The organism is Malikia spinosa (assembly GCF_002980625.1).
In the GTDB taxonomy this organism is placed as follows: Bacteria; Pseudomonadota; Gammaproteobacteria; order Burkholderiales; family Burkholderiaceae_C; genus Malikia; species Malikia spinosa.
Map to the genome: position 1 here is coordinate 1 of NZ_PVLR01000054.1, position 56,894 is coordinate 56,894.

Sequence of the window (56,894 nt, forward strand, 5' to 3'; positions counted from 1 at the left end):
GGGGGGGGGGACCCCCCCCCCGACTGCGTACAGAAAGATTTGCTGGCCGCGCAGCTGACGAAGAAGCTGACCGGGGTGGGCGGGCTCTGATGGCCGATTTGCTGGCCGCGCAGCGGACAGATGAGGCCGGCAGGGCCCGCCCACCTCGGTCAGCCCCCAAGCCCTAAGCCTGGCGCCAGTGCTTCTGCGCCGCGAACACCGCGTTCGGGTAGTCGGGGCGACCGCGGCTGCCGTTGTAGCGGCCCAGTGCCAGGAACAGGTCGCCGCGCTCGCGCTCGAGGTAGTGGCGCAGGATCACGCAGCCAAAGCGGATATTGGCCTGCGACAGGAACAGCTTGGACGGATCACCGTCGCCGATCAGCCGGGCCCAGAACGGCATGACCTGCATATAGCCGCGCGCGCCGGCCGGCGAGACCGCAAACTTGCGAAACGCGCTCTCGACCTGGATCAGCCCCAGCACCAGCGACTCGTCGAGGCCGGCACGCCGGCTCTCGTACCAGACCGTCTGCAGGAATTCAACCCTTGTCTGCAGCTCGGGCTTGCGCCGCACCAGCCGCGGGCTCATTTCGCCGAGCCAGCGCAGATAGGCCAGCCTGGCCTCCGGGGTGGGAAACTCGGGCTCGGGCGGCGCCGGGTGCTCGATCGCGGCGCGCAGCGCGAGCCGGATCGGATCGGCCAGCGGCTCCTCAAGCTGGCCGCCGGCCCAGGCCAGCGCGGGCAGGCTGAGCGGCAATAGGCTGGCCAGGCCTGCCTTGGCGATCCAGCCCAGACAGTCCCGGCGGCTCATCTCACAGCCCCAGCTTGCCCTTGAGCAGGGCCGGCAGTTCGGCCAGGCCGACCTTGGTCGCGGCCTCGTCGCGACGGTGCTGGTACTCGACCAGGCCTTCCTTCAGGCCCTTGTCGCCGATCGTGACGCGGTGTGGCACGCCGATCAGCTCCCAGTCGGCGAACATCGCACCCGGGCGCTCGCCGCGGTCGTCGAGCAGCACGTCGACGCCCAGCGCGGCCAGCTCGTCGTGCAGCTGCTCGGCGGCGGCACGCACGGCCTCGCTGCGGTCCATGCCGATCGGGCAGATCACGAGCGTGAAGGGCGCGATCGCGTCCGGCCAGATGATGCCGCGCGCGTCATGGTTCTGCTCGACGGCAGCCGCCGGCAGGCGGGTCACGCCGATGCCGTAGCAGCCCATCTCGAAATGGCGCGGCTTGCCGTCCTCGGCCAGGAAGGTGGCGTTCATGGCCTGGCTGTACTTGGTGCCGAGGTAGAACACATGGCCGACCTCGATGCCGCGCTCGATCGCAAGCTCGCCCTGGCCGTCCGGCGACAGGTCACCGGCGACCACGTTGCGCAGGTCGGCGATCAGGTCGGGCTCGGGCAGGTCGCGGCCCCAGTTGACGCCGGTCAGGTGGAAGTCGAGCTGGTTGGCGCCGCAAACCCAGTCGGCCATCACGGCGACTTCGCGGTCGGCGATCACGGTGACCGACCGCTTGAGGCCGATCGGGCCCAGGTAGCCCGGCTTGCAGCCGAAATGCTCGACGATCTCGAGTTCGGTCGCCAGGCGGAAGCCGAGCTCGAAGCCCGGCAGCTTGCCGACCTTGACCTCGTTCATCTCGTGGTCGCCGCGCAGCAGCAGCAGGAAGACCCGGGTCTTGGTGACCTCGTCGTAGTCGTTGACCTCGTCGGTCGCCAGCACCATGGACTTGACCGTCGCCGACAGCGGCAGGTCGAGGAAGGTGGCCAGCGCGGCACAGGTCGAGGTACCAGGCGTCGAGACCTTGGTCAGGGCCTGGGCGGCGGCCGGGCGCGGGCCCTGGGGCGCCAGCGCCTCGGCCTTCTCGATGTTGGCGGCGTAGTCGCTGTTCGGGCAGTAGACGATCGCGTCCTCGCCGGTGGCGGCGATGACCTGGAACTCCTCGCTCAGGTCGCCACCGATGGCGCCGCTGTCGGCTGCCACCGCGCGGTAGGTCAGGCCGAAGCGGTCGAAGATGCGGCGGTAGGCGCCGGCCATGACCTGGTAGCTGGCCTGCGCGCTGTCACGGTCGCGGTCGAAGCTGTAGGCATCCTTCATGACGAACTCGCGGCCACGCATCAGGCCGAAGCGCGGGCGGCGCTCGTCGCGGAACTTGGTCTGGATCTGGTAGAAGTTCTTCGGCAGCTGCTTGTAGCTGCGCAGCTCCTGGCGCGCGATGTCGGTGACGACTTCTTCCGAGGTCGGCTGCAGCACGAAGTCGCGCTCGTGGCGGTCCTTGATGCGCAGCATCTCGGGGCCCATCTTGTCGAAGCGGCCGGTCTCCTGCCACAGCTCGGCCGGCTGCACCACCGGCATGGTCAGCTCGATGCCACCGGCGCGGTTCATCTCCTCGCGCACGATCTTTTCGACCTTCTGGATCACGCGCAAGCCCATCGGCATATAGGTATAGATGCCGGCGCCGAGCTTCTTGATCATGCCGGCGCGCGTCATGAGCTGGTGGCTGACCACCTCGGCGTCGGCCGGGGCTTCTTTGAGGGTGGAAATCAGGAACTGGGAGGCTTTCATGTCAGGCTCAGGCTGGCGCCCCGCATACCCCGCGGAGCCAGCCAGGCCGGGCCAGGGTTTGCCCCGGCAGCCCCTGCCAAGCCGCCCACTAGCGGTGCATAATGAACGCAGTTTTAAAATTTGGGGTTGATTATGCTTGACAGAGAAGGCTTCAGGCCCAATGTCGGCATCATTCTGCTCAACCAGAAGAACCAGGTGTTCTGGGGCAAGCGCATCCGCACCCATTCCTGGCAGTTTCCACAGGGCGGCATCGACCGGGGCGAAACCCCCGAGCAGGCCATGTACCGTGAACTGCACGAGGAGGTCGGACTGCTGCCCGAGCATGTGGCTATCGTCGCCCGCACGCGGGACTGGTTGCGCTATGAAGTGCCGGACCGTTACATCCGTCGGGATGCGCGCGGCCACTATCGGGGACAAAAACAGATCTGGTTCCTGCTGCGCCTGACCGGCGGCGACTGGAACCTGAATCTGCGTGCCACCAGCCATCCGGAATTCGATGCCTGGCGCTGGAACGATTACTGGGTGCCGCTCGAGATGGTGGTCGAGTTCAAGCGCGGCGTCTACGAGATGGCGCTCAACGAGCTCGCACGCTACCTGCCCAGGCAGGAAATCCGCAACCGCTACCTGCGCGGCAATGCGCGCTCGCGCCAGCCGCAGTCGCATGCCGAAGCCCCGTTCGGCCTGCTCCAGATGTCCTCGATGCAGGTGCAGATCGAGCTGCCGGCCGACGCCAGCTTCGACCCCGATCCGAACCACCCGAGGTAGCTCGGCCGGACAGTCGGGGCCGGCCGGCGCAAGCGGTCGGCAGGCAACAATGACGGATCAGCCGCGCAGCACCAGGTTGTCGCGGTGGATCATCTCGGGCTCGGCGGCATAGCCGAGCAGGCCTTCGACCGCGTTGGTCGACTTGCGGCACAGCAGCCGCGCCTCGCCGGCCGAGTAGTTGGCCAGTCCGCGCGCGAGCTCCTGGCCCTGAGCGTTGCGGATCGCGATCACGTCGCCACGGCTGAACTCGCCGCTGACCGCGACCATGCCGATCGGCAGCAGGCTCTTGCCCTCGGCGACGATCTTGTCGGCGGCACCCTCATCGACGGTCACATGGCCGCGCAGCTGCAGCTGGTCCGCCATCCACTGCTTGCGTGCCTGCTGCTTGGGCGTTTGCGCGATCAGCAGGGTGCCGATCGGCTCGCCGCTGCTCAGGCGCAGCAGCGCGTCGGGCTCGCGGCCCCAGGCGATCACGGTCGAGGCACCCGAGCCGGCCGCACGCTTGGCGGCCAGGATCTTGGTGATCATGCCGCCGGTGCCAACGCGCGAACCGGCGCCGCCGGCCATGTCCTCGAGCCGGGGATCGCCCGCGCGCGCGACATGGATGAACTCGGCGTTCGGGTTCTTGCGAGGGTCGGCGCTGTAGAGGCCCTTCTGGTCGGTCAGGATCACCAGCAGGTCGGCATCGACCAGGTTGGCGACCAGCGCACCCAGGGTGTCGTTGTCACCGAACTTGATCTCGTCGTTGACGACGGTGTCGTTCTCATTGATGACCGGCACCACACCATGCTCGAGCAAGGTCAGCAGGGTCGAGCGCGCGTTGAGGTAGCGCTCGCGGTCGGCCAGGTCGGCATGGGTCAGCAGCACCTGGGCGCTGCCGACTTCCTGCTCGCGCAGCTTGGTCTCGTACATCTGGACCAGGCCCATCTGGCCGACGGCAGCAGCGGCCTGCAGCTCGTTGATCATCTTGGGGCGGGTCTTCCAGCCCAGGCGCTTCATGCCCTCGGCGATCGCGCCGCTGCTGACCATGATCAGCTCGCGGCCCGACTTGACCAGGGTCGCGAGCTGGGCGCTCCACTGCTCGATCGCGGCCTCGTCGAGGCCACGGCCCTCGTTGGTCACCAGGCTGGAGCCGACCTTGACCACGATGCGGCGCGCAGCGCGCAGCAGCTCGGAGGGATCGACGGAAAGGGAGACGCCTGCGTCGGCTTGCGAATCGGTGCTCATGTCTGGGGTCAGGTTGTCGTCACGGAAACGGCCAAGACACCCCCCGGACCCGGGCAGGCGTCCAGCCCAGGTGGTTCAGCGAAAGCGCGGATCGTCCGCGTCGACCTGCGGCGCCGGCTCGGCAGCCGGAGCCAGGCCCGGCTGGTCGCGGCGGGCGTCGAAGCGCGGATCGACCTCGACATGGGGCTTTTCGGCCTCGCGGGTGGCGACGATATGCTGGAAGATCTTCTGCACCAGCAGCTCGCAGCCCTCGCGCGTCAGCGCCGAGATCTCGAACACCGGGCCCTTGTGGCGGAAGCGCTTGACGAAGTCCTTGACGCGCGCCTCGCGCTCGCCCTCGGGGATCATGTCGAGCTTGTTGAGCACCAGCCAGCGCGGCTTGGCATGCAGCTCGGGGTCGTACTTCTTGAGTTCCTTGACGATGGCCCGGGCCTGCAGCACCGGATCGACCGCGTCGTCGAACGGCGCCATGTCGACCACATGCAGCAGCAAGCGGGTGCGCTGCAGGTGGCGCAGGAACTGGTGACCCAGGCCGGCGCCCTCGGAGGCACCCTCGATCAGGCCCGGCACGTCGGCGATGACGAAGCTCTTCTCGGGGCCGACGCGCACCACGCCCAGGTTCGGGTGCAGGGTCGTGAACGGGTAGTCGGCGATCTTGGGGCGGGCGTTCGACACCGCCGCGATCAGGGTCGACTTGCCGGCGTTGGGCATGCCGAGCAGGCCGACGTCGGCCAGCACCTTGAGTTCGAGCGCCAGGCTGAAGCGCTCGCCCGGGTGGCCGATCGTCTTCTGGCGCGGCGCGCGGTTGATCGAGCTCTTGAAGCGCAGGTTGCCGAAACCGCCCTCGCCGCCCTTGGCGATCAGGATCTGCTCGCCCGGCTGCAGCAGCTCGTGCATCAGCTCGCCGGTCTCGGCGTTGCGGATGATGGTGCCGACCGGCATCTTGAGGATGATGTCGTCACCCTTGCAGCCGAACATGTCAGAACCCTTGCCGTGCTCGCCACGCTGGGCCTCGAAGCGGCGCGAGTAGCGGTAGTCGATCAGGGTGTTGAGGTTCTCGTCGGCCAGGGCCCAGACCGAGCCGCCGCGACCGCCGTCGCCGCCGTCGGGGCCGCCGAATTCCTTGTACTTCTCGTGACGGAAGGACGCGCAGCCATTGCCTCCGTCGCCGGCCGCTATGTCGATATAGGCTTCATCAACGAATTTCATGACTGGATTGTCCTTCAAACGGATAAAAACAAAAGGCCCGCAGCGCGGGCCTTTGCGGTTTGAACGCCTGAGCGATCAAACAGTCGACATCACACCGGGGTGACGTTGATGGTCTTGCGGTTGAACTCGCCCTTGACGGTGAAGTTCACGACGCCGTCGCAGGTCGCGAAGATGGTGTGGTCCTTGCCGCAACCGGTGCCCACGCCAGCGTGGAAACGGGTGCCGCGCTGACGCACGATGATCGCGCCGGCGCTGATGGCCTGGCCGCCGAACACCTTGACGCCCAGCATCTTCGGCTTGGAGTCGCGACCGTTGCGGGTTGAGCCGCCGCCTTTTTTCTGTGCCATGGTGCTTTACTCCTTAGCCGTTGATCGAGCTGATTTGCAGCTCGGTGTAATTCTGACGATGGCCCTGGCGCTTCTGGTAGTGCTTGCGACGGCGCATCTTGAAGATGCGGACCTTGTCGCCACGACCGTGGGAAACCACAGTGACAGTGACCGTTGCGCCGGAGACCAAGGGAGTGCCGACCTTGATGTCTGCACCGTTACCCACGGCGAGCACCTGATCGATCACGATCTCTTGACCCACATCCGCAGCAATCTGTTCTACTTTAAGTTTTTCGCCAACGGCAACGCGATACTGCTTGCCGCCGGTTTTTATGACCGCGTACATATGAACCTCTGGAATTGTCCGTCTTGCGACGTGCTTCGGCGAACGGATTTTCACCGAATCGAGGATTATAGCCATGCCTCGGTTCTGACGCAAGCCCTTGCTAACATGAGCGAATGAGCCACCGTCCCCCGCATGACCTGCCGCCCCAGCAAGCCCGACTCGGCCTCGCCAGCATCTTCAGCTCGACCTTCCTTGAGCTGACGGGCTATTTCATGCTGGCACCCTGGCTGCTGCTACGGCTCAAGGACGCGGATCTGCCGACCTGGCTGGCCGGGCTGTTCGCGGCCACGGCCTGGGCCGGCATCTTCCTGGTGACGCCGTTCGCCTCGGCCGTGACGCGCCGGCTCGGGCGCCGGCCCACGCTCTGGCTGTCGGGCCTGCTGCCGGTGCTCGCGGGCCTGGTGTTCAGCCTGACGGACACGCTGTGGCTCTGGTTCGGCATGCAGCTGCTGGCCGGCATGGCCTCGGGCCTGCGCTGGGTGTTGTCCGAGGCGGTGGTGGCCGAATGCGCGCCACCCAATCAGCGCGGGCGCTGGATCGGCATCTTCGAGACCATGGTCGGCAGCACCTTCGTCGCCGGCCCGATGCTGCTGGCCTGGATCGGACCGACCCGGCCCGAGGCGCTCTGGGCGGCGCTGGCGCTGATGACGCTGGGCCTGCTCTGGAGCCTGCTGATCCCGCCGCTGCCGTCAGAGCCGGACGGGCAGCAGGCCGAGGTCGGGCTGCGCGGGGTCTGGCGCGCGCTGCGCGAGCATCCGGTGATCATGCTGGCGGGCTTTGTCGGCGGCTTCTTCGAGAGCGGGCTGACCGCGATCCTGCCGCTGTACGGCCTGGCGCTGGGCCTGGGCGCGGCGGCGGCGGCCTTGCTGGTGTCGGCCAGCGGGCTGGGCAGTTCGCTGCTGATGCTGCCGGCCGGACTGCTGGCCGACCGCCTGGGGCGCGGCGGGCCCGGCAGCTTCTGGGGCGGCGCGCGCCAGACCCGGCTGCAGCTGATGCGGATCTTTGCCGCCATCACGCTGCTGGGCTCCTGGCTGCTGCCCTGGGTGGCGGACAAGCCATGGCTGGCCTGGCCGCTGGCCTTCGTCTGGGGCGGCGCTGGCGGCTGCCTCTATACGCTGTCGATGATAGACATCGGCTCGCGCGAGCGCGGCATCACGCTGGTCAACAGCACCGCGGTGCTGGTAATGGCCTACACGCTCGGCGGCGTGCTGGCGCCGGCGCTGGGCGCGGCGGCGCTGCAATGGTCGCCCCGACTGGGCTTTCCGGTGCTGCTGATCGCGGTTGCGGCCGCCGGGCTGGCGATGCTGCTGCGGGCGCGCCTGAACGCGCGGGTGTAACAGCCCGGGCGCTTGCGGGCGCCCAGGACCGATACTGCCCTTGACCACGGCGCTCGATCAGGCGCCGGGTCCCCGCCTGCCGCCGCCGCGCAGCACTCAGCGTGCCAGCACTGCTGCCAGCGCGCGCCCGGTGTGGCTGCCCAGGCGCACCAGCTCCTCGGGCGTCGCCGCCGCAACGACCCGGCCACCGCCGTTGCCACCTTCCGGGCCCAGGTCGAGCACCCAGTCGGCCTCAGCGATCAGATCGAGGTCATGCTCGATCACGACCACGCTGTGGCCGCCGTCAACCAGGCGGTGCAGCACGCGGATCAGCTTGTCGACGTCAGCCATGTGCAGGCCGACGGTCGGCTCGTCGAGCACGTAGAGCGTATGCGGCGCCTTCTGGCCGCGCCTGCCCACCTCGTCGCGCACCTTGGACAGCTCGGTCACCAGCTTGATGCGCTGCGCCTCGCCACCCGACAGCGTCGGCGAGGGCTGGCCCAGCGTCAGGTAGCCGAGTCCGACATCCTTGAGCAATTGCAAGGGCTGGGCGATCGATGGCATGGAGGCGAAGAAGCCGACCGCCTCGTCGACCTCCATCTGCAGCACCTCGCCGATGCTTTTGCCGCGCCAGCTCACCGCCAGCGTCTCGGGGTTGAAGCGGGCGCCATGGCAGGCCTCGCACGGCACCTTGACGTCGGGCAGGAAGCTCATCGCGATCGTGCGCACGCCCTGTCCTTCGCAGCTGTGGCAGCGGCCTTCGCCGGTATTGAAGCTGAAGCGTCCCGGCGCATAGCCGCGCGCCTTGGCTTCGAGCGTCTCGGCGTAGAGCTTGCGGATCTGGTCCCAGAAGCCGATGTAGGTGGCGGGACAGCTGCGCGGGGTCTTGCCGATCGGGGTCTGGTCGACCTCGAGCACGCGCTCGACATGGCCGTGGCCGTGCAGGCCGGCGCAACCCTGCCAGACCGGCAGCTGGCCGGCCGCCAGCGCATCGCGCCCGGCCTTGGTCGAGCTCTGGGTCACGGCAGCGGCGACGTTGGCCAGCAGCACCTCGCGCGCAAAGGTCGACTTGCCGGAGCCGCTGACGCCCGTGACCGCAACCAGCCGCTTGAGCGGGATCGCGGCCGTGACATCCTGCAGGTTGTGCAGATTGGCGCGCTCGACGGTGAGCCAGTGCAGCTTTTCAGGCAACGGCGCTTCGGGCTCCGGCTGCTTGCTGGATTTCTTGCTGGCCTTCTTGGCGGCGGGCCGCGAGGCGGCGGCGGCTTCCTCATGCTGCGAGCAGAAATCGTCAGCCGCCGCCCCCTCGCGACCCTGTGGCGCTGTGCTTTCGGCATGAATGCTGAATTCCCCTGCCACTGCTGCTGCCGATGCGACAACCGTGACACCGCCACTTGCGCCCCCCCGAGTCGTCGAGTCGGGCGGGGTGCCGGGCGACGATTTCTGCTCGCAGTATGAGGAGCCCGGCATCCCGCCCGGCTCGGCGACGAGCGCCTGAGCCTGAGCCTGAGCCTGAGCCTGAGCCTGAGCCTGAGCAGCGGCAGCGGCAGCGGCAGCGGCAGCGGCAAAAGCTTCCTCGCTGACGGGACGCCGCGGCTGCAGCGGATGCCGCATCGCGTGCAGCAGGTAGCGGCCGGTCTGCGAATCGGCGGCCGCCATCACGTCATCGACCGTGCCCTCGGCCACCAGACGGCCGCCACGCCGGCCGGCGCTCGGGCCGATGTCGATCACATGGTCGGCGCGGCGGATCGTGTCCTCGTCATGCTCGACCACCACCAGCGTGTTGCCCTTGCTGCCGAGCTTGTGCAGCGCATCGAGCAGGATCTGGTTGTCGCGCGCATGCAGGCCGATGGTCGGCTCGTCGAGCACATAGCAGACCCCCTGCAGATTGCTGCCGAGCTGGGCCGCGAGACGGATGCGTTGCGCCTCGCCGCCGCTCAGCGTGGGCGCGCCACGGTCCAGCGTCAGGTAGCTCAGGCCCACCTCCTCGAGGAATTCGAGCCGGCCCTGGATCTCGGGCAACAGGTCGCGCGCGATCTCGGCCTCGCGCGGGCTCAGGGACTGGCCGGCCTGCAGCTGGCGTACCCAGCCACGCAGGTCGAGCACGCTGCGATGCGCGAGCTCGGCGATGCCCAGGCCCTGGAAGCGCACCGCGCGCGCGGTCGGGTTCAGCCGGCTGCCGCCACAGCTCGCGCAAGCCTGGTCGGCGACTTCCTCGAGCTCGGGCTCGGCGAAGCTCTGCTCGCGGCCCTTGTCCTTGTCGTCGCGCACCGAGTCGTCCATCAGCTGGCGCTGGGCCTTGGTCAAGGCAACGCCGGTACCGACGCAATCCGGGCACCAGCCATGCTTGCTGTTGTAGGAGAACAGGCGCGGGTCGAGTTCGGCATAGCTGGCGGCGCAGACCGGGCAGGCGCGCAAGGTGGAATAGACCTGCAGCTGGCCGATGCCGAGCGTCGAGCTGCCGGCGGCCAGCGCTTCATCCAGCCCGTCGCTGCCCACGAGCAGGTGCAACACGCCCTTGCCGAGTTCGAGCGCCTGGGTCATGGCACGGCGCAGTTCGGACTCGGCGCCGGGTTCGACGCGCAGGCGTGCCAGCGGCAGCTCGATGGTGTGCTCCTTGAAGCGGTCGATGCGCGGGAAGCCGGTGGTCGGCAGGAATTCGCCATCGACGCGCAAATTGGCATGTCCACGCGGCCGCGCCCAGTCGGCCAGCTCGGTGTAGACGCCCTTGCGGTTCAGCACCAGCGGCGCGAGGAACTGCACCTGCTGGCCGCGACACTGGGTCATGATCTGCGCCAGGATGCTGTCGGGCTGCTGCGGCTGCACCGGGGTGCCGTCGTGCACGCAATGCTGGGTGCCGAGCTTGACATAGAGCAGACGCAGGAAATGCCAGACCTCGGTCGTGGTGCCGACGGTGGACTTGCGCCCGCCACGGCTCAGGCGCTGCTCGATCGCGACCGTCGGCGGGATGCCGTAGACCGCATCGACCTCGGGCCGGCCCGCCGGCTGCACGATTGAGCGTGCGTAGGCGTTGAGACTTTCGAGGTAGCGACGCTGACCTTCGTTGAACAGGATGTCGAACGCCAGCGTCGACTTGCCGGAACCGCTGACGCCGGTGATGACGTTGAATTTGCCGCGCGGGATCGACACGCTCAGTCCCTTGAGGTTGTGCTCGCGGGCGTTGATGATGCGGATGGCGTTGGCGTGCGGGCTGGCCTTTGCCATGGAGCCGGGTCCAGCGGATGCGGCGACCTCCTCATGCTCATGCTGCCAGCCGGTCTCACCGTCCACGCCGTCGGGCCGAGCGAGCCTGGCGGACTCCTCATGCTGCGAGCAGAAATCGTCGCCCGCCAGGCTCGCTCGACCCTCCTCCATCCGGTTGGCAGGCGCACTTGGAACACCAGTGCTCGCAGGGGCTGGGGGCTTGCCGGGTGACGATTTTGGCTTGCCGTATGAGGAACCCGGCAAGCCCCCAGCCCCGGCGCCGAGCACCAAAGCCGAACCAGCACCAGCACCAGCACCAGCACCAGCACCAGCAAGGTAATCCGACAGCCGGCCCTCGTTGACCTCCATCAGCTCGCCGACCGCCTCGGCGTAGTCGCGCAGGGCGCGGGCGGTGTGGCTGGTCGGGTGCAGGCGCAGGTCCTCGGGGCGGCCTTGCGCGACGATCAGGCCGCCGCCCTCGCCGCCTTCGGGCCCGAGGTCGATCAGCCAGTCGCTGGCGCGGATCACGTCGAGGTTGTGCTCGATCACGATCAGCGAATGACCGATCTCGAGCAACTTGCGCAGCGCACGCATCAGCTTGGCGATGTCGTCGAAATGCAGGCCGGTGGTCGGCTCGTCGAATAGGAACAACTGGCCCTTGGTCGCCAGCATCTGGCCCGAGCGGCTGGCCGGCGTCTTGCCCCGGCCCTTGCCCTTGCTGCCGCCGAAGGCCTTGGCCGCCTCGGCCAGATGGCCGGCCAGCTTGAGCCGCTGCGCTTCGCCGCCCGACAACGTGGGCACCGGCTGGCCCAGGCGCACATACTCCAAGCCGACATCGACGATGGGCTGCAGCGCGCGGATCACGTCGCGGTCGCCGGAGAACAGCTGCGCGGCCTCGCTGACGGTCAGCTCCAGCAGGTCGGCCACGTTGAGCTGACGGCCGCCGCGCTCGATCGTGATTTCGAGGATCTCGGGCCGGTAGCGCTTGCCATCGCAGTCCGGGCAGCGCAGGTAGATGTCGCTCAGGAACTGCATCTCGACATGCTCGAAGCCCGAGCCGCCGCAGGTCGGGCAGCGCCCGTCGCCGCTGTTGAAGCTGAACTTGGTCGCGGTGTAGCCGCGCTGCTGCGCCAGCGGCGTGGCGGCGAACAGGTCGCGCACCGCGTCCCAGGCGCCGACATAGCTGACCGGATTGGAGCGCGCGGTCTTGCCGATCGGGCTCTGGTCGACAAAGACCACGCCAGAAAGCTGGTCGGCACCGAGCAGGCGGTCGTGCGCGCCCGGGGTCTCGGTCGACTGGCCGAAATGGCGCAGCAGCGCCGGCGCCAGGATGTCCTGCACCAGGGTCGACTTGCCGGAGCCGCTGACCCCGGTGACGGTCACCAGGCGTTGCAGCGGGAATTCGAGGTCGAGGTTGCGCAGGTTGTGCTCGCGCGCGCCTTCGAGGATCAGGCGCGGCGTGCTTTCGGTCACCATGCGCTTGAAGCCGAAGCCGACCTGCTTGCGCCCGCCCAGGTAGGCGCCAGTCAGGGTATCGGCCTGCGCCAGCTGCTCGATCCTGCCATCGAACACGATGGCGCCGCCGCGTTCGCCCGGGCCCGGTCCCATGTCGATCACGCGGTCGGCGCACAGCATGACGGCCGGGTCGTGTTCGACCACGACCAGGGTGTTGCCGGCGTCACGCAGCCGGGCCATGGCCTGGTTGATGCGGTCCATGTCGCGCGGATGCAGGCCGATGCTGGGCTCGTCGAGCACGAACAGGGTGTTGACCAGCGAGGTACCCAGGGCGGTGGTCAGGTTGATGCGCTGCACCTCGCCGCCGGACAGGGTGCGGCTCTGACGGTCGAGCGTCAGGTAGCCGATGCCGACATCGCACAGGTACTTGAGCCGGGTGCCGATCTCGTCGAACAGCAGCTTTAGGGCCTGCTGCTCGCCTTTGTTGATGGACTGCCCTGTTGGGTGGGCAGGAGCAGGGGGTACGGGGGGCTCCTCATACTGCGAGCAGAAATCGTCGCCCCCCGCACCCCCTGCTCCTGCTCCTGCTCCTGCTCCTGCTCCTGCTCCTGCAAAACCATCTTGGCACGTGAAATCCGAAGACCGTGGCGCACCCAGGCCCGACGGGGCTAGGGGGCTGCCGGCTGACGATTTCTGCTCGCAGTATGAGGAGGCCGGCAGCCCCCTAGCCCCGTCAGCGCCAACCAATAGCCCAGCCGATGCCCCAGCCAGTGCAACAGCGCCAGCATCAATGCCAGTGCCAACGCCCGCCCCCGCCAAGTCCGACTGCAGCGCAGCAAAGAAGGCGCGCAGCCGGTCGATCGGCAGCTGCATCAGGTCGTGCAGGCACAGGCCCGGCAGCGCTTCGAGCTGCTCGCGCGTCCAGTCGACGCCGACCGGCAGGAAACGCAGCGCGGGCGCCAGCGCCGCATCGGCCTGGGCCTTGCTGCCCAGACGCCAGAGCAGGCTCTCGGTCTTGAGTCGCGCGCCGCGGCAGCTCGGGCATTCGGTGTAGCTGCGGTACTTCGACAGCAGCACCCGGATATGCATCTTGTAGGCCTTGCTCTCGAGGTAGTCGAAGAAGCGCTTGATGCCATACCACTGCTGGTTCCACTTGCCGTTGTAGTTGGGCGAACCCTCCAGCACCCAATGCCGCTGCTCAGGGGTCAGCTGGCCCCAGGGCAGGTCGCGCGGGATGCCGGCGGCCTCGGCATGGCGCATCAGGTCGTCCTGGCATTCCTGGTAGGCCGGGGTCTGGATCGGCTTGATCGCGCCGGCGCGCAGGGTCAGCTTGTCGTTCGGAATCACCAGGCCCCAATCGACGCCGATCACCCGGCCAAAGCCACGGCAGCTGTCGCAGGCGCCGACCGCCGAGTTGAACGAGAACAGCGAAGGCAGCGGCTCGGCATAGCGCAGCTCGCTCTCGGGGCAATGCAGGCCGGTCGAAAATTTCCAGAGCAGTGGCTCCGGCTCGCTGCCATCAGCGGCGGCCGGCTGCAGCGCATAGACGCTCAGGCGACCGCCGCCGCGGCGCAGCCCGAGCTCGATCGCTTCCATCACGCGCACGCGCTCGGCATTCGAAAGCCGGAAGCGGTCGGCCACCACGTCGAGCAGGCGCACCTGTTGCGGCGCGGCGGCGGCTGCCTTGCGCTTGCCGGACTTGGGCTTGGCGGCATCGGAAGAATCGGTGTCTGACCCCAAATCGGGGCCAGGCCCCGGTTCAGAGGCTCGCTCGACCAGGCGTTCGGCCTGCACCCGGGTGAAGCCGCTCGCGGCCAGCCATTGCTCGATGTCTTCGGGCGTGGCGCTGGCCGGCAGCTCGACCGGGAAGGTCACCACCAGGCGCGGGTCGCCGGCGGCTGTGGCGCGCTGCTGCAGTTCGGCGTAGATCGTCTCGGGGCTGTCATGGCGCACCGCCAGCGCGGTCTGGCGGTCGAACAGCCGACCGGCGCGCGCGTAGAGCAGCTTGAGGTGGTCGTTGAGCTCGGTCATGGTGCCGACCGTCGAGCGCGAGGACCGCACCGGATTGGTCTGGTCGATCGCGATCGCGGGCGGCACGCCGTCAACACGGTCCACCGCCGGCTTGTCCATCCGGTCCAGGAACTGGCGCGCATAGGCGCTGAAGGTCTCGACGTAGCGGCGCTGGCCTTCGGCGAACAGGGTGTCGAACACCAGGCTGGACTTGCCCGATCCGCTTGGCCCCGTCACCACCGTCAGCTCGCCGGTGCGGATGTCGAGGTCGAGGTTCTTCAGGTTGTGCTGGCGCGCGCCGCGAATGCGGATCAGGCCGGTGCCGTCCGCCGGCGCAGGCTCGGAGCTGGGAGAAATCGGGCGGCTGGAGTGTGAGCTTTCGGACATGACGGCTGGCCTCGTAGGGGAGGCAAACATTCTAGGCAAGCCGCATGACAACCGGTGGCCCGGGCCGCCCGAGCCAGGCCGGAATCAGGTCTTGACGATCAGCACCGGCACCTTGGCATGGGTCAGCACCTTCTGCGCCACGCTGCCGAGCACCAGCGCCTCGATGCCCTTGCGGCCATGCGAGCCCATCACGATCAGGTCGCAGCCCTCGGCACTGGCGGTTTCCAGGATGCCTTCGTAGGTCACGTTGCGCTCGATCGTGTCGCCGTCGAAGCCGACGCCGCGCGCGACGCAGACCTGGCGGATGTCGTCGAGCGACTGGGTGGCGGCGACCTGGGCTTCGCTGAGGTAGGCCTGCAGGCCGATCGCCGAGGCGTCACCGATACCGATGTAGGGGAAGGGATCGATCACGTAGACGCCGATGATGTGGGCGCCATGGACCTTGGCCAGATCGGCAGCGAATTCGGCCGCCTGGTGCGCCAGCGGGGAACCATCGGAAGGCACGAGGATTTTCTTGAACATCAGTCACTCCTGGAAAAAAATCGGTGCGGCCATCTTAACCAGCCTGAGCACCAGGTCCAGCCCTGGCAACACCAGCAAAACACCTGCCCGCCGATGGAAAATGCCGAAACCGGCTAGGATGACCAAGACCGTCGATCCCGGCGGCAGCTTTTTCCACCACATCAATCCAGGAGTTTTTCCCTATGGGTCTGTTTGACATGTTCAAGAGCGACAGCGGCGACAAAATGAGCCCGCACCTCGCCTTCGCCACTGCGCTGCTCTACATGATGTCCGCCGACGGCGAAATGGACAACGAGGAAATCGGTCACCTGCTCAGCGTGCTCGGCGGTCATGACGACGGTCGCGGCACTATCGGCGTCGGCGCCCAGAGCCAGGCCCTGCTCGATTCGGCCGTCAAGTACCGCCGCAAGCACCCGGTCGAGACCTTCCTGCAGGAAGCTACCCCGCTGCTGACCGATGCGCAGAAGATGTGCATCCTGGTCAACCTGATCGACTCCTCGCTGGTCGACGGCCAGCCCGAGCCCGAGGAGCAGGTGCTGTTCGGCAAGTTCCTGTCTGCCTTCGGCATCTCGGAAGAGCGTTTCCGCCCCTTCTTTGAAGTGATCGTGCTGAAGAACGACCGCCAGGTCTTCACCAACCCGAACCACCCGAAGAACGACAGCAGCTACCGCGTCAAGCTGTCGGTCTGATCATTCAGGCGCTGCGCGGGGGCACGGGCTCGACCCGGACCGCGCAGTACTTGACCTCGGCGATCTTGGCCCAGGGGTCGAGCGCCGGATTGGTCAGCAGATTGGCTGCCGCCTCGACATAGGCGAACGGGATGAAGCAGCTGCCCAGCGGCAGACCGGCATCAGCCCGCAGCGCGAGCTCGACCGCGCCGCGCCGGCTGCAGACCCGCGCCAAGCCGCCAGGCTGCAGACCCAGCCGTGCGATGGCCTCGGGGTGCAGGCTGACGCTGGCCAGCGGCTCCAGCGCGTCGAGCACCTGGCTGCGGCGCGTCATGGCGCCGGTATGCCAGTGCTCGAGTTGGCGCCCGGTGATCAGCACCAGCGGATAGTCAGCATCAGGCTGCTCGGCCGGTGGCAGCAGGCCGACCGGTACCAGCCTGGCCTTGCCGGAGGGGGTCGGGAAGCGGTCGACGAAGACAATCGGCTGGCCCGGATCATCGGCCGTCAGCACCGGATGCGTGACCGCACCCTGCGCCAGCAGGCGCGCCCAGGACAGGCCGGCAATCGACGGCATCAGGCTTCGCATTTCCTCGAACACGCGCCCGATGGCGCTGCCAGGCTCGGCACCGCTGCCGTCGGGCGCAATTTCGTAATCCCAGTCCAGTCCCAGCCGGCGCGCGAGCTGCTCGGTGATCCAGGCGTCGGCGCGCGCCTGGCCCGGACAGGCGACGGCCTTGCGCCCGAGCTGCACGGTGCGGTCGGTGTTGGTGACGCTGCCGGTCTTCTCGGGCCAGGCGCTGGCGGGCAGGATCACGTCGGCCAGCGCGGCGGTCTCGGTCAGGAAGATGTCCTGCACCACCAGATGCTGCAAGTTCGCCAGGCCGGCGCGCGCGTGCGCGCTGTCGGGGTCGCTCATGGCCGGGTTCTCGCCCTGGATCAGCATGGCCTGGATCCGGCCGTCCAGGGTGGCGTCGATGATCTCGACCACGGTCCAGCCAGGTTGCTCGGGCAGGCTGCCAGCCGGCAGGCCCCAGGCCGCCTCGGCGGCGGCGCGATGCAGCGGATCGGTGACGCGGTGGTAGTCGGGCAGGAACATCGGGATCAGGCCGGCGTCACTCGCGCCCTGGACGTTGTTCTGGCCGCGCAGCGGATGCAAACCGGTGCCGGGGCGGCCGATCTGGCCCGTGATCAGCGCCAGCGCAATCAGGCAGCGCGCGTTGTCGGTGCCGTGGCTGTGCTGGGCCACGCCCATGCCCCACAGGATCATGCTGGCGCGCGAAGTCGCGTAAGCGCGCGCGACCTCGCGGATCGCGTCGGGCGCGATGCCGCAGATCGGCGCCATCGCCTCCGGGCTGTAATCGACCGGGCCGTCGATCAGCTCGGCGCGCCAGGCCTCGTAGTCTTGCGTGCGCGCGGCGATGAAGTCGGGATTGGTCAGGCCCTCGGCCACGATGACCTGCAGCATGGCTTTGAGCAGCGCGACATCGCTGCCGGGCTGGAACTGCAGCAGGCGCCAGGACTGGCGCGCGAGCTCGGTGCGGCGCGGGTCGGCCAGCACCAGACGCGCGCCGCGCTCGACCGCATTCTTGATCCAGCTCGCGCCGACCGGATGGTTCTGCGCCGGATTGGCACCGATCACGAAGATCAGCTCGGCCTGTTCCACGTCGCGCAGCGGATTGCTGACCGCGCCCGAGCCCAGGCTCTCGAACAGCGCCGCGACGCTCGACGCGTGGCACAGGCGGGTGCAGTGGTCGACGTTGTGGGTCAGGAAGGCGCTGCGGATCAGCTTCTGGAACAGATAGGCTTCCTCGTTGGTGCCCTTGGCCGAGCCGAAGCCGGCGATCGGCACTTCACGGCCGCGCAGATGAGGGTTCGCGTCGCGCACGCGCTGCAGGCCGGCAGCGGCGAAGTCGAGCGCCTCGTCCCAGCTCGCCGCGCGGAACTGGGCCCGCAACGCGGCGGCGTCGGCACGGCCGCCAGGGCCGCGCGTGAGCAGGGCCGGGTCCTTGGGCGCGTCGGCGCGCCGGATCAGCGGAACCGTGAGCCGCTCCGGACTATGCGCATAGTCGAAACCGAAGCGGCCCTTGACGCAGAGCCGGCCTTCATTGGCCGGACCGGGCGCGCCATCGACCTGGACGATGCGGCCGTTGCTAATCTGGTAGCTCAGCTGGCAGCCGACGCCGCAGAAGGGGCAGACCGAATCGACCCGGGCCTCGGCGACCTGGGCATAGGCACCGTTGGCCGGCGCCAGCGCGCCGGTCGGGCAGGCCTGCACGCATTCGCCGCAGGCGACGCAGCTGCTTGTGCCCAGCGAATCCCCCAGGTCGAAGGTGATGCGGGCCTGGCCACCGCGAAACGACAGTCCGATCACGTCGTTGCCCTGCAAGTCGCGGCAGGCGCGCAGGCAGCGGGTGCACTGGATGCAGGCGTCGAGGTTGACCGCGATCGCCGGATGGCTGCGGTCGGCACCTTGCGCGGCGGCATCAAGCTGCATCGCGCCGCGCACGGCGAAGCGCTGCGGGTCGGCGTCCAGTGCAGTTGTCCATTGCGCCAACTCGCTGTCGTGCTTGAGCGAATTGCCGGCCGGCGCATCGGCGTTCAGCAGTTCGAGCACGCTGCGCTGGGCGCGGCGGGCGCGCTCGCTGTCGCTATTGACGACCATGCCGGGCTGCGGCGCGCGACAGCAGGAAGCGGCCAGCACCCGCTCGCCTTCGACCTCGACGACGCAGGCGCGGCAGTTGCCGACCGGCGCCAGGCCCTCGCGATGGCAGAGGTGCGGAATCTCGATGCCGACCCGGCGCGCGACCTGCCAGATCGTCTCGCCAGGGCTGGCCTGGACCGGGCGACCGTCGAGCTCGAAATCGATCGTGGGCGCATCGGTCGCGGCCTGTCCGGCCGGTGCGGGATGAGCGGCATTCGCGCTGGCGGCATGGTTGCCAGCGGCAGCCGGCTGCGTCTGAACGAAAGCGCTCATGGCTGGACCTCGCGCGGAAAGAAGCGCAACACCGAATCGAAGGGGTTGGGTGCGGCCTGGCCCAGGCCGCAGATCGAGGCGTCGCGCATGACCTGCGACAGCTCGGCCAGCCGCTCGGCATCCCAGACCGGCGCCTGCATCAGCGCCCTGGCCTGTGCCGTGCCGGCACGACAAGGCGTGCACTGGCCGCAGGACTCATGCTCGAAAAAGCGCATCAGGCCGCTGGCGACCTCACGCACGCTGTCCTGCTGCGACAGCACCACCACCGCCATCGAGCCGACGAAGGCGCCCTGCCCGGCCAGGGTGTCGAAGTCCAGCGGCAGCTCGGCCAGCGTCGCCGGCAGGATGCCGCCGGAGGCGCCACCCGGCAGATACGCCTGCAGCTGATGGCCGTCAGCCATGCCACCCGCGTATTCGTCGATCAGCTCGCGCAGCGTGATGCCGGCCGGCGCCAGGTAGCAGCCCGGATTCTTCACGCGGCCCGAGACGCTGAAGCGGCGCAGGCCGCTGCGGCCACGCCGGCCCTGGCCGGCCAGCCAGACACCACCCTGTTCGAGGATGGCGGGCAACCAGGACAGGGTCTCGACGTTGTGCGCCAGCGTCGGGCGGCCGAACAGGCCCTGCAGCGCGACGATCGGCGGCTTGAGCCGCGGCAGGCCGCGCCGGCCTTCGAGCGACTCGATCAGCGCCGATTCCTCGCCGCAGACATAGGCACCGGCGCCGCGGCGCAATTCGATTTCGGGGAAGACCGCCTGCGGGAACTCGGCCTGCCAGCCTTGGATGCGCAGGCGCAGCGCGGCGAGTTCGTCCTGCAGCAGCGCGCGGCAGTCATGGTATTCGTCGCGCAGGTAGATCCAGGCCTTGTCGGCGCCGACCACCCATGCGGCGATCAGCAGGCCTTCGAGCGCGGGCCGAGGCTGGGTCGCCAGCAGCTGCCAGTCCTTGAAGGTGCCGACCTCGCCCTCGTCGATGTTGACTACCAGGTAGCGCGGGCCGGGCTGGGCCCGTACCGTGTCCCATTTGCGCCAGGCCGGAAAACCCGCACCGCCGAGTCCGCGCAGGCCCGAGGCCTTGAGTTCGGCCAGCACCGCGTCGGGCGTCAGGTCGCCAGCCAGCAGTCGCCGCAGCTGCGCATAGTCCTGCGCTGATGCAGGCGCGCCGCTGGCGGGCAAGGCGCGCGGACCGGTGTCGCCTTGCGCCAACGCGGCGCTGACCGATTCGACGCTGGCTTGCGGCAGCTGCCGCTGGCCGACGCAGGCGGCCGGCGCGCGGTGGCACTGGCCGATGCAGGGCGCCTCGACCACGCGCACGGACGGGTCGCCGGCCAGGCGCTGGCGCAAATCAGCCAGCAGGCTCTCACCGCCGGCCATGGCGCAGGACAGGCTGGTGCAGACCCGCACCGTGGTGGCGGGCAGCGCGGCAGCGTCATCGACGACCTCGAAGTGGTGATAGAAGGTCGCGACCTCGTGCACCTCGGCCTGGCTCAGGCGCAGACGCTCGGCCAAGGCGGCCAGCAGGCCCTGGCGCAGGCCGCCGTCGGCATCCTGCAGCCGGTGCAGGTGCTCGATCAGCAGGTCGGCGCGCGGCTCCAGGCCGGCGCAAAGCTCTGCCACGCGCGCGCGCGCCTGTGGCTCGACCTGCCGCCCCTTGAGGCCGGGACGCCAGCGGGCGCCGGGCGGCGCGACGGCATGACTGTCATCTGTCTGCGGCAAGATCTGCTCCCGTGCTGGAATCGATCACCACAGTTTAAGCGCGCGCCTGTCAGGCAGCTTGCAATCCGGCCGCCCGCTGGCGCTGTTCGACCAGTTGCCAGACCGCGCGCTTGGCGTCGTCGTCGCTGGCCTTCCAGGCCCGCAGCTCGTCACGGGTGCGCCAGCAGCCCTGGCACAGGTCGCCGGACTCGGTCATGCGGCAGACGCCGACGCAGGGCGAAGGCACGGTCTGGCCCGGCTTGGGTGCAGCAGTGGCCAGGGCGAGGAAGGGAGGCGGCAATTGAGCCCGGGAAGCGGTTTTTGACATGCGGCGACTCTAGCGCAAGCCTGCTTCCCAGGCTGGCAAGCCGGATCATGACCCCAGCGCGTTCGCGATCTCTTCCATATGGCCGAACAGCCGGCGCGCGCCAGCGGCCAGCAGCCGCTCGCCGGCCTCGGGCAGCGGGCAATAGGCCCAGACCTCGGCGCCAGCGGCGACACCGGCCGTGACGCCGGTCGGCGTGTCCTCGATCACCAGGCAGCGCGCCGGATCGGCGCCCAGATGCGCGGCCGCTGCCAGGTAGACATCGGGCGCCGGCTTGCTGCGCGGCATCTCATGGCCGCTGAAGATGCGCTGGCCGAAATAGGGCCGCAGGCCCGCCATGTCGATCTGGAACTCGACCTTGTAGCGGTCGGCGCCCGACGCGCAGGCAATGCGGCCACCGGCATGGGCATGGGCGGCGGCAACGGCGCTCAACGCGCCCTCGATCGCCTGCAGTTCGGCCTGCAGGCGCTGGTTGCGGCGCTGGTAGAAGGCATCCATCCAGGCATCGGTCAGCGGCTGACCGGTACGCGACTCGATCAGCGCGCGCTCCTGGCGCACCATCTTGCCGACGAAGGTGCGCATGCATTCCTCCTGCGTCATCGACCAGCCCGACTCCTCGAGCATGTCGCGCAGCACGGCCTGGGTGATCGGCTCGCTGTCGACCAGCACGCCATCGCAGTCGAACAGCACGGCGTCGAAGCGCACGGCTTCAAGGTTCAAGATAAGCGCGCTCACAGCAGGTCTCCGTCGAGGTAGTACCAGCGGCCGTCCTGGCGCACGAAGCGGCTGAGCTCGTGCAGGCGCTGGGCCCGACCGGCCACGCGCGAGCGCGCAACGAACTCGACCTCGGCGCTGTCGGGCCCGGTCGAGCGCGCGCGCCTGATTTCCAGCCCCAGCCATTTGCAGCCAGGCTCAAAATCGATCGCGGCCGGGCGCTGGCTTGCGTGCCAGGTTGCCAGCAGGTAGTCGGCGCGGCGCTCGACGAAGGCGCTGTAGCGCGAGCGCATCAGGCTTTCGGCATCCAGGGCCGGATGGGCAGCGAAGTCGTCGAGGCAGGGACCGCAGCAGGCGCTACGGGCCAGCGGACGGCCCTTGGCGTCAAGGCGGCCACAGGGACAAAGGTCGAGAGTCATGGCTGCAGATTGTCGCAGGGCCACCACCGCCGCATCCGGCCGGGTTCGAACGATTGTTCTGGCGAGCAAAGAAACCTGGCATCCGGGCAAATGATCCGGGGACCAGAAGCGATAGATTGCACAGAAACAGGAGACCGGCTACGACCCGCCAACCATAGACGGGCGCCAGCCATAACAACAAGCCTGCCCCCCAGGCAGATGAAAAGAGGCTCCCCATGTTCAAAAACTGGATTCGAGTGGATCGCTTGATGGGCGATCTCATCCCTCGTCTAGGTCCCGACTCTTCTGGTGGCGGTCAATCGCTGCACAAAACCTACGACGCGCAGCCGCCACTCGGCAGCCTGGGACTCAACGGCACCCAGCCGACCTGGCTGACCCCCGCCTACCTGCGCCAGCATCGCTCGGGCGACCGCATCTCGCGCTTTCGCTGAGCCCCACCGGCCAGGCGGGACCGATGGAGTAGCGCCCCTCAGGCACCAGCCAGACGTCTGAGTTCGGTCAGTTCCAGCCGGCGCGCCGCCTGCAGCAGGCGCTGCGCAAAGTCGTCCAGCTCAGGCCGACGTTGGCGCAACTCGTCCGCCCATTCCTCGATCTCGGTCACGGCACCGGCGCGCACCAGCGCCGCCAGCACCTCGCGCTCGACCGGTTCGATCTCGGCGCTGCCAGACTCGACCGCCTGGCCACGCTGCAGCGGCGGCAGCAGGCGCTCGAGGGTCTGGAACAGCAGCGACGGATCGACGGGCTTGGTCAGGCAGGCATCGAAGTCCAGTCCGGCCGGGCAATCGGGCGGACGCAGCAAGGCCATGGCCGAGAGCACCACCACCGGCACGGATGGCCAATGGGTACGCACATGATTGAGCACCGCCCAGCCATCGCCGTCAGGCATCAGCTGATCGGTCACGATGGCATCCCAGCGCTGCGTGTCGTCGGCCAGCAGGGCCAGCAGGGCGTGACCGCTGCTGGCGGCCTGGACCATGAAGCCCTGAGCCTCCAGCAGATCGACCAGTGACAGGCGAGCGGCCGGATCGTCCTCGGCAATCAGCAGACGCAACTCGCCACGGCGGCGACTCAGTCTGACCGGCAAGCGCTCGAGCAAGACCGGACTCGAAGGAGCGCTCGACGGCTCGCTGTCGGGCAACAAGGCACAGGCGACGCTGAAGTAGAAGGTCGAACCCTGGCCAGGCTGGCTGCGCACCCCGAGGTCGCCGCCCATCAGGCGCACCAGATCGCGCGAGATCGACAGTCCCAGCCCCATGCGCTTGGCACGCAGACTCGGCACGGCCTGCCCGCCCTGCCCCATGAAGAAGGGTTCGAAGATGCGCTCGAGGTCGCTCGGCACGATGCCTTCGCCGCTGTCGGTCACGGCAAAGTCCAGCCTGATGCAGTCGGCGAGCTCGGTCGGACAGACCACGCAGCTCAGCACGATGCAGCCGTCATGGGTGTGCCGGTTGGCATTGCCGAGCAGGTTGTCGAGCACCTGGCGCAGGCGCTGGCCGTCAGCCTCGATGCGGTGCGGCAACTGATCCGGCAGCAGCAGCTCGAACTGGTTGCCGGCCGAGTCGGCCATCAGGCGGCCGGCGCGACCGATCTCGTCGAGCCAGGGCCGCAGCAGCAGCGCAGCGGGCGCCAGCCGCATGCCACCGGCAGACAAGCGGGACTGGTCGAGCAGCTCCTCGATCATTCCGAGCAGGCGCATGCCGCTGCGCTCGATATCGGCCGAGCCCTCGTGCAGCGTGATCCGGTCCGAACCGCGCCGCAGCATGCGGGCATAGCCGATGATGGCGTTGAGCGGCGTGCGCAGTTCGTGGCTGACGCGCGCCAGGAATTCGGACTTGTCGCGCGCGAGCTGGCGACTGGTCGCGAGCTGGACATCGAGTTCGTTCGCCTGGCGCTGCGACTCCAGCGCCTGCGCCTGGAATTCGAAAGCGCGCTCGCGCTCGCGCCGGATCGTGTCGGCCAGCGCCAGCGACAACAGCAGCATCTCGATGCCGGCGCCCATCTGCAAGCTGTAGGAGGTCCAGAAATTGGCCGGAATCCAGACCAGCAGTTGCAGGGTCGCGACCACGGCGCCCAGCCACAAGCTGCCCCAGGCCAGCAGGAAGATGCCAGCGCTGCGGACCCGACGACGCCATACCAAGCCGCTGGCAACGCTGACCAGCACCCCCATCAGAATCGCATTGAACATGTTGAGCTGCAACAACCAGCTGATCTCGAAATCCAGCGCCAACTGGGCCAGCAAGGCCAGCAAGACGGTGGCAAAACCCAGCGCACTGGCCTTGAGCCAGCCATGCAGGCGCGGAAACTGGACCTGGGTCTGCAGGAAATCGCAGGCAAACCCGACCGAGAAAACGGCGGCCAGACTCAGGAACAGGGCCTGGGCCTGGATGTCGAAGCGCGGCGAGTCCGGCCACAGGAACACGCGACCGAAACCGTTGCCCGCGAAGATGCCGAGCGAGAAAGTGGCCGCGTAGAGCGAGTAGAGCAGGAAACGCCGGTCACGCAGTGACAGGAACAGCAGCAGGTTATAGAGCAGCAGGGCCAGCAACCCGCCATGGTAGAGGCCGTGCAGCAGCAGCTCACGCTGCTGGCTGTGCTTGTAGACCGCGGGTTGCCAGGCCAGCAGTGGCAGCACCAGCGACTCCTGCGACACGGCACGCAGATGGAAGCAGCTCGGCTCGAGCTCGAGGGTGATCGGAAAAACGAAATAGCGATCAGGAACCGGTCGGCTGTCGAGCGGCAGCATGGCGCCGGTCCTGACCACGGGCTGGCCGGGGGCGTGGAACTCCAGATCGGACAACAGCGGATAGGGCAGCTCGAGCAGCCAGTCGGCGGGCGCCGCTGGCGTGCGGCTCAGGCACAACCGCAACCAGTAGGCCGAAGCGGTATAGCCGAAGCTCGGCATGCCCTGGGCGGCACGCCAAGGCTGAAAGCGCGCGGCGACCGCCGGCTGTTCGAGATCCTGCCGCTGCAGTTGCCGCGTGGGGTCCTCGAGGTAATCCACCGCCACGGCCAGGTCGACCCGGGCCGGCTGGACGCCGAGCTCGATCGCCCTTGCGCTGGCGCTGCCGATGCCGAACACCAGCCCCAGCACCAGCCAGCAGCGGCAGAGATAGACCAGCAGGCGCAGCGAGCTCATGGCGTCACCCCCCGTCCGGCCGTCCTGTCAGCGCCGGCTTCATCGACCGGCCCGGCTGACGCCGCGCGATCGAGCAACAGCGCCAGACCGCGCAAGTCACCACGCTCGGCCAGTTCGGCGACGCTGCATGCAAAAGCCGCATGCTGCGGCTGGCTGTGCTGCAGAGCGGCCGCCCAGTCCTCCAGGTCCGACACCGCCCCCAGACGCAACAGGACGGCCGCCTCGGCCAGCCGTTCGGGCGCCGGCACGGCCATGTCAGGCGAAGCTGCCAGTCCATCCGGAGCATCGGTCGGCATCGGCTCATCCGGCGCCATGGACTCCGGCACCTGGGCCTGCTCGGACAGGCTCACGGGCAGCAGGACCCGCATCGTCGTGCCCTGCCCGGGCAGGCTGTCGGCCACGATCTCGCCGCCCATGCGCTCGGCCCAGTGGCGCGCAATCGCCAGGCCCAGGCCCAGGCCAGGAAAACCAGCCGCCTCATCGGCACGGCGATAGGGCTCGAACACCACGGCCAGCTGACTGGCACTCATGCCAGGCCCGGTGTCGCGCACGGTGAAGACCAGCCTCGCCTGCGCGGGACCCGGGTCGGCATCGATCTGGAACTCGATCCGACCGCCACGCGTGAACTTGGCCGCATTGTCCAGCAGGTTGATCAGGACCTGGCGCAAGCGCCGGCTGTCGACCCCGATGCAGGGCGGCAGGTCGGGCGCGGGACTGAAGACGAATTCATTGCCACCCGCCAGCACCAGGCCCTCGGCCTCGAATGCCAGGCCCGACAGCAGGGTCTGGGTGTCGACCCACTCGCTGCGGATCTCATCGACCGCCCCGTCATGGCTGGCCTGGTCGATCAGGTCGTCGATCAGTCCCAGCAAGTGCGTGGCACTGCGGCGAATGACGGCCCCATACTCGGCCGGCTGGCCTCCGACCTGTTCGAGCGGAGCCGCCAGTTCGACGATCTCGGTCACCGGCCGCAGCAGGTCGTGATTGACGCGAGCCAGCAGTTCGCCACGCGCGTGATGGGCTTCCTCGGCGGCGATGGTCGCATCCTGCAGGCTCTGGGTGCGCTCGCGCACCAGCGCTTCGAGCCGCTGCTGCTCGTCCTGGCGCGACTTGAGCAGGGCGGTCTGCGCCGCACGGTAGGTCTTCTGTTCGGTATAGGCCTGGCGCAGCAGGCCGAACACCATGAGCAGTGCCAACCCCAGCGAGGGATTGATGGTCAGGCTGTCGGAAAGAGTCAGGTCAGACGCCAGCCAACCCTCCTGCTCCAGCAGCCGCAGGATGACGACTACCCAGAGGCTCAGGGTCGCAATGAAATACAGGCCCGCATTGGCCACTCTGCGGCGCCAGGCCGCCAGGATCGAGATCGGCCAGACCAGGAAGAAGCACAGCATCAAGGGCACAGCCGCGACATTGGCCATGAACATGTCACCAAACGCCGACATGGCCAACAACACCAAGTTGGCCAAGATATAGAACAGATAGACCCAACGCCAGCTGCGCTGCTGGTACAGGCGCAGAAAGAACAGCGTGAAGACCGCGCACATGATGACAACGAGATTGGACAGCACCAGCGTCGCGCGCACGGCCGGTTCACCACCACCGGATAAGAAGAAGCGGTAGAAATAGCCGTCGAAAGCCAGCTCGAACAGCGCCATGAGGCAGAGCCAGCAAGACAGCAGCAGCATGTCGCGACTGCGGCGTGCCAGGCCATGCACCAGCATGTACAGCACGACGCCCAGCACGGCGCTGATCGGTGCCATCTGGCGCACGATCAGGTCGGACTCGCGCGAGCGGTAAGTCAGCGGCTCCCATAGCTCGGGCTTCATGAACAGACGGGTGCGGCCGGCCACGCGCAGCAGCAGGGTGGCGGATTCACCGGGAGCCAAGCGGACCGGAAAGATCGAAACCAGCCCGGACACCGGCCTGCGGTCCAGCGCCCTGGCCAGCCCGCCGACAGCGGACTCGACCCAGGCCGGATCGCCGGGCGCGAAACGGTAGAAATCGACCCACTCGAGCCGAGGCGAGCCGAGCGTGAGCCAGCGGGTCTGTCGCTGGAGCGACCGGTTCTCGACCCGCAGCCGCAGCCAGATGGCTGAATCTGTCACGCCCAGGTTCAGGTTGGCTGGCGCCGCCAGCTGCCAATCACTCGCCTGCATGGCCTGCACCGGCTCCAAGCTGGCCTGGCGGTCCTGCAGCCATTCCATGCGCTGGCTGAGCTCCAGTTGCGGCGCCACGGCTGCGAAATCGACGACCTCGGCCGCCCGCAGCGGGCCAGCACCGAGCCCGAGCAGGCCGACGCCGAGCCAGATCATGATCCAGCGCAGCAGCAGGCTCATGCCTCGCCCTCGACGGTCAGGCCCAGCAGGCGGGCCAGGGTCAGCCGCAGCTCGGCCAGGCTGACGGGCTTGGCCAGCACCGCAGAGAAACCATGCTCCTTGCCTGCCAGCACCTCGGGGGCGGAGGTCAGCAGCAGCACAGGCAGATCGGGCCAACGCGCGCGCGCCAGGCGCAACACAGCCAGGCCATCGCCGCCCGGCATCCTGAAGTCGGTCAGCAGCAGGTCGGGCGCCTGCTGCTGCGGGGCACTCAGGCGCTCAAGGGCCTCACGGCCATCGGCCAGCGTGGTGACAATGAAGCCCTGGCCCGTCAGATCGGCCAACAGCAGCTCGCGCACGGCGGGGCTGTCGTCCACCAGCCACAGCCGCCGCCCCTCGGCCCGCAGCTCGGGCAGTCGGCTGTCCTGGCGCATCAGATGGCGGATCGCAATGGTCGTTTCATCCGATGGCTCGACCGGCAACCAGATCCGCATCGTCGTGCCCTGATCCTGAGCGCTGCTCGCCTTCAGACTGCCGCCCATGCGGACCACCCACTGGTGCGCGATCGCCAGGCCCAGGCCCACCTCCTGGTGACTCTGGCCGGCACCCAGGCGCTGAAACGGCTGAAACAGGGTCGGCAACTGATCGGCTGCGATGCCAGGTCCGTCGTCGCGCACCGTGATGATCAGCTGCGGCAAGGCCTGCGGATCCGCCTGATCGGCGGCCCGGGTCTGCACCAGCAGCTCGATCCGGCCCTGGCGCGTGAACTCGGCGGCGTTGTGCAGCAGCTGCATCAGCACCTGACGCAGGCGCTTGGCATCGAGCGCCACGACATCGGGCAAATCGCCCTCGAGCCGGAACTCGAAGCGGTTGCCGTGGCGGGCGGCCAGTTCGCTGGCCTGGGCTGCCACACTGCGCAGAAAGGCCCCCAGATAGAGCGGCTGCGGCAGCAGGGCATCGGGCTGCACGCCGATGCGGGCATATTCGAGCAGGCCATTGATCAGCGCCAGCATCTCGCGCGCACTGCGCCCGATCGCCAGGGCGCGCTGGCGCAGCGTGCCTTCGGCCTCCTCGAGGCGTCCGGCATAACCCATGATCGCGGTCAAGGGCGCGCGCAGATCATGGCCGACCCGGGCCAGCAGCTCGCCCTTGGCACGCGCGGCCTCGTCGGCGGCAACGGCCGCCTGACGCAAGGCCGCGCTGCGCGAACGTACCGCCTGCGACAGCCGCTCCTGCTCGATCTGCTGGGCCACCAGCCATTCGGCCTGCATGGCCTCGAGGTGGCGTGACTCGGACACCGAGTAGCGCGCAACCAGATAAAGCAGCACGAAGGCCATCGCCACCTTGAATGCGATCGCCGCGTAGAGCACCGCCAGGCCCAAGGTATGGAAATAGCCAAGCGTGGCAACGATGCGCATGACCGTGAAGACCCAGACGCAGCCCAGCAGCAGCGTGAAAGCCCGCACATAGGGCACGCCCTCGCGCCAGGGCTGGATCAGCGCCAGCGGCCAGACCAGGTAGAACAGGACCAGGAACAATGCGGAGATCGCGATCGACCAGCGCAGGTCGCCGAACAGGGTATTGAGCGAGAACGCGATCAGCAAGATCGCGCAAGCCGGGAAAAACAGGCGCCAGAAGCACCTTCGTCTCATCTCGAGGTAGACCTGCATATAGACCACCAGCACCAGATTGCTCAGCAAGCCAAGCAGATGCGGCAGGCGCGCCGCCAGCTCGCTGCCTTGCGGCAGCAGGTAGCGGCGCAGGTAACCATAGTAGGCAAAGTCGTAGGCAGCCCCGAGCCCGAGCCAGAGCCCGAGCAGGAACAGCAGCTGATTGCCGCGCGCCAGCGTATTGGCCAGCAGATACAGCACCAGGCCGAGCGTCACCCCGATCGGCAACAGATAACGCAGGTCGTCAAGCAACTTCTGGTCGAGGTAGGCCAAGGGCTGCCAGAGCTGGGGCTGCATCGTCATGACGGTGCGACTCTGCACGCGCAGCAACAGGTGGCTGTGCTCGCCGGGCAGCAGCGTCAGCGCGAACACGGCGTCCATGCCGCGTGCCAGCGGCACCGAGGGCGGGTAGGCCATGCCGGCCCGCTGGGTTTCGAGCAGCCAGCCCTCCTCGGAGTCAAACCGGTGCAGCTCGACCCGTTCCAGACGCGGATTGCCCAGCGCCAGCCAGCGCGTCAAGGGCTCTGGGCTGCTGTTGACCAGATCCAGCCGCAGCCAGAGCGCGGCGGCCGTGCTGCCTCGGCTCAGCTGCCGCAGCGTAGCCGGCTGCCAATCAGCCTGCTGCAGCGCCGACTCCGGCTGGAGACTGGCATCGGCATCGAGCAGCAGCTGCAAATGCGGCACCAGATCGACCCGAGGCGGCAGCTCGGACAAGTCCAGGCTCTGTGCCCGCGCCAGGCTGCAGAAGCACCAGCCGACCAGCAGCGCCAGCAGCAGGCGATGCAGCCGGACCAGGATCATGCCAGGTCGGTCGGACTCTGGCCGGGCAACGATTCTTCAGGCGACTTGCGGTATTCGCGCGGCGACAGGCCAAAACGGGTGCGGAAGGCGGTCGCGAAATTGGCCGGATTGTCGTAGCCCAGATCGTTGGCAATCACCTGCACGGCCAGGCTGGTTTCGCGCAGCAGCTTGCGCGCCTGCTCCATGCGGGCCTCGCGCAGGTACTCGAACACCGTGGCGCCCGCGCAATGGCGGAACGCCTCGTTGAGGCGGCGCGTATTGGTGCCGACTGCCTTGGCCAGACTGGCCAGGTCGGGCGGCTGCGCCAGATCGTCATGCAGCAACCTCTGGGCGGCGCGAAACACCAGCGAGTCGACATTGGACGCCGGTTCCCTGCCTTCGGGCGGCCGCATCGAAGGCGGAGAGGTCGCGACGCGTACCGGCTCCTGGGCCATGTGACGCCAGGCCTGCAGATGAATGCTGACCCGCAGCCTGACCTCGTCGAAATCGAAGGGTTTGGCGATGTAGTCGACCGCCCCGACCATCAGGCCGCGCACCCGGTCTTCGGCCTGGGCCGCGGCGGTCAGGAAGATCACCGGAATGGCAGCGGTGCGCGGATCGGTCTTGAGCAGGCGGCAGGCCGCGACCCCGTCGCAGACCGGCATCGAGACATCGAGCATGATCAGATCGGGCTGCATCAGACGCGCCTTCTCGACGCCGTCATGACCGTCCTCTGCCACGTAGAGCCGATAGCCCTGCGCGCGCAGGCAGTCGATCAGCAAGCGGCGATCATCCGCATTGTCGTCGACCACCAGGATGCGCAGCCCTTTCGGAAACGTGGGAATAAGGCTCATGTCGATATTTTATTCAATTTGATTAAATATGAGCCTCTGAAACGGAGACCCAGCGCAAGAAAGAGGCTTCTCGCAAAGACTGGGCCACCCACCCACGCTTGGCAGCGTTGGTCGCAGCCTGCCATGGTAGCAGGCGGGTCTGTCAGCAAGGGGAAGGTGCCCGGGCGCTGGCCGGGCTCAGGCGCCGCGCGGGTAGCGCCGGATCGCGTTGCGGAACACATCAACCACCTCGCCGGGCTGGCTCATGCTGACATTGAGGTCCTTGACCAGGCCGTCCTTGAGCCCGTAGCACCAGCCATGGACCGCGACTTTCTGGCCTCGGCTCCAGGCATCCTGCATCACGTTGGACAGCGCGACGTTGCCGACCTGCTCGATCACGTTCATCTCGCACAGCACGTCCTCCTGCACCGCCACCGGCAGATGGTCGAGCCGGCGGCGATGCCGCAGCTTGACGTCGTGCACATGGCGCAGCCAGTTGTCGACCAGGCCCACGCGCGCGCCGCGCAGCGTGGCCAGCACACCACCGCAGCCGTAATGCCCGACCACCATGATGTGCTCGACCTTGAGCATGTCGACCGCGTACTGGATCACCGACAGCGCGTTGAGGTCGGAATGCACGACCACGTTGGCGACGTTGCGGTGCACGAATACCTCGCCCGGATCGAGGCCGGTGATCTCGTTGGCCGGCACCCGGCTGTCGGAGCAGCCGATCCAGAGGTACTTGGGGCTTTGCTGGTGCGACAGCTTCTCGAAGAAGCCAGGCCGCTCGCGCTCCATCTGGGCAGCCCAGGCGCGGTTGTTGTCGATCAGGTGGTGCAGGGTAACGCTCATGCCCCAATGTTACCCAAGCCGCATGACCCGAGAACGACAGGCGGATATTGGGCCTGGCCTCAGGGTGCCAGCCGCACCCGCCTGAGCCGCTGGCGCCGCAGCTCGTAGTCGGGCATCACGCTGGCGACCACGCGCCAGAATTCCGGGCCGTGATTCATCTGGCGCAGGTGGCTCAGCTCATGCACCACCACGTAATCGATCAGCTCGAGCTCCAGGTGCACCAGCCGCCAGTTGAGCCGCAGGCTGCCGTTGGCGCTCGCACTGCCCCAGCGGGTGGTGGCGCTTGACAGCTTGAGACTGCGGTAACGCACGCCCAGGCGCGGCGCGAAATGTTCCAGCCGTTCGAGAAAGACCTGCTGCGCCGCGCGCATCAGCCAGGCCTGGGCCAGCGCGCGCACCGACTCGGGTCCGGCGTCGCGCGCCAGCGCCAGCCGCAAGCGCCCGTCGGCCAGGGCCGCATCGAGGCCGTCGCTGCGCAGTCCAGGCACGGGATCGGGATATGGATCGGGACAGAGCTCCAGCACCAGGCCGCGCCCCAGGCAAGGCAAGACGGCGCCTGATCGCCACTCGGTCGGGGCCGGCGCCAGCCGGCTGGCCTGCTCGAGCTGGCGCAGCTTGGCCAGCACCCAATCGGCCTTGCGCAGCAGCAGGGCATCGACCTCGGCCAGCGGCGTCCAGTGCGGGGCGCGCACGCTCAGGCCCTTCGGCCCGACGCTCAGGCCGATGGTACGGCGCGCAGCGCGCTGGAATTGGTAGGCGACCAGCTGCTCGCCAAGCCGGCACTCGCGGTTGGCGCGCGGGTGCCGGCTGCTCATTTGGCGCTGGGCGGATAGGCGTCGGGGTCGAGGCGGCGCATCTCGGTCTCGATCCAGGCCTGGACCTCGGCCATCAGTTCGTCATGCTGGCGACCGACGCTGGGAATCTGCGGCCCGATCGAGATCTCGACCTGGCCCGGTTTCTTGAACAGCGCCTTGCGCGGCCAGCATTTGGCCGAGGTCACGGCGACCGGGATCACCGGCGCGCCGGTCTTGATCGCCAGCCGGGTACCGCCACTCTTGTAAGTCCCGGTCTGGCCGCGCTCGATCCGCGTGCCTTCCGGGAACATGATGACCCAGGTGCCCTGGTCCAGCAGGCGCTTGCCCTGCTGCACCATCTTGGCAAAGGCGCGCGCGCCGTCGGCGCGGTCGATGTGGATCATGTCCATGCTGCCGATGGCCCAGCCGAAGAAGGGCACGCGCAACAACTCCTTCTTGAACACATAGGCCAGCGGGTGCGGCATGATGGCCGGCATCGCGAAGGTCTCCCAGGTCGACTGGTGCTTGACCAGCAGCACCGCCGGGTCCGAACTGCCCTGGGGCAGATTCTCGCGGCCCAGCACCTGGTAGCGGATGCCGATGATCCAGCGCGCGCTGTCGACCGACAGCTTGAGCCAGCGTTGGCACATCCAGTAGATGGTGGTCTTGCTCGCGAAGGGACGAGCCAGCACCACGGCCAGGCTCCACGGGATCACCGTGACGGCCATGAACAGCAGGTGCAACAGGGAACGGATGGCAGAGATCATGGGGCTCAGGTCGGTGGTTCTTGGGCCAGCACCCAGTCGGCAAAAGCCTGCAGGTCGGCATGGGTGCGGGTGCCGGGCGGCAGCCCTTCGGGCAGGCCACCCTCGCGGTAGGCGGACGACTGACCGCTCAGGATCAGATGGGGCGCGCAGCCGGCGGCGGCGGCGGCCTGGGCATCGCGCACCGAGTCGCCGGCGGCCAGCACCTGCGCCAGCGGCACACCCAGGCGCTTGCCGATCTCGATGAACAGACCGGGAGCGGGCTTGCGGCAATCGCAGCCGTCCTCGGGCGCATGCGGGCAGAAGAAGATCGCATCGACGCGTGCGCCGACCTCGGCCAATGACTTGAGCATGCGCGCATTGAAGGCATTGAAGCTCATGACATCGAACAAGCCACGCCCGATGCCGGACTGGTTGGTCGCGATCACCACATGCCAGCCGGACTGGTTCAGGCGTGCGACGGCTTCCAGCGCACCCGGAATCGGCTGCCAGTCCTCGGAACCACGGACATAGGCTTCCGGGTCCTGGCTCAGGATGCCGTCGCGGTCGATCACGACCAGCTTGGTCAAGGCCGGGATGCGCATCAGGCCGCCAGGCGCGACAGGTCGGCGACCCGGTTCATGGCCTGGTGCAGCTGGGCCAGCAGGCCCAGGCGGTTCGCCTTGAGCGCCGGGTCGTCGGCATTGACCATGACCTGGTCGAAGAAGCGATCGACCGGATTCTTCAGCGCGGCCAGCAGCTGCAGGCTGGCGGTGTAGTCGCCCTGGCTCCAGGCCGCTTCGGCGACCGGGGCTACCTCGGCCAGCGCAGCGGCCAGCGCGGTTTCGGCGGCTTCCTGCAGCAGCTCAGGGTTCACCTCGGCCTTGACCTCGCCCTCGGCCTTCTTGAGGATGTTGCCGACGCGCTTGTTGGCAGCGGCCAGCGCCGGCGCCTCGGGCAGCGCCGCGAAGGCGCGTACCGCGGCCAGACGGCGCGCCACTTCGCCCAGGCGGGCCGGCTTGAGCGCCAGCACGGCATCGACTTCCTGCGCGCTGTAGCCCTGCTCGCGCAGGTTGACCGCCAGGCGGTCCAGCATGAAGTCGAGCAGCGCGGCGCTCGGGTCGGTGATCAGCTCGCCGAACGGCACGGCGGCGGCCTGCAGCAGCTCGGGCAGGTCGAGCGGCAGCTGCTTCTCGGCCAGGATGCGGATCACGCCCAGCGCATGGCGGCGCAGCGCGAACGGGTCCTTGTCGCCGGTCGGCAGCTGGCCGATGCCGAACAGGCCGATCAGGGTTTCGAGCTTGTCGGCCAGCGCCAGCACGGTGCCGGTGTGGTTGCGCGGCAGCGCGTCGCCCGCGAAGCGCGGCTTGTAATGGTCCTCGATCGCGATCGCGACGCCGTCGCGCAGGCCTTCGTGGCGCGCGTAGTAGCCGCCCATGATGCCCTGCAGTTCGGGGAACTCGCCGACCATGTCGGTCAGCAGGTCGGTCTTGGCCAGGCGCGCGGCCTGCTGGACCTTGGTGTCGAGCAGGTCGAGATGGTCCTTGTCATCGACCGTGAACGGCAGCGTCGCCAGGCGCAGCTGGTTGACGATGGCGTGGGCTATTTGCCTGACGCGCTCGCTGCGCTCGCCCTGGGTACCGAGCTTGTTGTGATAGACCACCTTGGCCAGGCCGGCGACGCGCGACTCGAGCGTCTTCTTGCGGTCCTGGTCGAAGAAGAACTTGGCATCGGCCAGGCGCGGGCGCACCACGCGCTCATTGCCGCCGATCACGGCGCTGGCATCAGCCGGGCTGATGTTGCTCACCACCAGGAACTGGTTGGTCAGCTTGCCATGGGTATCGACCAGCGGGAAATACTTCTGGTTCGCCTTCATGGTCAGGATCAGGCATTCCTGCGGCACCTCGAGGAATTCCTCCTCGAAGCTGCAGGTCAGCACGTTCGGGCGTTCGACCAGGCCGGTGACCTCGTCGAGCAGTGCCTCGTCCATCAGCACCTCGTAGCCGGGGCCGAGCTTTTCGGCCGCCTGCGCCAGCTGCTGCACGATGGCAAAGCGGCGGTCGCCAAAGCTCGCGAACACCGAGCCGTCACGCAGCAGGGTCTCGGCATAGCCATCGGCATCCGCGAGCACGACCGGCGAGACCGCAGCCTCGAAGCGGTGGCCCTGAGTCTGGTTGCCCGCCGTCAGGCCGAGCGCCTTGACCGGCACCACAGTAGCCCCATGCAGCGCGACCAGGCCATGGGCCGGGCGCACGAAGTTGACGCTGGTCCAGCCCGGCAGCTCGCAGTCGGTCTCGAGCTGATAGCTCATGACCTTGGGGATCGGCAGCTTGGCAATCGCCTCGTCGAGCGCCTTCTGCAGGCCGACGTCGAGCGTCGCGCCGGTGACCAGGCTGTCGTAATAGAGCGCCTCGGCCTTGCCTTCGCCCTGGCGCTTGAGCGCTGCGACGGCAGCGGCCGGGTCCGACAGGTCGGCGCCCAGCGCAGCCAGCTTCTTGAGCAGCGCCGGCGTGGCCTGGCCGTCAGGCGTCAGGCCGACCGAGGCCGGCATCAGCTTGAGCTGGACCGCCTTGTCCTCGGCCTTCAGCCAGACCTGGCTGACATGGGCCGCCAGGCGGCGCGGCGAGGCAAAAGGCGTCACACCGGAATCGGCGCCGGCCAGGCCCTGGGCCTTGAGCTGTTCGAACAGCTGATTGGCAAAGGCATCGCCCAGTTTCTTCAGCGCTTTGGGCGGCAGTTCCTCGACGAAGAGCTCCACCAGCAGGTTTTTGGTCGTCATAGTCTTGTCCGGTAGGGGGCAGCGCGGCCAGGCCGGGGCTGCCCCGCAAACATATCAGGCGGTTTTCTGTTCCATCTGCGCCACCCACTCGCGCGGCGCCATCGGGAAGCCCAGGCGCTCGCGGCTCTCGTAGTAGCTCTGCGCGACGGCGCGCGCCAGGTTGCGGATGCGGCCGATGTAGGCCGCGCGCTCGGTGACCGAGATCGCGCCACGCGCATCGAGCAGGTTGAAGCTGTGCGCGGCCTTGAGCACCTGCTCATAGGCCGGCAGCGCGAGCTGCTGCTCCATCAGGTACTTGGCCTGCTTCTCGTGCGCATTGAAGGCAGTGAACAGGAAGTCGGCGTCCGAATGCTCGAAGTTGTAGGTCGACTGCTCGACCTCGTTCTGGTGGTAGACATCGCCGTACTTCAGCGTATCGGTCCACTGCAGGTTGTAGACGTTGTCGACGCCCTGCAGGTACATGGCCAGGCGCTCCAGGCCATAGGTAATCTCGCCGGTGGCGGGCTTGCAGTCGATACCGCCGACCTGCTGGAAATAGGTGAACTGCGTCACTTCCATGCCGTTGAGCCAGACCTCCCAGCCCAGGCCCCAGGCGCCCAGGGTCGGGTTTTCCCAGTCGTCCTCGACGAAGCGGATGTCGTTCTTCTTGAGATCGAAGCCCAGCGCTTCCAGGCTGCCCAGATACAGCTCGAGGATGTTGGCCGGAGCCGGCTTGAGCACCACCTGGTACTGGTAGTAATGCTGCAGGCGGTTCGGGTTGTTGCCGTAGCGGCCGTCCTTGGGCCGGCGGCTGGGCTGGACATAGGCTGCCTTCCAGGGCTCGGGACCGATCGCGCGCAGGAAGGTCGCGGTGTGGCTGGTGCCGGCGCCGACTTCCATGTCGTAGGGCTGGAGCAAGGCGCAGCCCTGGGCGTCCCAGTAGGCCTGCAGTTTCAGGATGATTTGTTGAAAGGTCAGCATGTCATTGCCTAGGGGCGGTGATCCGCCATACATTCGGGTCGCACCCGCAGGGCGCAGGCGGCGAAAGCCTGATTCTACGGTCGCGACCGACCGCTGCGGCGCCAGGCCAGCGCCAGCGCGCTGACGCAAAGCAGCGCCAGCGGCCACAAGCCGAAGCGGCCGGCCCAGCGCGCATAGGGGGTCAGGCCTTCGCGGCCCTCGACCTCGACCGCCAGCACGGCGCGCGTCAGCCGCGGCAGCTCATGCGTGACGCGGCCCAGATGGTCGATCGCCAGCGTCGCGCCGGTATTGGTCGCGCGCAGCATCGGGCGCTGCAGCTCGAGCGCGCGCAGGCGCGAGATCTGGCGGTGCTGGTCGATCGCCACCGTGTCACCGAACCAGGCGATGTTGCTGAGGTTCACCAGCACGGTCGGCGCCAGCGCTGGCGCGACAAAGCCGCGCGCGAGCTCCTCGCCGAACAGGTCCTCGTAGCAGATATTGGGCGCGATGCGCTGGCCGGCCCAGTCCAGCGTCGGCTGCACCGGCGCGCCGCGGTTGAAGTCGCCGAGCGGAATCTGCATCAGCTCGGTGAACCAGCGAAAGCCGGTCGGGATGAACTCGCCAAACGGCACCAGATGCTGCTTGTCGTAGCGCAGCGGCTCATCCTGACCCGGGCGCCAGGACAGCGCCGAGTTGGTATAGCCCTGCTCCGGGCTGCCCATGGGCAGGCCCAGCATCAGCGCGGAGCGGCCCTGCTGCACGCCCTGCAACAAGGGCTGCCACCAGGCCGGGGGCAGCTGTTGCGGCAGCAGGGGGATGGCGGTCTCGGGCGCGACCACCAGGCTGACCTGTCCCTGCTCGAGCGCCGCGTGCGCCTGCTGCCGGTACCAGCCCAGCGCCAGCGGCATGCCGCTGCCGGGCTGGAACTTCTGGTCCTGCGGGATATTGCCCTGCAGCAGCAGCGCCGACAGCTGGCCGGCCGGTGTGGTCCAGACCGGTATCCAGCCAGTCCAATGCCGGGTAGCGCCAGGCCAGCAGAGCAAGGCCAGGCCAAGCAGGCCAGCCAGCGCGACAGACCGGGCGGCGCTGGAAGGCCGAGCGGCGGCCAGACCCGCCATCGAGTTCGGACCAGCGAGCGGTGCTGCTGAGCCCAGGCGGGCGCCCAGTCCGACGCATCGCGCCAGCAAGGCCAGTGCCTGCGCCGCGAGCAAGGCCAGCGCGGCCGCGACCGCCCCCATGCCGTAGACCCCGACCCAGGGCGCCAGCGGCGCCAGTGCGTCGACCTGGGCATAGCCGCCCGCGCCCCAGGGGAAACCGGTCAACAGCAGGCCACGCGCCAGCTCGGCCAGGGTCCAGAGCGCGACGAAGGCCGGCAGGCGCCAAGGCAGCCGCGCAGCCCGCCAGCGCCAGAACAGCGCCGCCGCCGCGGCGTAATACAGCCCGAGTGCCGCCGCCAGCGCCAGCACGCCGAGTGCCGCCAGCGGAGCCGGCAGGCCGCCATAGGTATGCATCGAGACGAACAACCACCAGAAGGTCCCGCCGAGCCAGGCGGTCGACCAGATCCAGCCGCGCAGGAAGGCCGAGCGCGCCGAAGGCGCGCCGGGCAACAACAGCAGCAAGGCGGCCAGCGACAGGATCTGCAGCCCGGCCACCGGCTCGCCAGCCGGCCAGCCCAGGCGCCAGGGCCAGGCCAGCGCAGCAGCCTGCAGCAGCCCGGCCAGGCCAAGGGCGAGTCCGAGCGGCATGACCTGCAGCAGCAGGCTGGGGGTCAGGCGGCGCATGAGCGAGACGATAGCGGCAACTGCGGCCAATGCGGGAAGGACGGCCGGCTCAAGGCTGGTGCGGCAGCCGCGTCACCTTGAACCATTTGACCGCCCCGCCCTTGCTGTGCTGGACCATGAAATCCAGCCCTTCGAGCAAGTGACGCTCGCCGCGGCGCGGCACCCGGCCCAGCGCATGCGAGACCAGGCCGCCAATGGTGTCGAAGCCCTCGTCGTCGAGCGTGATGCCGAAGGACTCGATCACGCGCTCGACCGGCGTGTCGCCGCTGACGCGCCAGGTGCCATCGGCCAAGGCGAAGATGTCGCCCTCGTCCTCCTCGACGTCGAACTCGTCCTCGATGTCGCCGACGATCTGCTCGAGCACATCCTCGATCGTGACCAGGCCGGCGACGCGACCGAACTCGTCGATCACGATCGCCAGGTGATTGCGGTTGGCGCGGAACTCGCGCAGCAGATCGTTCAGGCCCTTGCTCTCGGGCACGAAGATCACCGGCCGCAGCAGCGCGCGCAGCTTGAGCTCGGGCGTACGCTGCAGCTTGAGCAGGTCCTTGGTCAGCAGGATGCCGATGATGTTCTCGCGCTCGCCCTCGTAGACCGGGAAGCGCGAATGCGCGGTCTCGATCACCTGGTGCAGCAGTTCGTCGTAGGGCGACTGGATGTCGAGCGCATCCATGCGCGGCGCCGCCACCATCACGTCGCCGGCCGTCATGTCGGCAATCCGGATCACTCCCTCGAGCATCACGCGCGACTCGGCGTTGATGATGTCGTTGTCCTCGGCCTCGGCCAGGGTCTCGATCAGCTCGTCCTTCGAGTCTGGCCCGGGATGGATGAATTCGGCCAGCTTCTGCAGGAAGCCGCGCTTGTCTTCATGCCGCACGCTGCGCTGCGGCGCCGGACTGGGATGGGGTTCAGCCACTGTGGATCGGGGTAGTTGCGAAGCATCTAGGATACTCCAAGCCCTTGACAGCGGCGCAACAGGATCAGGGCTTGGTCTGGTCGCGCGCGTCGCGCACGCCCTCGCGGATCTCGTGCATCAGGTCGATCACGCCGCGCACCTGCTTGACGCCGGACTTGAGGTGGTAGTCGGTGCGCGCCAGGCCCTCGGCCAGCAGCTCGCCGACCTGGGAGCCGAAATCAGCCGGCGGCAACTCGAGATAGGCCTGGCTCTCGGAGCCCTCGCGCACGACCGAGGCGCCGGCATTGCGCGCGATCTTGAGCATGGCGGCGTTCTCGCTCAGCGCATGCACGATCAGGCGCGAGACGCCGTGATTGCGTGCATGGACGACACAGCGCTCGAACAGCTGCTGGCCGTAACCGCACCCGCGCCGCTCGGGGCTGACGCTGACGCCGAACTCGGCCATATGCTGCTGGCCCGGCGCATCCAGGTAGGCCAGATGAGCGGCTGCCACCAGCTGCAACTCGGCGTCGAAGATGCCGAACAGCTCGTCACGGCCGAAATCGAGCTTGGCGACATAGCGGCTGATCTGCTCGTCGATGGCCGGATAGCCGAAGCGCAGATAGCGGTCGTGATCGGACAGCGACAGCAGATGCTGCTCGATCAGCGCCAGCTGCTCGGGGTCCAGGCTGCGGATCAGTGCCCGGGACGGGGCGGGACGTTCGGTTTCAGTCATGCGCCCGATATTAGGGTTTTCCCCTTATCCGTGACTTAAGCCCGGCCTGAATCCCTGGCGCCAGCAGTGGGATCGCCGGCCCTTCAGCGCGCCGGCTCAGAGCCCGAGCATCAGCTGCAGGTTCTGCACCGCCGCGCCGCTGGCGCCCTTGCCCAGGTTGTCCAGCCGCGCCACCAGCAGCGCGTGGCCGTAGGCATCGCTGCCGAACACGCGCAGCTCCAGGTGGTTGGTGCCGGCCAGCGCGACCGCGTCGAGCTTGCCGTCCTCGGTCGCCGGCAGCACATTGACCCAGTGGCTGCCCTCGTAGTGTTTTTCGAGTGCAGCCTGCAGATCGGCGAGCTTGGGGCGACCCGGCAGCAAGTCGAGGTGCAGCGGCAGCTGGACCAGCATGCCCTGGGCAAAATTGGCCACCGCCGGCACGAAGATCGGACGCCGGGTCAGGCCGGTGCAGGCCATGATCTCGGGAATATGCTTGTGGCCCAGCCCGAGGGCATAGAGCTCGAACGGCGTCGCCGTGCCGGCCTCGTAGGCCTCGATCATGGGACGGCCGCCGCCGGTGTAGCCGCTCACGCTCGGCAGGCAGACCGGATGCTCGGGCGAGAGCAGGCCGGCCTCGATCAGCGGGCGCAACAGCGCAATCGCGCCGGTGGCGTAGCAGCCCGGGTTGGCGACGCGGTCGGCACTGCGCACCGCCTCGGCCTGGCCGGCGCAGAGCTCGGGAAAGCCATAGACCCAGCCCGGTGCGACGCGGTGCGCGGTCGAGGCGTCGATGATGCGCGGCGCGCGGCCGCCCTCGGCCTTGATCGCGTCGATCATCGCGACCGATTCGCGCGCGGCGTCGTCGTGCAGGCACAGGATCACCAGGTCGGCCTGGGCCATCAGCTCGCGCTTGGCGGCCGGGTCCTTGCGCCGCTCGGGGGCAATGCTGAGCAAGCCGACCTGCGGCATCTGGGCCAGCCGCTCGCGGATCTGCAAGCCTGTGGTGCCGGCCTCGCCATCGATGAAAACCTGATGCATCTGTATTCTCCGTAGGGTCATTTCAAGGGCTGATGCAGGCTGGCGAACCGCCAGGTCGTCAGCTTGGTACCAGCTTTCTAGCATTCCATCATGATACATTCGTGTTTTCTTGCGTCTCGATCGCAGGTATTTCGCCGCCGGTGTTGGACTGGCGTAAGGCAAGATGCCGACACTCCGGACGTGTTAATCGACCGACTCCACTGAGAGCAATTCATGAAAATTCACGAGTACCAAGGCAAGGAAATCCTGCGCCAGTTCGGCGTGCCGGTCCCGCGCGGCATCCCGGCATTCACCGTGCAGGAAGCCGTCGAAGCGGCGCAGAAGCTGGGCGGCCCGGTCTGGGTCGTCAAGGCACAGATCCACGCCGGTGGCCGTGGCAAGGGCGGCGGCGTCAAGGTCGCCAAGTCGATCGAGGACGTCCAGCGTCTGGCCGGCGAAATCCTGGGCATGCAGCTCAAGACCCACCAGACCGGCCCTGAAGGCCAGAAGGTGCGTCGCCTCTACATCGAAGACGGCGCCGACATCCAGAAGGAATACTACGTCTCGATCGTGACCGATCGCGCGACCCAGAAGCTGGCCTTCATCGCTTCGAGCGAAGGCGGCATGGACATCGAGGAAGTGGCCCACTCCACCCCCGAGAAGATCGTCACCGAATTCATCGACCCGCTGACCGGTCTGGGCGACGAGCAAGCCAAGAAGATCGCTGACGCGATCGGCATGCCGGCCGACTCCACCGCTCAGGCCGTGGACGTGTTCAAGAAGCTCTACCAGTGCTACATGGACACCGACGCTTCGCTGGTTGAGATCAACCCGCTGAACCGCGACAGCAAGGGCAATGTGACGGCGCTGGACGCGAAGTTCAACTTCGATGCCAACGCCCTGTTCCGCCACCCCGAGATCGTCGCCTACCGCGACCTCGACGAGGAAGATCCGGCTGAAGTCGAGGCTTCCAAGTTCGACCTGGCCTACATCAGCCTGGACGGCAACATCGGCTGCCTGGTCAACGGCGCCGGTCTGGCCATGGCCACCATGGACACCATCAAGCTGTTCGGCGGCGAGCCGGCCAACTTCCTGGACGTCGGCGGCGGCGCAACCCCCGAGAAGGTCACCGAAGCCTTCAAGATCATGCTCAAGAACCCCAAGGTCGAGGGCATCCTGGTCAACATCTTCGGCGGCATCATGAAGTGCGACACCATCGCCACCGGCGTCATCACCGCCTGCAAGGCCGTGAACCTGAACGTGCCGCTGGTCGTGCGCATGAAGGGCACCAACGAAGAGCTGGGCAAGAAGATGCTGGCCGAGTCGGGTCTGCCGATCATCGCTGCCGACACCATGGCCGAAGCCGCGACCAAGATCGTCGCAGCGGTTAAGTAATGACTTTGGGGACAGATCTTCAGCTCTGTCCCCAACTGACTAGAACTGATTCGAATGACCTTGGGGACAGATCTTTAGCTCTGTCCCCAACTGACTAGGACAAGCACAATGTCGATCTACATCAATAAAGACACCCGGGTCATCACCCAGGGTATCACCGGCAAGACCGGTCAGTTCCATACCGAGAAGTGCATCGAGTACGCGAACGGCAAGAACTGCTTCGTCGCTGGCGTGAACCCGAAGAAGGCCGGCGAGAAGATCCTCGACGTGCCGATCTACGGCACCGTCAAGGAAGCCGCCGCCGAGACCGGCGCGACCGTGTCCGTGATCTACGTGCCGCCGGCAGGCGCTGCTGCCGCGATCTGGGAAGCCGTCGAAGCCGACCTGGACCTGGCCATCTGCATCACCGAAGGCATTCCGGTCAAGGACATGCTCGAAGTGCGCAACCGCATGAAGGCCAAGGAAGCCGCCGGTGGCAAGCGCACCCTGCTGCTGGGCCCCAACTGCCCCGGCCTGATCACGCCCGACGAGATCAAGATCGGCATCATGCCCGGTCACATCCACCGCAAGGGACGCATCGGCGTCGTCTCGCGCTCCGGCACCCTGACCTATGAAGCCGTTGCCATGCTGACCGAAGTCGGCCTGGGCCAGTCTTCGGCCGTCGGCATCGGTGGCGACCCGATCAACGGTCTCAAGCACATCGACGTGATGCGCGCCTTCAATGACGACCCGGATACCGATGCCGTCATCATGATCGGCGAGATCGGTGGCCCGGACGAAGCCGAAGCCGCGATGTGGTGCAAGGCCAACATGAAGAAGCCGATCGTCGGCTTCATCGCTGGCGTGACCGCGCCTCCCGGCAAGCGCATGGGCCACGCCGGCGCGCTGATCTCGGGCGGTGCCGACACCGCTGACGCCAAGCTCGCCATCATGGAAGAGTGCGGCTTCACCGTGACGCGCAACCCGTCCGAACTCGGCAAGCTGCTCAAGAGCCTGCTGTAATCGCCGCTCCGCTGCGGCCACGCGCCGCAACGGACAAAAAGGCCGGAAGCATCCCACGGGAGGCTTCCGGCCTTTTTCATGCGCACTGCCAGCCTGACCGGGCCGCGTGCATCGGTTCACTGATCTGGTGCGGACACTACTGCTCCAGAATTGACTCCCAGGCACTGGCGCGGGGCCAGCGATCCCGGTTCAGGTGCATTTTCAGTTCATGGAATGATTTTTGCATTGATTAGATTCCCTCTCTTTTATGTGTCAGAAAATTCCATGGGTCTCAGTAATCTGAAAATATCGCTACGACTTGCCCTGCTGCTGGCACTGCTGTCGCTGCTGATAGCAACCGTCGGCATGCTGGGCCTGTCAGGCATGCAGCAAACCAATCAGGGACTGAATTCGGTCTACCAGGACCGGGTGGTGCCGCTGCAGCAGCTCAAGCAGGTCGCCGATCTGTATGCGGTCGATGTGGTCGATACCGCCCACAAGGTGCGCGACGGGGCCCTCACCGCGGCGCAAGGCGTGCGCATCATCCAGCACGCGCGCGAGCAGATTCGGCAGCATTGGACCGACTACCTGGGGACCGAGATGATCGCGGAGGAAAACCGGCTGGTACAGCAGTTCGAGCAACGGCGGACCGTGGCCGATGCGGCCGTCGCCACGCTCGAAACCCTGCTGCAGGCCGGCGACCTAGAGGCGATCAGGCAGTTCGCGGCCCGGGAGATGTATCCGGCGCTGGACCCCCTGCAAGGCGTGCTCGGCTCGCTGGTACAGCTGCAGCTGGACACGGCCAGAACGGTGTACGAGCATGTGGAAGCGGTCCATGCCAGGACCCGCCTGTGGATCGGATTCGCCATCGGCACCTGCGTGCTGCTCTCGATCGGACTGGGCACGCTGGTGACGCGCAGCATCACGCACCAACTGGGAGCCGAGCCCCATGATGCCGTCAAGCTGGCCCAGAGCGTGGCACAGGGCGATCTCAGCGTCAGCATCGACCTGCGGGCGGCCGACCAGGACAGCCTGATGGCGCAGCTGCAGCAGATGCAGCAAAGCCTGTCCAGGCTGGTGTCGATCATGCGCCAGGGCTCGGAAAGCGTGGCCACGGCCAGCGCGCAGATTGCCCAGGGCAACCACGACCTGTCGGCCCGCACGGAGCAGCAGGCCAGCGCGATAGAGCAGACAGCCGCCTCGATGGAGCAGCTCACTGCCGCCGTGCGACACAACGCGGCCCATGCGAGCGCGGCCAGCCAGCTGGCGAACGAGGCGTCCGGGGTGGCGCGCCATGGCGGCAAGATGGTAGGCGATGTGGTTCGCACCATGAGCGAAATCAACGAGAGTTCCCGCCAGATCGCCGACATCATCGGCGTCATCGACGGCATTGCCTTCCAGACCAATATCCTGGCGCTCAATGCCGCCGTGGAAGCGGCCCGTGCGGGCGAACTGGGCCGCGGCTTTGCCGTCGTGGCCGCAGAAGTGCGCAGCCTCGCGGGCCGCTCCGCCGAGGCCGCGCGCGAAATCAGGCAACTGATAGGCGCCAGCGTGGCGCGCGTGGAGGCAGGAAGCGCCCTGGTGAACCACGCCGGCACGACCATGACCGAACTGGTCAGCGCGATCCAGCGCGTCAGCGACCTGATGCACGAGATCAGCGCGGCCAGCAAGGAGCAGAGCCAGGGTGTCGATCAGGTCAACAGCGCCATCTCGCAGATGGATCAGACCACGCAGCAGAACGCTGCGCTGGTCGAGGAGATGGCGGCTGCCACCGACAGCCTGAAGGCCCAGGCCGGGGACCTGGTGGGGGCGGTCACGGCATTCAAGATCGCAGGGACTGCGAGCGCGATGCCCCCTGCCCTACCCACCGCCACGCCCGAACCGGCGCTGCTACCGGACGCTGCAGCCGCCGTGCCAGCCTGAGGCGGGCAGCGGGCCGCCGCCGCCCTGGCGAAGCTTAGCTCAGCTTGCCGTGGCAGGCCTTGTACTTGAGGCCGCTGCCGCAGGGGCAGGGATCGTTGCGACCGACGCGCGGCACTTCCTGGTCCGGCGCGCTCAGCAGACCGGAGTCGGCCAGGGTCTCGGGCTCGCCGGTCTCGGTCGGCGCGGTGTAGGTCACATGGCTCAGGCGCTCGGCCTGGGTCTCGAGCTGCTCGGCGGCCTGGCTGACCTGCTCGGGCGACTGGATCTTGACATTCATGAGCAGGCGCGTGACCTCGTTGCGCACGGTGTCGAGCAGCATGCCGAACAGCTGGAACGCCTCGCGCTTGTATTCCTGCTTGGGCTGCTTCTGCGCATAGCCGCGCAGGTGGATGCCCTGGCGCAGGTAGTCGAGCGCGCTCAGGTGGTCGCGCCAGTTCGAGTCGATATGCTGCAGCAGCACGACGCGCTCGAAGCCGCCCATCTGTTCGCGCCCGACCAGCGCGACCTTGGCCTCGTAGGCCGCATTGGCGGCTTGCAGCACCTGCTCCAGGATCTCGGCATCGGTGATCTCGCTGGCGGCCGACACCAGTGCGGCCAGGTCGAGCGACAGGCCCCAGTCGGCGGCCAGCACCTGCTGCAGACCGGCCAGGTCCCACTGCTCCTCGACGCTCTCGGCCGGTACGAAGGCGCGCACGACCTCGGTCATGCAGCCCTCGCGCAGCGACGTGATCTGCGCGCTCAGATCCAGCGCGTCGATGATGTCGTTGCGCTGCTGGTAGATCACCTTGCGCTGGTCGTTCGACACGTCGTCGTACTCGAGCAGCTGCTTGCGCACGTCGAAGTTGCGGCCCTCGACCTTGCGTTGCGCGCTCTCGATGCTGCGCGTCACGATGCCGGCCTCGATCGCCTCGCCTTCCGGCATCTTGAGCTTGTCCATGATCGCGCGCACGCGGTCACCCGCGAAGATGCGCATCAGCGAGTCGTCCAGGCTCAGGTAGAAGCGGCTCGAGCCCGGATCGCCCTGGCGACCGGCACGGCCGCGCAGCTGGTTGTCGATGCGGCGGCTCTCGTGGCGCTCGGTCGCGATGATGCGCAAGCCGCCGAGCTGCTTGACCTGCTCGTGGTCGAGCTTCCACTGCGCGCGCGCGGCTTCGATCGCGCGGGCGCGGCCCGCCTCGTCCAGGCTGGCATCGGCCTCGATCGCAGCCAGGATCTTCTCGAGGTTGCCACCGAGCACGATGTCGGTGCCGCGGCCCGCCATGTTGGTCGCGATCGTGATCGCGCCGGGACGGCCGGCCTGCAAAATGATGTCGGCCTCGCGCGCATGCTGCTTGGCGTTGAGCACCTCGTGCGGCAGTTTTTCCTGTTCCAGCAGCGCCGCGATGATCTCGGAGTTCTCGATCGACGAGGTGCCGACCAGCACCGGCTGGCCGCGGCCGTGGCATTCACGGATGTCGGCGATCGCGGCGACATATTTCTCCTGCGTCGTCTTGTAGACGCGGTCGAGCTCGTCCTTGCGCTGGCTCGGGCGGTTCGGCGGGATCACCACGGTCTCGAGGCCGTAGATCTCGTTGAACTCGTAGGCCTCGGTGTCGGCGGTGCCGGTCATGCCCGACAGCTTGCCGTAGAGGCGGAAGTAGTTCTGGAAGGTGATCGAGGCCAGGGTCTGGTTCTCGGGCTGGATACGCACGCCTTCCTTGGCCTCGACCGCCTGGTGCAGGCCGTCGCTCCAGCGCCGGCCCGTCATCAGGCGGCCGGTGAACTCGTCGACGATCACGATCTCGCCGTTCTGCACCACGTAATGCTGGTCGCGGTGATACAGATGCTGGGCCTTGAGCGCGGTCACCAGGTTGTGCATCAGCACGATGTTGGACGGGTCGTACAGCGAGGCGCCCTCAGGCAGCAGGCCGGCTTGCGCCAGGATGCGCTCGGCATTCTCGTGACCCTGCTCGGTCAGGTGGATCTGGTGCGATTTCTCGTCGACCGTGAAGTCGCCCGGCTGGGTCACGCCCTCGCCGGTGCGCGGGTCTTCCTCGCCCTCCTGGCGCACCAGCTGCGGCACCAGCTGGTTGATCGCGAGGTAGGTCGAGGTCTGGTCCTCGGCCTGGCCGCTGATGATCAGTGGCGTGCGCGCCTCGTCGATCAGGATCGAATCGACCTCGTCGACGATGGCATAGCTCAGCTTGCGCTGGACCCGGTCGGCCGCCTCGTAGACCATGTTGTCGCGCAAATAGTCGAAGCCGTACTCGTTGTTGGTGCCGTAGGTGATGTCGGCCAGGTAGGCCAGCTGCTTGTCCTCGCGCGACATCTGCGGCAGGTTGACCCCGACCGACAGCCCCAGCCAGTGGTAGAGCTTGCCCATGGTCTGGGCGTCGCGCCCAGCCAGGTAATCGTTGACCGTGACCACATGCACGCCCTGGCCGGTCAGCGCATTGAGGTAGACCGCCAGGGTCGCGGTCAGCGTCTTGCCCTCGCCGGTGCGCATCTCGGCGATCTTGCCGTGGTGCAGCGCCAGGCCGCCAACCAGCTGGACATCGAAGTGACGCATCTTCATGACGCGCTTGCTGGCCTCGCGCACGGTCGCGAAGGCTTCGGGCAGCAGCGCGTCGAGCGCCTCGCCCTGCGCCAGGCGCTGGCGGAACTCGGCCGTCTTGCCCTGCAGTTCGGCATCGCTCAGTTGTTCGAACTGCGACTCCAGGCCGTTGATGCGCGCCACCGTCTTGCGGTAGGTTTTGAGCAGGCGGTCATTGCGGCTGCCGAAGATTTTGGTCAGGAACTGGATGGGCATACGAGCATCGCTCCCCGCGGCAGACAGAAGTCCTGGCGAGGGCTGGTTGGGAATCGGGTCCGCCTGGAAACGCACCAGGCTGCGGTCGGATGGTTACCGTGTGGCTGCATTTTAGCGGGGCAATATGGCGCCGCCATGAGGCGAGCGGTCGCTGCCGGATAATGACGGCACATGGCCACCTCATCGCGTCTCTTCAGCCTGCAACAGGCCTTCCAGGCCAACCCCGAACTGGCCAAGGTGGCCGCACGCATCCGCCAGTCGCAGCAGATGCTGACCTTGATCCGGCCCCTGATGCAACCCGGGCTGCGGGCCCAGGTCCAGGCCGGACCGGTCGACGAGGATTCCTGGTGCCTGCTGGTCAGCAACCCGGCCGTCGGCAGCAAGCTCAGGCAGCTGGCACCCGCGCTGCTGGCAGCCTTGCGCAGCGGCGGCTTTGACGTGCAGCGACTGCGCTTCAAGGTCAGGGTGCGCTGAAAGGCTGGCGCGCTTCAGTCCGCCTGCTCGGTGGCGGCCGTTGCTGACCGGCGGCGGCGCTGGACAAGGCGGGTCGACATCCGCGCCAGCCGGTCCAGCAGGCGAATCCGGGCCGCCAGCGGCCACCAGTCGTAGAGAAAGATCTCCATCGGCCGCCACATCGCGACCCAGCCACCGATCAGCAGGCTCTCGCGCACGATTTCGCCCGGGCTGCCCTTGGGCAACCAGTCCTGGCTGAACTCGCCCAGCGCGATCGAGAGCGACAGGAAGCTGACCCCGATCAGCAGGCTGATGCGCCCACGCCGGAACAGCTCGCGCAGCCGGGCCCGGTTCGCGCTGGCACTGGCCGCGAAATGACTGCGGATCGCGCCTTCGAGCTGCGCGAGGTCCTGCTCCTGCGTCAGCGGACGGTCGAGGTGGATCACCAGTGCCAGCGGCAGCTCGCGCGGCAATTCGCGGGCGCAGGCGACGATGTAGTCATGCGCTTGCGGATCGAGGTCGCGGGTGTGGAAGGGCGAGGGATCGATCGAGTAGAACAGCTGCTCGATCTGCTCCACATGGACCTCGATCAGGGCCGGATGCACGACAGGGTGGACTCGATGCTGGGCCATGGCAAGAGCATAAAACAGCGAAGCATGCCAAGCTGAAGACAGGCTGAATTTTGTTCAGCAATTCAAAATTGCGAAGGGGTCCGCCAAAACTCTCCTAGACAAAGACTAATAAAGTCAATGCTCAAGGAGTGTAAAAATGCACAACAAATCCCCATTAAATACCCCTAAATGCAAGATGTGCCAGTCGCCGCTTGAGCGAATCCAGCGTGCACCGCTGATGAAGCTGATCCCAGCTTCCAAACATTACCGCTGCCCGGCCTGCGAAACACATTTCTTCCGCTGTCTTGGCCTGATGCAACGCTGCTGATGCCAACAGGCCCTTGAGCCGGCTGCCAGACGGCTGTCGCTCAACCCCATCGTCCAGTTGCAATTGCCTTGCTGCTGGTTCGATTCACGGCTCAAGCTGTCTGAGGTTCAGCCGTGAAAAAGCCCTCCAGGTACATGACCTTGGAGGGCTTTTCTTATGGCTTGGTGCCGCCTGTCGGAATCGAACTGACGACCTACCGCTTACAAGGCGGGTGCTCTACCAGCTGAGCTAAGGCGGCAACAGCGATATTCTACTTCACCCGCTTGAGTGCCGGACGGCCGCTGCCAGCTGGTGGCGGCTCATCCTGGGGTGGCTGCTCGGACTGTGCCTGTGCCGACTCGCGTTCGGGCGGCGGGAAGGCCATGCCCTGGCCGTTCTCGCGCGCGTAGATCGCCAGCACATGGTCGATCGGCACCCGGATCTCGCGCGCGACGCCACCGAAGCGGGCCTTGAACTCGATCAAGTCGTTGCCGAGCCGCAGGTTGCCGGTCGCGTCATAGCTGGTGTTGAGCACGATCTCGCCATCCTTGACGAACTCGCGCGGCACCTGGACCCACTCATCGACCGCCACCGCGATATAGGGCGTGAACCCGTTGTCACAGCACCATTCGTGAATGGCGCGGATCAGGTAGGGACGGGTGGAAGGCAGATCATCCTGGCTCATGGCTGACATTTCCAAAGCTGGCAGCGCTTACTTGCGCATGACCTTTTCAGACGGGGTCAGCGCCTCGATGTAGGCCGGACGCGAGAAGATGCGCTCGGCGTACTTGAGCAGCGGCGCGGCGTTCTTGCTGAGCTCGATGCCGTAATGGTCCAGGCGCCACAGCAGCGGAGCGATCGCGACGTCGAGCATCGAGAAGTTGTCGCCCAGCATGTACTTGTTCTTCAGGAACACCGGCGCGAGCTGGGTCAGGCGGTCGCGGATATGGGCCTTGGCCTTCTCGACCGACTTGTCATTGGCCTTGATGCCGCGCTGCTCGAGCACCGACACATGGGCGAACAGTTCCTTCTCGAAGTTGAGCAGGAACAGGCGCACGCGGGCGCGGTCGACCGGGTCGCCGGGCATCAGCTGCGGGTGCGGGAAGCGCTCGTCGATGTACTCGTTGATGATGTTCGACTCGTACAGGATCAGGTCGCGCTCGACCAGGATCGGCACCTGGCCATAGGGGTTCATGACCGCGATGTCTTCCGGCTTGTTGTAGAGGTCGACGTCGCGGATCTCGAAGTCCATGCCCTTCTCGAACAGCACGAAACGGCAGCGATGCGAGTAAGGGCAGGTGGTGCCCGAGTACAAAACCATCATGGCGAAAACTCCTCAATCAGAAAGCAAAAAACAGTGGCGGGCCTGAAGCGGCCAGCCACTGCGGTCTATCCGGCCCAAGTCATGGGCCAGAGGGTCGTTACTTGACGTCTTTCCAGAACGCCTTGTTCAGGCGCCAGGCCGCGAAGGTGAACAGGCCCAGGAACAGCAGGACCCAGACGCCGAGTCGGGTGCGCTGGTGCTGTGCCGGCTCAGCCATCCACTGCATGTAGGCCACCAGATCGCCGATCGCGGCGTCATAAGCCTCGGGGCTCAACTGGCCGGGCTTGACCTGCTCCCAGCCAGTGACCTTGTGGTGCTCGTCGAAGATCGGCTTGCGCTCGCCCTGCAACTCGTACAGCGCATGCGGCATGCCCACGTTCGGGAACACCAGGTTGTTCCAGCCGGTCGGACGGTTGTCGTCGCGGTAGAAGGTACGCATGTAGGTGTAGAGGTAGTCGGGACCGCTGCCGGCAGCACTGGCACGCGAGCGCGAGATCACGGTCAGGTCAGGCGGGTTGGCACCGAACCATTCCTTGGCCTGGCGCGGGTTGATCGCCGACTTCATGACCTCGCCGACCTTGTCGGTCGTGAACAGCAGGTTGTCCTTGATCTGCTGCTCGCTCAGACCGATGTCCTTGAGGCGGTTGAAGCGCATGAAGGCTGCCGAGTGGCAGTTCAGGCAGTAGTTGACGAAGAGCTTGGCTCCATTCTGCAGCGCAGCCTGGTATTCCTTTTCGCTCTTCTTGCTCAGCTCGGGGGCCTTGTCCAGCGAGAAACCGGCACCAGCGGCCAGCGCGCCACCGGCCAGACCCAGGGCCATCACGCAGCCCACAATCCACTTTTTCATCTTGTAACTCCTGTAGACGGTTGGGCTCAGTGCGGCTTGAAGGTCACGCGGCTCGGGACCGGCTTGGGCGTACCCAGACGGCTCCACCAAGGCATCAGCAGGAAGAAGCCGAAGTACAGCAGGGTGCCGACCTGCGAGACGCGCTCGCCGACCGGGGACGGCGGCTGCACGCCCAGATAGCCCAGGATCAGGAAGTTGATCACGAACACGGCGTAGACCAGCTTGTGCCAGCTCGGACGATAGCGGATCGACTTGACCGGGCTGTAGTCCAGCCAAGGCAGGAAGAACAGGATCACGACCGCACCGCCCATGGCGACGACGCCCCAGAACTTGGCGTCGATCGACAGCAGCAGGGCGATCACGACGGCAGTGGCGCCGAGGATGGCGACCTTGCCGACTGCGCCGAGCTTGGCCTTGGCCACGCCCAGCAGTGCACCGATGATGGCGACGGCGATCAGCACGTAGATCATCTGGCTGGTGATGGCACGCAGCATCGAGTAGAACGGCGTGAAGTACCAGACCGGCGCGATGTGCAGCGGGGTCGTGAACGGGTCGGCCGGGATGAAGTTGTTGTACTCGAGGAAGTAACCACCGAACTCGGGCGCGAAGAAGATGATCGCCGAGAAGGCCATCAGGAACACGCCAACGCCCAGCAGGTCATGGACCGAGTAGTAGGGGTGGAACGGAATGCCGTCGAGCGGGTGACCCTGGGCGTCCTTCGGAGCGCTCGGAGCCTTGATCTCGATGCCGTCGGGGTTGTTCGAGCCGACGTCATGCAGCGCCAGGATATGCGCGACCACCAGACCCAGCAGGATCAGCGGCACGGCAATCACGTGGAAGCTGAAGAAGCGGTTCAGCGTGGCGTCACCGACGACGAAGTCGCCGCGGATCAGCAGCGCCAGATCCGGACCGATGAAGGGCACGGCAGCGAACAGGTTGACGATCACCTGGGCGCCCCAGAACGACATCTGGCCCCAGGGCAGCAGGTAGCCCATGAAGGCTTCGGCCATCAGCGCCAGGAAGATGGCGCAGCCGAACACCCAGACCAGCTCGCGCGGCTTGCGATAGGAACCGTAGATCAGGCCACGGTACATGTGCAGGTACACCACGACGAAGAAGGCGGAGGCGCCGGTCGAGTGCATGTAGCGGATCAGCCAGCCCCAGGGCACATCGCGCATGATGTACTCGACCGAGGCGAAGGCCAGGTTGGCGTCCGGCTTGTAGTTCATGACCAGGAAGATGCCGGTCACGATCTGGATCACCAGCACCAGCAATGCCAGCGAGCCGAAGAAATACCAGAAATTGAAGTTCTTGGGCGCGTAGTACTCGGACAAATGCTGCTTGTAGCCAGCAAATGCCGAGGGAAAGCGGTTCTCGAACCAGTTGACGACCTTCTCGCCCGTGGGGGCGTTGGCCGGAAGTTCCTTGAATTCAGCTGCCATGATGTTCCTCAGATTGGTTCTAATCAGGCCTTCTTGTCCTCACCGATCAGCAGAACGGTGTCGGACAGATACATATGCGGCGGCACTTCGAGGTTGTCGGGCGCGGGCTTGTTCTTGAAGACGCGGCCGGCCAGGTCGAAGGTCGAACCATGGCAGGGGCAGAGATAGCCGCCCTGCCAGTTGTCGGGCAGCGAGGTCTGGGCACCGGTCTGGAACTTGTCCGAAGGCGAGCAACCCAGGTGGGTGCAGATGCCAATGCCGACGAAGACCTCGGGTTTGATCGAGCGGTGGCGATTCTTCGCGTATTCGGGTGTCGGATAGGCGTTGCGCTTGGACTCGGGATCGGCCAGCTCGGGGTCGAGCTTTTCGAGCGCTGCGAGTTGGTCGGCGGTTCGCTTCATGATCCAGACGGGCTTGCCGCGCCATTCGACCATGAGTTTCTGCCCCGGCGGGATCGCCGAGATGTCGACCTGGACGGCAGCGCCGGCGGCCTTGGCGCGCTCGGAGGGCTGAAAACTGCTCACAAAGGGGACGGCGACGGCTGCGGCTCCCACTGCGCCCACGGCGCCCGAGGTGATGAGCCAGGTGCGGCGGCCGTTGTCGACGGATGCTTCGCTCATGGGGATCTTTCAATGACTGGGAAGGACAAGGGAGCCGACCGGCAAGCCAGCTCTGGTCAACATGGCATTGTACCGGAGCGCACTGTAGGGAAAACGGAAAACCCGTTACCATGACTGTGCAATAGACAGTTTGCGCAACAGGAGCACGACCATGGGCATGATGCGGGAGTTTCGCGATTTCGCAGTCAAGGGCAATGTGATCGATCTGGCGGTCGGCGTGATCATCGGTGGTGCCTTCGGCAAGATCGTCGGTTCGGTGGTCGATGACCTGATCATGCCGCTGGTCGGCATGCTGGTCGGCAACCTGGACTTCTCCAACCTGTTCATCCTGCTCGGCGACCCGCCACCCGGAGTGGCACTGACCCTGGCCGAGCTCAAGAAGGCTGGCGTGCCAGTGTTCGCCTACGGCAACTTCCTGACCGTGGCGCTGAACTTCCTGATCCTGGCGCTGGCGATCTTCCTGATGGTCAAGCAGATCAACCGCCTCAAGCGCAACGCGCCGGCACCGGCGCCCGCCGCCGCGCCGCCCACGCCCGAGGACGTGCTGCTGCTGCGCGAGATCCGCGACAGCCTCAAGCAAAAGGGCTGAGTCGCTGCCGCCATCCGCTTGGGCGAGGCGGGAGCCGGGCACGACCAGCGGCAGCAGTGGCTTCAGACCCCCATGGCGGCCCGCACCGCCGCCATCAGGCTGGACGGGTCGGCCCGGCCCGAGCCGGCCAGGTCGAAAGCCGTGCCATGGTCGGGACTGGTCCGCACGAAGGGCAAGCCGAGCGTGCTGTTGACGCCATGCTCGAGCCCCAGGTACTTGACCGGAATCAGGCCCTGGTCGTGGTACATCGCGATCACGACATCGAACTCGCCCGTGCGGGCGCGCATGAAGACGGTGTCGGGCGCATGCGGTCCGCTGACATCGAGCCCTTCGGCCCGCGCCTGCTGCACCGCGGGTGCGATCTGCTCGATTTCCTCGCGGCCGAACAAGCCGCCCTCGCCTGCATGCGGATTGACGCCGGCGACCGCGATGCGCGGCGCGCGTCCGAGCTGGCGCGCCAGATGCGTGGCCGTGATGCGCAGGGTCTGCAGCACATTGGCCGTCGTCACCGCTTCGAGCGCGTCGCGCAGCGAGACATGGATGCTGACCAGCACGGTGCGCAGCTCGTCGTTCGACAGCATCATGCGCACCGGCAGCTCAGCGATCGGGCAGCCCAGATGCGCGGCCGCCAGCGCCTGCAGGAATTCGGTGTGGCCGGGATGTTGGATGCCGGCCGCGGCCAGCGCCTCCTTGTGGATCGGCGCGGTGACAACGGCGCCGACCTCGCCGCGCAGCGCGGCTTGCGCAGCCCAGGCGATGCTGTCGGCGGCGGCACGACCGGCGCGCGCGTCGATCCGGCCCCATTGCACCAGCTCGGCCATGCAGACCGCCGGCAGCACCGGCAGGCAGCGCGGCGGCAGCCCGAGCACATCGGCCGGCTGCTCGATCACCGCGACCGGCAGCAGGCCGCCGGTGACGGCCGCGGCCTGGCGCAGCGTTGCAAGGTCACCGACCGCGAAACAGCGCTGCGACCATTCGGGCTGCTGGCGGAACAGCTGGGCGATGATTTCCGGGCCGATGCCGGCCGGGTCGCCCATGGTGATGGCGATCGGGAGTGTTGCTGTCATGCGGGGTTGTCGATTTCGATGAACTGGTGCTGCAGGCCAAGCTGCGCGGCGACCTGAGCCGCCAGCGCGGGCGCGCCGTAGCGCTCGGTCGCATGGTGGCCGCAGGCCAGGAAGGCGACCCCGCACTCGCGCGCGAGATGGGCCTGCGGCTCGGAGATCTCGCCGGTCAGGAAGGCGTCGGCGCCGGCCGCGATCGCGGCCTCGAAATAGCCCTGGGCGCCGCCGCTGCACCAGGCCACGCGCCGGATCGGCCGCGGGCAGGCGTCGATCAGCAGCGGCGCTCGACCGAGCGCGCGCTCGACCTGATGGGCCAGCTCAGGGCCGCTGCAGGGCTCGACCTGGCCCAGGAAACCGAGCTGCTGTTCGCCAAAACGCCCCCAGGCCGCGCCATCGGGCGGTGCAAAGCCAAGCTGGCGCCCGAGCTGGGCGTTGTTGCCCAGCTCGGCATGGGCGTCGAGCGGCAGATGGTAGGCCAGCAGGCTGATGTCGTGGCGCAGCAGCAGCGCCAGGCGCTGCTTCATCCAGCCGGTCACGCGGCCGTCCTGACCGCACCAGAACAGGCCATGGTGGACCAGGATCGCGTCGGCTTCGGCAGCGATTGCGGCCTCGATCAGGGCCCGGCTGGCGGTCACGCCGCTGACGATCTTGCGCAGATCGGCGCGGCCCTCGACCTGCAGGCCGTTGGGCCCGTAGTCCTTGAACAGGGCCGGCTGCAGCAGGCCGTCGCAGGCCGCGACCAGATCGGTCAGGCTGCAACCGGCAGCAGAGGCAGCCGGGACGGCTGGCTCAGTAAGTGGAGGAACGGCGGGCGCGGACGATGCGGTCATTTTCGGGCTTGGGCTGGACTCAAACCGCATTGTGACAGTCCCACTGACCAAGCGCCCCCGAGGGGGCGCCACGGTTCAGCGTGGGACGCGCTGCTTGGCTTGCAGCCGCTGCTGCTCCTGCACCGACTCGTCCATCTTGCGCTTGAAGAAGCGCGAAAACCAGATCGACATGAAGATCACGAACAGGATCACCGCGATGCTCATCAGACCATAGTCGGTCGAAAAAAGGTCCACAATTGCTTTCATGCTGGCTCCGTCAATAACCTTGGATTTACCAGGTCATTTCAGCCCAATCCGGCTCTTCCTTGCTTGATCCATATCAACAATCCTGTCTGCACATGAAACGCTACTGGCTGCTCTTCTCGCAATCGGTCACGCT

General features: G+C 67.3%; 49 protein-coding genes and 1 tRNA gene (1 of these 50 running past the window's edge). 11 read left to right on the forward strand and 39 right to left on the reverse strand.

Features of this window, described 5'->3' with window-relative positions:
• Positions 1-163: 163 nt before the first annotated feature.
• Together C6P61_RS15535 and C6P61_RS15540 are read right to left on the reverse strand one after the other, a co-directional pair.
• Positions 164-787, reverse strand: a complete 624-nt coding sequence (locus C6P61_RS15535; RefSeq protein ID WP_105730837.1) for a lytic transglycosylase domain-containing protein — start codon at positions 785-787, stop codon at positions 164-166.
• Position 788: 1 nt separating this feature from the next.
• A complete protein-coding gene (locus C6P61_RS15540) occupies positions 789-2,534 on the reverse strand; it encodes a proline--tRNA ligase (protein WP_105730838.1) in 1,746 nt (581 codons plus the stop codon).
• 132 nt (positions 2,535-2,666) lie between these two features.
• On the opposite strand from C6P61_RS15540, the gene C6P61_RS15545 reads away from it, so the two are divergent.
• Positions 2,667-3,299 carry an RNA pyrophosphohydrolase gene (locus C6P61_RS15545; RefSeq protein ID WP_105730839.1) on the forward strand — a complete coding sequence of 211 codons (633 nt, stop codon included), beginning with the start codon at positions 2,667-2,669 and terminating at the stop codon, positions 3,297-3,299.
• A gap of 57 nt (positions 3,300-3,356) precedes the next feature.
• Here the strand turns inward: C6P61_RS15545 and proB are convergent, their stop codons facing one another.
• The 4 genes from proB to rplU all read right to left on the reverse strand — a co-directional run bounded on the left by proB (position 3,357) and on the right by rplU (position 6,407).
• Complete coding sequence (gene proB, locus C6P61_RS15550; protein WP_105730840.1) at positions 3,357-4,526, reverse strand: glutamate 5-kinase; 1,170 nt, start codon at positions 4,524-4,526, stop codon at positions 3,357-3,359.
• 75 nt (positions 4,527-4,601) lie between these two features.
• On the reverse strand, positions 4,602-5,735 hold the full coding sequence (gene cgtA / locus C6P61_RS15555) for an Obg family GTPase CgtA (protein WP_105730841.1): 1,134 nt from the start codon (positions 5,733-5,735) through the stop codon (positions 4,602-4,604).
• A gap of 89 nt (positions 5,736-5,824) precedes the next feature.
• On the reverse strand, positions 5,825-6,082 hold the full coding sequence (gene rpmA / locus C6P61_RS15560; protein WP_105730842.1) for a 50S ribosomal protein L27: 258 nt from the start codon (positions 6,080-6,082) through the stop codon (positions 5,825-5,827).
• A 13-nt stretch (positions 6,083-6,095) separates the two neighbouring features.
• Positions 6,096-6,407, reverse strand: a complete 312-nt coding sequence (rplU, locus tag C6P61_RS15565) for a 50S ribosomal protein L21 (RefSeq protein WP_105730843.1) — start codon at positions 6,405-6,407, stop codon at positions 6,096-6,098.
• A 113-nt stretch (positions 6,408-6,520) separates the two neighbouring features.
• Between rplU and C6P61_RS15570 the strand changes: the two genes are divergently transcribed.
• Positions 6,521-7,744, forward strand: a complete 1,224-nt coding sequence (locus C6P61_RS15570; RefSeq protein ID WP_105730844.1) for an MFS transporter — start codon at positions 6,521-6,523, stop codon at positions 7,742-7,744.
• A 96-nt stretch (positions 7,745-7,840) separates the two neighbouring features.
• On the opposite strand, the gene C6P61_RS18225 is transcribed toward C6P61_RS15570, so the two are convergent.
• The 3 genes from C6P61_RS18225 to C6P61_RS18010 form a co-directional block, all read right to left on the reverse strand.
• Positions 7,841-14,779, reverse strand: a complete 6,939-nt coding sequence (locus tag C6P61_RS18225; RefSeq protein WP_244908975.1) for an excinuclease ABC subunit UvrA — start codon at positions 14,777-14,779, stop codon at positions 7,841-7,843.
• An 84-nt stretch (positions 14,780-14,863) separates the two neighbouring features.
• Positions 14,864-15,301 carry a universal stress protein gene (locus tag C6P61_RS15600; protein ID WP_105730845.1) on the reverse strand — a complete coding sequence of 146 codons (438 nt, stop codon included), beginning with the start codon at positions 15,299-15,301 and terminating at the stop codon, positions 14,864-14,866.
• 3 nt (positions 15,302-15,304) lie between these two features.
• Entirely contained in the window at positions 15,305-15,463 is a 159-nt protein-coding gene (locus C6P61_RS18010) for a hypothetical protein (protein WP_170067405.1), read from the reverse strand.
• Between the two features lie 20 nt (positions 15,464-15,483).
• On the opposite strand from C6P61_RS18010, the gene C6P61_RS15605 reads away from it, so the two are divergent.
• Positions 15,484-15,990 carry a tellurite resistance TerB family protein gene (locus C6P61_RS15605; RefSeq protein WP_105730846.1) on the forward strand — a complete coding sequence of 169 codons (507 nt, stop codon included), beginning with the start codon at positions 15,484-15,486 and terminating at the stop codon, positions 15,988-15,990.
• A 4-nt stretch (positions 15,991-15,994) separates the two neighbouring features.
• Here C6P61_RS15605 and C6P61_RS15610 read toward each other — a convergent pair whose 3' ends face one another.
• Genes C6P61_RS15610 through C6P61_RS15630 form a run of 5 tightly spaced genes read right to left on the reverse strand, consistent with a single transcriptional unit; the run spans position 15,995 to position 22,092 of the window.
• A complete protein-coding gene (locus C6P61_RS15610; protein ID WP_105730847.1) occupies positions 15,995-18,943 on the reverse strand; it encodes a molybdopterin-dependent oxidoreductase in 2,949 nt (982 codons plus the stop codon).
• Positions 18,940-20,655, reverse strand: a complete 1,716-nt coding sequence (locus tag C6P61_RS15615) for an NAD(P)H-dependent oxidoreductase subunit E (protein WP_244908977.1) — start codon at positions 20,653-20,655, stop codon at positions 18,940-18,942. Before C6P61_RS15615 ends, C6P61_RS15610 begins: the two co-directional genes overlap by 4 nt.
• 49 nt (positions 20,656-20,704) lie before the next feature.
• A complete protein-coding gene (locus C6P61_RS18230; protein WP_105730849.1) occupies positions 20,705-20,962 on the reverse strand; it encodes a DUF1289 domain-containing protein in 258 nt (85 codons plus the stop codon).
• Between the two features lie 45 nt (positions 20,963-21,007).
• Positions 21,008-21,664, reverse strand: a complete 657-nt coding sequence (locus C6P61_RS15625) for an HAD family hydrolase (protein ID WP_105730850.1) — start codon at positions 21,662-21,664, stop codon at positions 21,008-21,010.
• Positions 21,665-21,690: 26 nt separating this feature from the next.
• The gene (locus C6P61_RS15630) at positions 21,691-22,092 is read right to left on the reverse strand and encodes a YchJ family protein (protein WP_105730851.1); all 402 of its coding nucleotides are present in this window, start codon (positions 22,090-22,092) and stop codon (positions 21,691-21,693) included.
• Between the two features lie 248 nt (positions 22,093-22,340).
• Between C6P61_RS15630 and C6P61_RS15635 the strand changes: the two genes are divergently transcribed.
• A complete protein-coding gene (locus C6P61_RS15635) occupies positions 22,341-22,523 on the forward strand; it encodes a hypothetical protein (RefSeq protein ID WP_105730852.1) in 183 nt (60 codons plus the stop codon).
• 38 nt (positions 22,524-22,561) lie between these two features.
• Here C6P61_RS15635 and C6P61_RS15640 read toward each other — a convergent pair whose 3' ends face one another.
• From C6P61_RS15640 to argC, 14 genes are all read right to left on the reverse strand, one after another.
• Complete coding sequence (locus C6P61_RS15640; RefSeq protein WP_105730853.1) at positions 22,562-25,228, reverse strand: hybrid sensor histidine kinase/response regulator; 2,667 nt, start codon at positions 25,226-25,228, stop codon at positions 22,562-22,564.
• Positions 25,225-27,564 (reverse strand): sensor histidine kinase, encoded by a 2,340-nt coding sequence (locus C6P61_RS15645; protein WP_105730854.1) that lies wholly within the window; start codon positions 27,562-27,564, stop codon positions 25,225-25,227. The genes C6P61_RS15640 and C6P61_RS15645 overlap by 4 nt, the downstream gene beginning before the upstream one ends.
• Positions 27,561-30,014, reverse strand: a complete 2,454-nt coding sequence (locus C6P61_RS15650; protein ID WP_105730855.1) for a hybrid sensor histidine kinase/response regulator — start codon at positions 30,012-30,014, stop codon at positions 27,561-27,563. Before C6P61_RS15650 ends, C6P61_RS15645 begins: the two co-directional genes overlap by 4 nt.
• On the reverse strand, positions 30,011-30,847 hold the full coding sequence (locus tag C6P61_RS15655; protein ID WP_105730856.1) for a response regulator transcription factor: 837 nt from the start codon (positions 30,845-30,847) through the stop codon (positions 30,011-30,013). Before C6P61_RS15655 ends, C6P61_RS15650 begins: the two co-directional genes overlap by 4 nt.
• Before the next feature lie 177 nt (positions 30,848-31,024).
• On the reverse strand, positions 31,025-31,678 hold the full coding sequence (gene can, locus C6P61_RS15660; RefSeq protein ID WP_105730857.1) for a carbonate dehydratase: 654 nt from the start codon (positions 31,676-31,678) through the stop codon (positions 31,025-31,027).
• Between the two features lie 59 nt (positions 31,679-31,737).
• Positions 31,738-32,493: a M48 family metallopeptidase gene (locus C6P61_RS15665; RefSeq protein ID WP_105730858.1), complete on the reverse strand. Its 756-nt coding sequence runs from the start codon at positions 32,491-32,493 to the stop codon at positions 31,738-31,740.
• Positions 32,490-33,236, reverse strand: coding sequence for a lysophospholipid acyltransferase family protein (locus tag C6P61_RS15670; RefSeq protein WP_105730894.1), 747 nt, complete (start codon positions 33,234-33,236; stop codon positions 32,490-32,492). Before C6P61_RS15670 ends, C6P61_RS15665 begins: the two co-directional genes overlap by 4 nt.
• Before the next feature lie 8 nt (positions 33,237-33,244).
• Positions 33,245-33,820 carry a D-glycero-beta-D-manno-heptose 1,7-bisphosphate 7-phosphatase gene (gene gmhB, locus C6P61_RS15675; RefSeq protein WP_105730859.1) on the reverse strand — a complete coding sequence of 192 codons (576 nt, stop codon included), beginning with the start codon at positions 33,818-33,820 and terminating at the stop codon, positions 33,245-33,247.
• Entirely contained in the window at positions 33,820-35,994 is a 2,175-nt protein-coding gene (gene glyS / locus C6P61_RS15680) for a glycine--tRNA ligase subunit beta (RefSeq protein WP_105730860.1), read from the reverse strand. The genes gmhB and glyS overlap by 1 nt, the downstream gene beginning before the upstream one ends.
• A 54-nt stretch (positions 35,995-36,048) precedes the next feature.
• On the reverse strand, positions 36,049-36,954 hold the full coding sequence (glyQ, locus tag C6P61_RS15685; RefSeq protein WP_105730861.1) for a glycine--tRNA ligase subunit alpha: 906 nt from the start codon (positions 36,952-36,954) through the stop codon (positions 36,049-36,051).
• A gap of 74 nt (positions 36,955-37,028) precedes the next feature.
• The gene (gene lnt, locus C6P61_RS15690) at positions 37,029-38,714 is read right to left on the reverse strand and encodes an apolipoprotein N-acyltransferase (protein WP_105730895.1); all 1,686 of its coding nucleotides are present in this window, start codon (positions 38,712-38,714) and stop codon (positions 37,029-37,031) included.
• Positions 38,715-38,763: 49 nt separating this feature from the next.
• Positions 38,764-39,630: a CorC family transporter gene (locus C6P61_RS15695; protein ID WP_105730862.1), complete on the reverse strand. Its 867-nt coding sequence runs from the start codon at positions 39,628-39,630 to the stop codon at positions 38,764-38,766.
• A gap of 64 nt (positions 39,631-39,694) precedes the next feature.
• A complete protein-coding gene (locus C6P61_RS15700; RefSeq protein ID WP_105730863.1) occupies positions 39,695-40,345 on the reverse strand; it encodes a GNAT family N-acetyltransferase in 651 nt (216 codons plus the stop codon).
• Positions 40,346-40,441: 96 nt separating this feature from the next.
• Entirely contained in the window at positions 40,442-41,362 is a 921-nt protein-coding gene (argC, locus tag C6P61_RS15705; protein WP_105730864.1) for an N-acetyl-gamma-glutamyl-phosphate reductase, read from the reverse strand.
• A gap of 213 nt (positions 41,363-41,575) precedes the next feature.
• Here argC and sucC point away from each other — a divergent pair, with 213 nt between their 5' ends.
• The 3 genes from sucC (at position 41,576) to C6P61_RS15720 (ending at position 45,640) form a co-directional block, all read left to right on the forward strand.
• The gene (gene sucC, locus C6P61_RS15710) at positions 41,576-42,736 is read left to right on the forward strand and encodes an ADP-forming succinate--CoA ligase subunit beta (RefSeq protein ID WP_105730865.1); all 1,161 of its coding nucleotides are present in this window, start codon (positions 41,576-41,578) and stop codon (positions 42,734-42,736) included.
• Between the two features lie 108 nt (positions 42,737-42,844).
• Positions 42,845-43,738: a succinate--CoA ligase subunit alpha gene (gene sucD, locus C6P61_RS15715; protein ID WP_105730866.1), complete on the forward strand. Its 894-nt coding sequence runs from the start codon at positions 42,845-42,847 to the stop codon at positions 43,736-43,738.
• Positions 43,739-44,002: 264 nt separating this feature from the next.
• Positions 44,003-45,640 carry a methyl-accepting chemotaxis protein gene (locus C6P61_RS15720; protein ID WP_105730867.1) on the forward strand — a complete coding sequence of 546 codons (1,638 nt, stop codon included), beginning with the start codon at positions 44,003-44,005 and terminating at the stop codon, positions 45,638-45,640.
• A 34-nt stretch (positions 45,641-45,674) separates the two neighbouring features.
• Here C6P61_RS15720 and secA read toward each other — a convergent pair whose 3' ends face one another.
• Positions 45,675-48,428, reverse strand: coding sequence for a preprotein translocase subunit SecA (secA, locus tag C6P61_RS15725; protein WP_105730868.1), 2,754 nt, complete (start codon positions 48,426-48,428; stop codon positions 45,675-45,677).
• A 171-nt stretch (positions 48,429-48,599) separates the two neighbouring features.
• Here secA and C6P61_RS15730 point away from each other — a divergent pair, with 171 nt between their 5' ends.
• Positions 48,600-48,902: a hypothetical protein gene (locus C6P61_RS15730; RefSeq protein WP_105730869.1), complete on the forward strand. Its 303-nt coding sequence runs from the start codon at positions 48,600-48,602 to the stop codon at positions 48,900-48,902.
• Between the two features lie 14 nt (positions 48,903-48,916).
• Here C6P61_RS15730 and C6P61_RS15735 read toward each other — a convergent pair whose 3' ends face one another.
• Entirely contained in the window at positions 48,917-49,513 is a 597-nt protein-coding gene (locus tag C6P61_RS15735; protein WP_105730870.1) for a hypothetical protein, read from the reverse strand.
• 136 nt (positions 49,514-49,649) lie between these two features.
• Here C6P61_RS15735 and C6P61_RS18015 point away from each other — a divergent pair, with 136 nt between their 5' ends.
• Positions 49,650-49,820, forward strand: coding sequence for a hypothetical protein (locus C6P61_RS18015; RefSeq protein WP_161124740.1), 171 nt, complete (start codon positions 49,650-49,652; stop codon positions 49,818-49,820).
• Between the two features lie 162 nt (positions 49,821-49,982).
• On the opposite strand, the gene C6P61_RS15740 is transcribed toward C6P61_RS18015, so the two are convergent.
• From C6P61_RS15740 to petA, 6 genes are all read right to left on the reverse strand, one after another.
• Positions 49,983-50,058: transfer RNA gene (locus C6P61_RS15740), tRNA-Thr, on the reverse strand.
• Between the two features lie 12 nt (positions 50,059-50,070).
• The gene (locus C6P61_RS15745) at positions 50,071-50,493 is read right to left on the reverse strand and encodes a ClpXP protease specificity-enhancing factor (RefSeq protein ID WP_105730871.1); all 423 of its coding nucleotides are present in this window, start codon (positions 50,491-50,493) and stop codon (positions 50,071-50,073) included.
• Between the two features lie 18 nt (positions 50,494-50,511).
• On the reverse strand, positions 50,512-51,123 hold the full coding sequence (locus C6P61_RS15750) for a glutathione S-transferase N-terminal domain-containing protein (RefSeq protein WP_105730872.1): 612 nt from the start codon (positions 51,121-51,123) through the stop codon (positions 50,512-50,514).
• Positions 51,124-51,220: 97 nt separating this feature from the next.
• A complete protein-coding gene (locus C6P61_RS15755) occupies positions 51,221-51,970 on the reverse strand; it encodes a cytochrome c1 (protein ID WP_105730873.1) in 750 nt (249 codons plus the stop codon).
• A 26-nt stretch (positions 51,971-51,996) separates the two neighbouring features.
• A complete protein-coding gene (locus C6P61_RS15760) occupies positions 51,997-53,412 on the reverse strand; it encodes a cytochrome b (RefSeq protein WP_105730874.1) in 1,416 nt (471 codons plus the stop codon).
• A gap of 23 nt (positions 53,413-53,435) precedes the next feature.
• The gene (gene petA, locus C6P61_RS15765; RefSeq protein WP_105730875.1) at positions 53,436-54,032 is read right to left on the reverse strand and encodes a ubiquinol-cytochrome c reductase iron-sulfur subunit; all 597 of its coding nucleotides are present in this window, start codon (positions 54,030-54,032) and stop codon (positions 53,436-53,438) included.
• A 151-nt stretch (positions 54,033-54,183) separates the two neighbouring features.
• Here petA and mscL point away from each other — a divergent pair, with 151 nt between their 5' ends.
• Positions 54,184-54,621 (forward strand): large conductance mechanosensitive channel protein MscL, encoded by a 438-nt coding sequence (mscL, locus tag C6P61_RS15770; protein WP_105730876.1) that lies wholly within the window; start codon positions 54,184-54,186, stop codon positions 54,619-54,621.
• A 62-nt stretch (positions 54,622-54,683) separates the two neighbouring features.
• Here the strand turns inward: mscL and pdxA are convergent, their stop codons facing one another.
• The 3 genes from pdxA to C6P61_RS15785 form a co-directional block, all read right to left on the reverse strand.
• Entirely contained in the window at positions 54,684-55,688 is a 1,005-nt protein-coding gene (gene pdxA / locus C6P61_RS15775; protein ID WP_105730877.1) for a 4-hydroxythreonine-4-phosphate dehydrogenase PdxA, read from the reverse strand.
• Positions 55,685-56,515 carry a Nif3-like dinuclear metal center hexameric protein gene (locus C6P61_RS15780; protein ID WP_105730878.1) on the reverse strand — a complete coding sequence of 277 codons (831 nt, stop codon included), beginning with the start codon at positions 56,513-56,515 and terminating at the stop codon, positions 55,685-55,687. The genes pdxA and C6P61_RS15780 overlap by 4 nt, the downstream gene beginning before the upstream one ends.
• Before the next feature lie 75 nt (positions 56,516-56,590).
• The gene (locus C6P61_RS15785) at positions 56,591-56,761 is read right to left on the reverse strand and encodes a DUF3149 domain-containing protein (RefSeq protein WP_105730879.1); all 171 of its coding nucleotides are present in this window, start codon (positions 56,759-56,761) and stop codon (positions 56,591-56,593) included.
• Between the two features lie 92 nt (positions 56,762-56,853).
• On the opposite strand from C6P61_RS15785, the gene C6P61_RS15790 reads away from it, so the two are divergent.
• A protein-coding gene (locus C6P61_RS15790; RefSeq protein WP_105730880.1) for a S1C family serine protease crosses the window boundary here: on the forward strand, positions 56,854-56,894 show its start. Its footprint extends 1,099 nt past the window's final position; only the first 41 of its 1,140 coding nucleotides appear in the window; the start codon lies at positions 56,854-56,856; its stop codon lies beyond the right edge, outside the window.

Bases quoted from the DNA above. Each gene is read 5' to 3' on its own strand.
- C6P61_RS15535 (WP_105730837.1), bottom strand. From the start codon at position 787: ATGAGCCGCCGGGACTGTCTGGGCTGGATCGCCAAGGCAGGCCTGGCC.
- C6P61_RS15540 (WP_105730838.1), bottom strand. From the start codon at position 2,534: ATGAAAGCCTCCCAGTTCCTGATTTCCACCCTCAAAGAAGCCCCGGCC.
- C6P61_RS15545 (WP_105730839.1), top strand. From the start codon at position 2,667: ATGCTTGACAGAGAAGGCTTCAGGCCCAATGTCGGCATCATTCTGCTC.
- proB (WP_105730840.1), bottom strand. From the start codon at position 4,526: ATGAGCACCGATTCGCAAGCCGACGCAGGCGTCTCCCTTTCCGTCGAT.
- cgtA (WP_105730841.1), bottom strand. From the start codon at position 5,735: ATGAAATTCGTTGATGAAGCCTATATCGACATAGCGGCCGGCGACGGA.
- rpmA (WP_105730842.1), bottom strand. From the start codon at position 6,082: ATGGCACAGAAAAAAGGCGGCGGCTCAACCCGCAACGGTCGCGACTCC.
- rplU (WP_105730843.1), bottom strand. From the start codon at position 6,407: ATGTACGCGGTCATAAAAACCGGCGGCAAGCAGTATCGCGTTGCCGTT.
- C6P61_RS15570 (WP_105730844.1), top strand. From the start codon at position 6,521: ATGAGCCACCGTCCCCCGCATGACCTGCCGCCCCAGCAAGCCCGACTC.
- C6P61_RS18225 (WP_244908975.1), bottom strand. From the start codon at position 14,779: ATGTCCGAAAGCTCACACTCCAGCCGCCCGATTTCTCCCAGCTCCGAG.
- C6P61_RS15600 (WP_105730845.1), bottom strand. From the start codon at position 15,301: ATGTTCAAGAAAATCCTCGTGCCTTCCGATGGTTCCCCGCTGGCGCAC.
- C6P61_RS18010 (WP_170067405.1), bottom strand. From the start codon at position 15,463: ATGTGGTGGAAAAAGCTGCCGCCGGGATCGACGGTCTTGGTCATCCTA.
- C6P61_RS15605 (WP_105730846.1), top strand. From the start codon at position 15,484: ATGGGTCTGTTTGACATGTTCAAGAGCGACAGCGGCGACAAAATGAGC.
- C6P61_RS15610 (WP_105730847.1), bottom strand. From the start codon at position 18,943: ATGAGCGCTTTCGTTCAGACGCAGCCGGCTGCCGCTGGCAACCATGCC.
- C6P61_RS18230 (WP_105730849.1), bottom strand. From the start codon at position 20,962: ATGTCAAAAACCGCTTCCCGGGCTCAATTGCCGCCTCCCTTCCTCGCC.
- C6P61_RS15630 (WP_105730851.1), bottom strand. From the start codon at position 22,092: ATGACTCTCGACCTTTGTCCCTGTGGCCGCCTTGACGCCAAGGGCCGT.
- C6P61_RS15635 (WP_105730852.1), top strand. From the start codon at position 22,341: ATGGGCGATCTCATCCCTCGTCTAGGTCCCGACTCTTCTGGTGGCGGT.
- C6P61_RS15640 (WP_105730853.1), bottom strand. From the start codon at position 25,228: ATGAGCTCGCTGCGCCTGCTGGTCTATCTCTGCCGCTGCTGGCTGGTG.
- C6P61_RS15645 (WP_105730854.1), bottom strand. From the start codon at position 27,564: ATGAGCCTGCTGCTGCGCTGGATCATGATCTGGCTCGGCGTCGGCCTG.
- C6P61_RS15650 (WP_105730855.1), bottom strand. From the start codon at position 30,014: ATGATCCTGGTCCGGCTGCATCGCCTGCTGCTGGCGCTGCTGGTCGGC.
- C6P61_RS15655 (WP_105730856.1), bottom strand. From the start codon at position 30,847: ATGAGCCTTATTCCCACGTTTCCGAAAGGGCTGCGCATCCTGGTGGTC.
- can (WP_105730857.1), bottom strand. From the start codon at position 31,678: ATGAGCGTTACCCTGCACCACCTGATCGACAACAACCGCGCCTGGGCT.
- C6P61_RS15665 (WP_105730858.1), bottom strand. From the start codon at position 32,493: ATGAGCAGCCGGCACCCGCGCGCCAACCGCGAGTGCCGGCTTGGCGAG.
- gmhB (WP_105730859.1), bottom strand. From the start codon at position 33,820: ATGCGCATCCCGGCCTTGACCAAGCTGGTCGTGATCGACCGCGACGGC.
- glyS (WP_105730860.1), bottom strand. From the start codon at position 35,994: ATGACGACCAAAAACCTGCTGGTGGAGCTCTTCGTCGAGGAACTGCCG.
- glyQ (WP_105730861.1), bottom strand. From the start codon at position 36,954: ATGCTGACCTTTCAACAAATCATCCTGAAACTGCAGGCCTACTGGGAC.
- lnt (WP_105730895.1), bottom strand. From the start codon at position 38,714: ATGCGCCGCCTGACCCCCAGCCTGCTGCTGCAGGTCATGCCGCTCGGA.
- C6P61_RS15700 (WP_105730863.1), bottom strand. From the start codon at position 40,345: ATGACTGAAACCGAACGTCCCGCCCCGTCCCGGGCACTGATCCGCAGC.
- argC (WP_105730864.1), bottom strand. From the start codon at position 41,362: ATGCATCAGGTTTTCATCGATGGCGAGGCCGGCACCACAGGCTTGCAG.
- sucC (WP_105730865.1), top strand. From the start codon at position 41,576: ATGAAAATTCACGAGTACCAAGGCAAGGAAATCCTGCGCCAGTTCGGC.
- sucD (WP_105730866.1), top strand. From the start codon at position 42,845: ATGTCGATCTACATCAATAAAGACACCCGGGTCATCACCCAGGGTATC.
- C6P61_RS15720 (WP_105730867.1), top strand. From the start codon at position 44,003: ATGGGTCTCAGTAATCTGAAAATATCGCTACGACTTGCCCTGCTGCTG.
- secA (WP_105730868.1), bottom strand. From the start codon at position 48,428: ATGCCCATCCAGTTCCTGACCAAAATCTTCGGCAGCCGCAATGACCGC.
- C6P61_RS15730 (WP_105730869.1), top strand. From the start codon at position 48,600: ATGGCCACCTCATCGCGTCTCTTCAGCCTGCAACAGGCCTTCCAGGCC.
- C6P61_RS15735 (WP_105730870.1), bottom strand. From the start codon at position 49,513: ATGGCCCAGCATCGAGTCCACCCTGTCGTGCATCCGGCCCTGATCGAG.
- C6P61_RS18015 (WP_161124740.1), top strand. From the start codon at position 49,650: ATGCACAACAAATCCCCATTAAATACCCCTAAATGCAAGATGTGCCAG.
- C6P61_RS15745 (WP_105730871.1), bottom strand. From the start codon at position 50,493: ATGTCAGCCATGAGCCAGGATGATCTGCCTTCCACCCGTCCCTACCTG.
- C6P61_RS15750 (WP_105730872.1), bottom strand. From the start codon at position 51,123: ATGATGGTTTTGTACTCGGGCACCACCTGCCCTTACTCGCATCGCTGC.
- C6P61_RS15755 (WP_105730873.1), bottom strand. From the start codon at position 51,970: ATGAAAAAGTGGATTGTGGGCTGCGTGATGGCCCTGGGTCTGGCCGGT.
- C6P61_RS15760 (WP_105730874.1), bottom strand. From the start codon at position 53,412: ATGGCAGCTGAATTCAAGGAACTTCCGGCCAACGCCCCCACGGGCGAG.
- petA (WP_105730875.1), bottom strand. From the start codon at position 54,032: ATGAGCGAAGCATCCGTCGACAACGGCCGCCGCACCTGGCTCATCACC.
- mscL (WP_105730876.1), top strand. From the start codon at position 54,184: ATGGGCATGATGCGGGAGTTTCGCGATTTCGCAGTCAAGGGCAATGTG.
- pdxA (WP_105730877.1), bottom strand. From the start codon at position 55,688: ATGACAGCAACACTCCCGATCGCCATCACCATGGGCGACCCGGCCGGC.
- C6P61_RS15780 (WP_105730878.1), bottom strand. From the start codon at position 56,515: ATGACCGCATCGTCCGCGCCCGCCGTTCCTCCACTTACTGAGCCAGCC.
- C6P61_RS15785 (WP_105730879.1), bottom strand. From the start codon at position 56,761: ATGAAAGCAATTGTGGACCTTTTTTCGACCGACTATGGTCTGATGAGC.